47 protein-coding genes and 3 tRNA genes (1 of these 50 cut by a window edge) are annotated in these 57,671 nt (G+C 71.6%); 32 read left to right on the plus strand and 18 right to left on the minus strand.

What is annotated here, in order from left to right:
• The first annotated feature begins 51 nt into the window (after positions 1-51).
• Positions 52-1,446 (plus strand): recombinase family protein, encoded by a 1,395-nt coding sequence (locus tag AC3ANM_RS12000; protein WP_488284646.1) that lies wholly within the window; start codon positions 52-54, stop codon positions 1,444-1,446.
• 134 nt (positions 1,447-1,580) lie between these two features.
• Here AC3ANM_RS12000 and AC3ANM_RS12005 read toward each other — a convergent pair whose 3' ends face one another.
• The 4 genes from AC3ANM_RS12005 to AC3ANM_RS12020 all read right to left on the minus strand — a co-directional run bounded on the left by AC3ANM_RS12005 (position 1,581) and on the right by AC3ANM_RS12020 (position 5,542).
• The gene (locus AC3ANM_RS12005) at positions 1,581-2,312 is read right to left on the minus strand and encodes a rolling circle replication-associated protein (protein ID WP_488284647.1); all 732 of its coding nucleotides are present in this window, start codon (positions 2,310-2,312) and stop codon (positions 1,581-1,583) included.
• A gap of 379 nt (positions 2,313-2,691) precedes the next feature.
• Positions 2,692-2,871 carry a hypothetical protein gene (locus AC3ANM_RS12010; RefSeq protein WP_488284648.1) on the minus strand — a complete coding sequence of 60 codons (180 nt, stop codon included), beginning with the start codon at positions 2,869-2,871 and terminating at the stop codon, positions 2,692-2,694.
• A gap of 500 nt (positions 2,872-3,371) precedes the next feature.
• A complete protein-coding gene (locus tag AC3ANM_RS12015) occupies positions 3,372-3,659 on the minus strand; it encodes a hypothetical protein (protein ID WP_488284649.1) in 288 nt (95 codons plus the stop codon).
• 755 nt (positions 3,660-4,414) lie between these two features.
• Entirely contained in the window at positions 4,415-5,542 is a 1,128-nt protein-coding gene (locus AC3ANM_RS12020) for an HNH endonuclease signature motif containing protein (RefSeq protein ID WP_488284650.1), read from the minus strand.
• A 248-nt stretch (positions 5,543-5,790) separates the two neighbouring features.
• Here AC3ANM_RS12020 and dcd point away from each other — a divergent pair, with 248 nt between their 5' ends.
• Positions 5,791-6,366, plus strand: coding sequence for a dCTP deaminase (dcd, locus tag AC3ANM_RS12025; RefSeq protein ID WP_488284651.1), 576 nt, complete (start codon positions 5,791-5,793; stop codon positions 6,364-6,366).
• Between the two features lie 103 nt (positions 6,367-6,469).
• On the plus strand, positions 6,470-7,123 hold the full coding sequence (locus AC3ANM_RS12030) for a dienelactone hydrolase family protein (protein ID WP_488284652.1): 654 nt from the start codon (positions 6,470-6,472) through the stop codon (positions 7,121-7,123).
• A 34-nt stretch (positions 7,124-7,157) separates the two neighbouring features.
• On the opposite strand, the gene AC3ANM_RS12035 is transcribed toward AC3ANM_RS12030, so the two are convergent.
• Positions 7,158-8,621, minus strand: coding sequence for an aromatic amino acid ammonia-lyase (locus tag AC3ANM_RS12035; protein WP_488284653.1), 1,464 nt, complete (start codon positions 8,619-8,621; stop codon positions 7,158-7,160).
• 48 nt (positions 8,622-8,669) lie between these two features.
• Between AC3ANM_RS12035 and AC3ANM_RS12040 the strand changes: the two genes are divergently transcribed.
• The 4 genes from AC3ANM_RS12040 to AC3ANM_RS12055 are packed head-to-tail and all read left to right on the plus strand — an operon-like array spanning position 8,670 to position 12,166.
• A complete protein-coding gene (locus AC3ANM_RS12040) occupies positions 8,670-9,815 on the plus strand; it encodes an ABC transporter ATP-binding protein (RefSeq protein ID WP_488284654.1) in 1,146 nt (381 codons plus the stop codon).
• Complete coding sequence (locus tag AC3ANM_RS12045; protein WP_488284655.1) at positions 9,812-10,456, plus strand: ABC transporter permease; 645 nt, start codon at positions 9,812-9,814, stop codon at positions 10,454-10,456. Before AC3ANM_RS12040 ends, AC3ANM_RS12045 begins: the two co-directional genes overlap by 4 nt.
• Positions 10,453-11,208, plus strand: coding sequence for an ABC transporter permease (locus AC3ANM_RS12050; RefSeq protein ID WP_488284656.1), 756 nt, complete (start codon positions 10,453-10,455; stop codon positions 11,206-11,208). The genes AC3ANM_RS12045 and AC3ANM_RS12050 overlap by 4 nt, the downstream gene beginning before the upstream one ends.
• Before the next feature lie 25 nt (positions 11,209-11,233).
• On the plus strand, positions 11,234-12,166 hold the full coding sequence (locus AC3ANM_RS12055; RefSeq protein WP_488284657.1) for an ABC transporter substrate-binding protein: 933 nt from the start codon (positions 11,234-11,236) through the stop codon (positions 12,164-12,166).
• 130 nt (positions 12,167-12,296) lie between these two features.
• On the opposite strand, the gene AC3ANM_RS12060 is transcribed toward AC3ANM_RS12055, so the two are convergent.
• Entirely contained in the window at positions 12,297-14,591 is a 2,295-nt protein-coding gene (locus tag AC3ANM_RS12060) for a 4Fe-4S dicluster domain-containing protein (RefSeq protein WP_488284658.1), read from the minus strand.
• 186 nt (positions 14,592-14,777) lie between these two features.
• Between AC3ANM_RS12060 and cysK the strand changes: the two genes are divergently transcribed.
• The 11 genes from cysK to AC3ANM_RS12115 all read left to right on the plus strand — a co-directional run bounded on the left by cysK (position 14,778) and on the right by AC3ANM_RS12115 (position 26,958).
• Positions 14,778-15,704: a cysteine synthase A gene (gene cysK, locus AC3ANM_RS12065; protein WP_488284659.1), complete on the plus strand. Its 927-nt coding sequence runs from the start codon at positions 14,778-14,780 to the stop codon at positions 15,702-15,704.
• Positions 15,705-15,849: 145 nt separating this feature from the next.
• Entirely contained in the window at positions 15,850-16,410 is a 561-nt protein-coding gene (epsC, locus tag AC3ANM_RS12070) for a serine O-acetyltransferase EpsC (RefSeq protein WP_488284660.1), read from the plus strand.
• Positions 16,411-16,536: 126 nt separating this feature from the next.
• Positions 16,537-17,304 carry a crotonase/enoyl-CoA hydratase family protein gene (locus tag AC3ANM_RS12075; RefSeq protein WP_488284661.1) on the plus strand — a complete coding sequence of 256 codons (768 nt, stop codon included), beginning with the start codon at positions 16,537-16,539 and terminating at the stop codon, positions 17,302-17,304.
• 269 nt (positions 17,305-17,573) lie between these two features.
• Positions 17,574-19,607 (plus strand): hypothetical protein, encoded by a 2,034-nt coding sequence (locus tag AC3ANM_RS12080; RefSeq protein ID WP_488284662.1) that lies wholly within the window; start codon positions 17,574-17,576, stop codon positions 19,605-19,607.
• 333 nt (positions 19,608-19,940) lie between these two features.
• On the plus strand, positions 19,941-21,968 hold the full coding sequence (locus AC3ANM_RS12085) for an Ig-like domain-containing protein (RefSeq protein ID WP_488284663.1): 2,028 nt from the start codon (positions 19,941-19,943) through the stop codon (positions 21,966-21,968).
• Between the two features lie 179 nt (positions 21,969-22,147).
• On the plus strand, positions 22,148-22,708 hold the full coding sequence (locus AC3ANM_RS12090; protein ID WP_488284664.1) for a mycothiol transferase: 561 nt from the start codon (positions 22,148-22,150) through the stop codon (positions 22,706-22,708).
• A gap of 98 nt (positions 22,709-22,806) precedes the next feature.
• Positions 22,807-22,896: transfer RNA gene (locus AC3ANM_RS12095), tRNA-Ser, on the plus strand.
• 291 nt (positions 22,897-23,187) lie between these two features.
• Complete coding sequence (locus AC3ANM_RS12100; protein WP_488284665.1) at positions 23,188-24,255, plus strand: zinc metalloprotease; 1,068 nt, start codon at positions 23,188-23,190, stop codon at positions 24,253-24,255.
• A gap of 212 nt (positions 24,256-24,467) precedes the next feature.
• A complete protein-coding gene (locus AC3ANM_RS12105; protein ID WP_488284666.1) occupies positions 24,468-25,298 on the plus strand; it encodes a zinc metalloprotease in 831 nt (276 codons plus the stop codon).
• 197 nt (positions 25,299-25,495) lie between these two features.
• Complete coding sequence (locus AC3ANM_RS12110) at positions 25,496-26,452, plus strand: anti-sigma factor RsbA family regulatory protein (RefSeq protein WP_488284667.1); 957 nt, start codon at positions 25,496-25,498, stop codon at positions 26,450-26,452.
• Between the two features lie 302 nt (positions 26,453-26,754).
• On the plus strand, positions 26,755-26,958 hold the full coding sequence (locus AC3ANM_RS12115; RefSeq protein ID WP_034805904.1) for a cold-shock protein: 204 nt from the start codon (positions 26,755-26,757) through the stop codon (positions 26,956-26,958).
• A 192-nt stretch (positions 26,959-27,150) separates the two neighbouring features.
• On the opposite strand, the gene AC3ANM_RS12120 is transcribed toward AC3ANM_RS12115, so the two are convergent.
• Positions 27,151-29,061: a penicillin-binding transpeptidase domain-containing protein gene (locus tag AC3ANM_RS12120; RefSeq protein ID WP_488284668.1), complete on the minus strand. Its 1,911-nt coding sequence runs from the start codon at positions 29,059-29,061 to the stop codon at positions 27,151-27,153.
• Positions 29,062-29,153: 92 nt separating this feature from the next.
• Between AC3ANM_RS12120 and AC3ANM_RS12125 the strand changes: the two genes are divergently transcribed.
• From AC3ANM_RS12125 to AC3ANM_RS12145, 5 genes are all read left to right on the plus strand, one after another.
• On the plus strand, positions 29,154-30,824 hold the full coding sequence (locus AC3ANM_RS12125; RefSeq protein ID WP_488284669.1) for a fatty acid--CoA ligase: 1,671 nt from the start codon (positions 29,154-29,156) through the stop codon (positions 30,822-30,824).
• Between the two features lie 298 nt (positions 30,825-31,122).
• Entirely contained in the window at positions 31,123-32,550 is a 1,428-nt protein-coding gene (locus tag AC3ANM_RS12130; RefSeq protein ID WP_488284670.1) for an LCP family protein, read from the plus strand.
• A 128-nt stretch (positions 32,551-32,678) separates the two neighbouring features.
• Positions 32,679-32,767, plus strand: a tRNA-Ser gene (locus AC3ANM_RS12135).
• A 780-nt stretch (positions 32,768-33,547) separates the two neighbouring features.
• A complete protein-coding gene (locus AC3ANM_RS12140; protein WP_488284671.1) occupies positions 33,548-34,276 on the plus strand; it encodes a hypothetical protein in 729 nt (242 codons plus the stop codon).
• 59 nt (positions 34,277-34,335) lie between these two features.
• Positions 34,336-35,550 carry an acyl-CoA dehydrogenase family protein gene (locus tag AC3ANM_RS12145; protein WP_488284672.1) on the plus strand — a complete coding sequence of 405 codons (1,215 nt, stop codon included), beginning with the start codon at positions 34,336-34,338 and terminating at the stop codon, positions 35,548-35,550.
• On the opposite strand, the gene AC3ANM_RS12150 is transcribed toward AC3ANM_RS12145, so the two are convergent.
• Genes AC3ANM_RS12150 through AC3ANM_RS12170 form a run of 5 tightly spaced genes read right to left on the minus strand, consistent with a single transcriptional unit; the run spans position 35,541 to position 41,159 of the window.
• Positions 35,541-35,999 (minus strand): GtrA family protein, encoded by a 459-nt coding sequence (locus tag AC3ANM_RS12150; protein WP_488284673.1) that lies wholly within the window; start codon positions 35,997-35,999, stop codon positions 35,541-35,543. The genes AC3ANM_RS12145 and AC3ANM_RS12150 overlap by 10 nt on opposite strands.
• Positions 35,933-36,832 (minus strand): dolichyl-phosphate beta-glucosyltransferase, encoded by a 900-nt coding sequence (locus AC3ANM_RS12155; RefSeq protein ID WP_488284674.1) that lies wholly within the window; start codon positions 36,830-36,832, stop codon positions 35,933-35,935. Before AC3ANM_RS12155 ends, AC3ANM_RS12150 begins: the two co-directional genes overlap by 67 nt.
• A gap of 10 nt (positions 36,833-36,842) precedes the next feature.
• Positions 36,843-38,888 (minus strand): glycosyltransferase family 39 protein, encoded by a 2,046-nt coding sequence (locus AC3ANM_RS12160; RefSeq protein WP_488284675.1) that lies wholly within the window; start codon positions 38,886-38,888, stop codon positions 36,843-36,845.
• Between the two features lie 55 nt (positions 38,889-38,943).
• Complete coding sequence (locus AC3ANM_RS12165; RefSeq protein WP_488284676.1) at positions 38,944-40,404, minus strand: sensor histidine kinase; 1,461 nt, start codon at positions 40,402-40,404, stop codon at positions 38,944-38,946.
• A gap of 14 nt (positions 40,405-40,418) precedes the next feature.
• Positions 40,419-41,159 carry a response regulator transcription factor gene (locus AC3ANM_RS12170; protein ID WP_488284677.1) on the minus strand — a complete coding sequence of 247 codons (741 nt, stop codon included), beginning with the start codon at positions 41,157-41,159 and terminating at the stop codon, positions 40,419-40,421.
• A 168-nt stretch (positions 41,160-41,327) separates the two neighbouring features.
• Between AC3ANM_RS12170 and AC3ANM_RS12175 the strand changes: the two genes are divergently transcribed.
• Entirely contained in the window at positions 41,328-41,930 is a 603-nt protein-coding gene (locus AC3ANM_RS12175; protein WP_488284678.1) for a hypothetical protein, read from the plus strand.
• Between the two features lie 154 nt (positions 41,931-42,084).
• Here the strand turns inward: AC3ANM_RS12175 and AC3ANM_RS12180 are convergent, their stop codons facing one another.
• Positions 42,085-43,566 carry a hypothetical protein gene (locus tag AC3ANM_RS12180; RefSeq protein ID WP_488284679.1) on the minus strand — a complete coding sequence of 494 codons (1,482 nt, stop codon included), beginning with the start codon at positions 43,564-43,566 and terminating at the stop codon, positions 42,085-42,087.
• Between the two features lie 145 nt (positions 43,567-43,711).
• Positions 43,712-45,574, minus strand: a complete 1,863-nt coding sequence (locus AC3ANM_RS12185) for a phosphoenolpyruvate carboxykinase (GTP) (RefSeq protein ID WP_488284680.1) — start codon at positions 45,572-45,574, stop codon at positions 43,712-43,714.
• A gap of 617 nt (positions 45,575-46,191) precedes the next feature.
• Between AC3ANM_RS12185 and AC3ANM_RS12190 the strand changes: the two genes are divergently transcribed.
• From AC3ANM_RS12190 to AC3ANM_RS12225, 8 genes are all read left to right on the plus strand, one after another.
• Positions 46,192-46,264: transfer RNA gene (locus AC3ANM_RS12190), tRNA-Arg, on the plus strand.
• 412 nt (positions 46,265-46,676) lie between these two features.
• Positions 46,677-47,231, plus strand: coding sequence for a cation efflux transmembrane domain-containing protein (locus AC3ANM_RS12195; RefSeq protein WP_488284681.1), 555 nt, complete (start codon positions 46,677-46,679; stop codon positions 47,229-47,231).
• 243 nt (positions 47,232-47,474) lie between these two features.
• Positions 47,475-47,660, plus strand: coding sequence for a hypothetical protein (locus tag AC3ANM_RS12200; RefSeq protein WP_488284682.1), 186 nt, complete (start codon positions 47,475-47,477; stop codon positions 47,658-47,660).
• Positions 47,657-47,848 carry a hypothetical protein gene (locus tag AC3ANM_RS12205; RefSeq protein ID WP_488284683.1) on the plus strand — a complete coding sequence of 64 codons (192 nt, stop codon included), beginning with the start codon at positions 47,657-47,659 and terminating at the stop codon, positions 47,846-47,848. Before AC3ANM_RS12200 ends, AC3ANM_RS12205 begins: the two co-directional genes overlap by 4 nt.
• Before the next feature lie 511 nt (positions 47,849-48,359).
• The gene (locus AC3ANM_RS12210; RefSeq protein WP_488284684.1) at positions 48,360-49,865 is read left to right on the plus strand and encodes a DUF3375 domain-containing protein; all 1,506 of its coding nucleotides are present in this window, start codon (positions 48,360-48,362) and stop codon (positions 49,863-49,865) included.
• Positions 49,862-50,692: a DUF4194 domain-containing protein gene (locus tag AC3ANM_RS12215; protein WP_488284685.1), complete on the plus strand. Its 831-nt coding sequence runs from the start codon at positions 49,862-49,864 to the stop codon at positions 50,690-50,692. The genes AC3ANM_RS12210 and AC3ANM_RS12215 overlap by 4 nt, the downstream gene beginning before the upstream one ends.
• Before the next feature lie 4 nt (positions 50,693-50,696).
• Positions 50,697-54,215 (plus strand): ATP-binding protein, encoded by a 3,519-nt coding sequence (locus AC3ANM_RS12220; protein WP_488284686.1) that lies wholly within the window; start codon positions 50,697-50,699, stop codon positions 54,213-54,215.
• On the plus strand, positions 54,212-55,366 hold the full coding sequence (locus AC3ANM_RS12225; protein ID WP_488284687.1) for a Wadjet anti-phage system protein JetD domain-containing protein: 1,155 nt from the start codon (positions 54,212-54,214) through the stop codon (positions 55,364-55,366). The genes AC3ANM_RS12220 and AC3ANM_RS12225 overlap by 4 nt, the downstream gene beginning before the upstream one ends.
• A gap of 14 nt (positions 55,367-55,380) precedes the next feature.
• Here AC3ANM_RS12225 and AC3ANM_RS12230 read toward each other — a convergent pair whose 3' ends face one another.
• The 4 genes from AC3ANM_RS12230 to AC3ANM_RS12245 all read right to left on the minus strand — a co-directional run.
• Positions 55,381-55,806 carry an ATP-binding protein gene (locus tag AC3ANM_RS12230; RefSeq protein ID WP_488284688.1) on the minus strand — a complete coding sequence of 142 codons (426 nt, stop codon included), beginning with the start codon at positions 55,804-55,806 and terminating at the stop codon, positions 55,381-55,383.
• 75 nt (positions 55,807-55,881) lie between these two features.
• A complete protein-coding gene (locus AC3ANM_RS12235; RefSeq protein ID WP_488284689.1) occupies positions 55,882-56,298 on the minus strand; it encodes an STAS domain-containing protein in 417 nt (138 codons plus the stop codon).
• 113 nt (positions 56,299-56,411) lie between these two features.
• A complete protein-coding gene (locus AC3ANM_RS12240; protein WP_488284690.1) occupies positions 56,412-57,110 on the minus strand; it encodes a hypothetical protein in 699 nt (232 codons plus the stop codon).
• Between the two features lie 326 nt (positions 57,111-57,436).
• Positions 57,437-57,671, minus strand: partial view of a cupin domain-containing protein gene (locus AC3ANM_RS12245; RefSeq protein WP_488284691.1) — the end only. The gene runs 794 nt beyond the window's last position; 235 of the gene's 1,029 nt are visible here — the last part of the coding sequence; its start codon lies beyond the right edge, outside the window; its stop codon occupies positions 57,437-57,439.

The raw sequence follows: 57,671 nt of genomic DNA on the forward strand, positions 1-57,671 counted from the left end.
GCCGGGCGCACAGCAGCGCCAGGTTCCCCACTGTTCGTTAGTGTCACCGGCATGCCAGAGGCCGTTGCGATCTACGCGCGCATCTCTCAGGACCGCGAGGGTGATGGGCTCGGTGTGCGCCGCCAACTGACCGATTGCAGGCGTGAAGCCGAGCGCCGTGGATGGGCCGTCGCCGAGGAGTACGTCGACGACGACATCAGCGCCTACAGCGGGAAGCCACGACCGGCCTACCGACAAATGCTCGGTGACCTGCGGGCAGGGAATCGCGACGCGGTGATCGTCTGGCACCTGGACCGACTGCACCGCAGGCCGATCGAGCTCGAGGAGTTCGTCCAGACCTGTGCGGCAGCGAACGTCACCGACGTCGTGACCCTGCACGGCGACTTCAACCTGGGGAGCGGAGATGGGCTCCTCGTCGCGCGGTTGCTCAGCGCGGTGGCCGCGAACGAGAGCGACGCCAAGCGACGCCGAGGCCGCCGCAAGACGCTAGAGATCGCAGAGTCTGGCCGCCCACACGCTGGCGGCCCGCGAGCCTTCGGCTATCAGGCAGACAAGATCACCCCAGAGCCCACCGAGGCCGCCGCCTACAGGCAGCTCGCACGCCGAGCACTGGCGGGGGAAAGCCTGACCTCCCTGTCGAAATGGCTTGAGGAATCAGGCATCCGCACCGTGGGCGGTAAGCCGTGGCGCACGCCGGTTGTTCGCAGCATCCTCACGAACCCTCGCTACTGGGGGGTTCGCGTGCACCAGGGCCAGCCGCTCGGGAAGGCTCAGTGGCCGGGGCTGATCACCGAGGAGGCCGGCGAACGCCTGGTCACGCTCCTCAACAACCCGGCACGGCGAACCAACCGGACTGCGCGCCGTTACTTGCTGTCTGGGCTGTGCCGGTGCCAACTCTGCGGCAGCAAGATGGTGTCGGTCCCCCGCTTCGAAACGCGCCGTTACCTTTGCCGATCCGGGAACGACTTCGGCGGATGCGGGCGCATGGCCATCGCAGCCCAGTCGCTGGAGCTCCTCATCGCAGAGGCAGTCCTGTACCGCCTCGACACTCCGCAGTTGGCGGCGGCACTGCGGGGCAGGGCTCAAGACCCTGCCGAGCAGGAGGCCCTACAGCTAGCCATCGACAGCGACGTCGCCCAGCTCGAAGAACTCACGGAGCTCTACGCCCGACGGGACATCACCGCCTCGGAGTGGATGCAGGCCCGCAAGGCCATCGAGGCGCGACTGACTACAGCCCGCCGCCGCGCGAGCCTGACCCAACAGCACTCAGCCATCGATGGTTTCGTCGGGAACTCTGGGCCGCTACGAAGCCAATGGGCGTCGTTGAACCTCGACCGTCAACGCGCCATCGTCACTACGGTCCTCGATCACGTGGTCATCAGGTCCGCCACCCGGAACACCAACCGACTTGACCCCAACCGGGTCGTCCCGATCTGGCGACTGTGAGCGGTGCCTCTGCGACGGCAGAGGCCCCCCAAGCAACGCCACCACGTTGTCCAACGCGCCGGGGGACTCCACATGAACCGGCAGACCCTGCTCGTGACACGAGCGCTCCACCAGGTCGCGCACCATCGACGGATCTACGCGGCCCATGACGCCCACACCGCCGGAGGTCCCTGCCAGTCCTCTTCCTCGCTGGACCACCACACGTAGTCCGGCCGCCGGGACATGCACGCCGAGATCTCAGCCAACGCCTCGGCCCCCGTGGCCGCCGTGAAGGACACCCGCTGCGGCTGGAACCCCTGAGCCACCTCGTACCGGTGCAGCCCGCCCAGGGAGGCCCCAGCGTCCTTGGTGACGTACTTGGCCAGGTACCGGGCCGCCAGCCGGGACTCCTCCAGCGAGCCAGACCCGGCCGGCAGGTCACCCAGCAGTTTGATGTGGACGAACCCGTTGCCCCACGCGGCATCGATCTTCTTGCGCGGCAGGTAGCGCCCGACCGCGAAGTGCACGTGCAGACCGTGCCCGCCCGGGTGCCACTCCGGCACCCACAGGTACGGCAGCGCCTTGCCGCCCAGGTCGGTGCGCAGCTGGCGGAAGAACCGGCCCACGTCGACCCGCACCCGCTCAGGGTCGTGGCAGGCGGTCGCGTAGGTCAGCGTGCCCAACCGGTTGAGCCGGTTGCTCGCGCAGTACCGGCGGACCTTGGTCCGGGCCCGCCGACCGGCCTCCGCCCTGGCGCGGTCGGGGTCAGCCCCCGGTCCCCCACCGGGTTTGGGCGGCCGACCCGCGAAGGTCAGCGAACCGCCGGCCTCGGCGGCATCGGGATAGAGGGAGACAAGCCACTTGGCCCGCTGGATCGGCGTACGCACCGGGTGCCCCTGAACCGGGCGCACCGCGACCGAGCGTGACCCTCGACCGCGGTGCGCCGCTCAAGGGGAGACGACACGGCCACGAACACACCACACGACAAACTCCACGCGCGAAGACCGCGCATGCTCCAGCGCCAGCGCCTGGGTCACGCAGACGAAGGCGACGCTCAGGCGCGAGCAGGGAAAGAGTTTGTTTTTTGTGTGTTTGAAAGGCCGTGAGTTTGTAATGGGCTCTGCCCGGTGCCGGGAGCCTACCCCGGGGTAATCTCAAGTTTTTTGTGTGTTTTGTTTTTTATGTCCCATACGCCCGAATCACCAAGGATGGCATACCCCTCCGACACTGTCGCGGCGGCGACGCACTCTGACGCTGGCCCCGGGGCTACGCGGTGGCGCTGAAGCGCGCCCAGGTCACCCGGGCGCGATCATGACGGTGCTGCGACCGCTCCCGCAGCTCGGCCTCCAACTGCTCCAGCCGATCGAGCCGGCCCTCCCCCGTGCCGTACCGCTGCACCGACGCGCGCGCCTCGCGCAACGCCTCCCGCAATTCGCGATCAGTCATGCCCCACCCCAAGGAAGAAGTCCCGCGTCCCCCCGAACGCGCCTGAACATTTCCTGAAATGCTAAATCCTGACGCGGGTAAACGAAGGGTAAAGAGCCAGTGTCGCCAGAAGATGTTTCCCCGGCCGATTAGTGGGCTGTCATGACCTCGACGATCACACCTTGACCGGGGACATCGGCGCCGCAGCGGGGGCATGAGAGCTCCACTCGCCGGGACTCCCCCACCACCCCCGAGGACGGCATCACCCCGTCCTCGAGAACACGCTCCCCACACGCGGGACACCACGTGTCCACCCGTAGCCGAGCCAGATGAGAACACCCACACCCGAACGGCCCCAGCCCGGCCTGCGGCTGCACGGCGACCTGGCGGCTGCGTTCGATCTGTCGCCGACGACTTGCACGGTTCCCCATCGACCCTCCCGGTGATCGCCCTCAGGTCTACCGGGGCGCACCGACACAGGCCGCGCGAGGCGCTGCCCGGGAGGTCGCTTGGCGCTCCGGCTAGTTGGCCACTCCAGGTGGGGTCGTGCCGCGAAGCAGGAATCGCCCGCGCGCGACGCCGATGAGACCAAAGAGCAACAGGCCACAGCCAAGGACCACTTCGTAGGTCGCGGCGGCTGCGACTTCGAGTACGACGACCAGCCCGCCTTCCAGGATCAGGGCGACCCCTATCCCCAGTTCGCGTAGTCCCTTAAGTCGGTCGCCGCGGATCCCAACGCTCATTCGGTCGACCACGAATCGAACGAAGAGGACCGACAAGGCCACCCAGACGACAACTCCTGCGTCCACCCGAACCCCCTGAAGCAGTGTGGCTGCGCTGACCTGGCCAACTCAACCTTCAACCAAGCCCATCTACGGCAAACGCAACCACACTCCCGCCCTCACCGCCCGGGTTTCCAGCGGTGCCACAACCGTTCATGGGGCCCGACGAGTTTCGTTGCTACTTCAAGTTAAGAGCGCCGGCTCCGCCGGCGCCCAGGCCCGCTCCTCCGCGGCCTCTGCCTCCGCCTGCGGGCGGCGCTGGCGCGCCGTCCTCGGCTGCGGCGCCGACCGCGCCCAGCGGACCCAACCACCACGCCGCGACAGCTCCGCTCGAAGCTTCGCCAGCCCCGTCCCCTGCTCGCGCAGAATGGGGCCACCGCACCGCGCGTCAAGGGCGCTCCGCGTCACTACGTGATCGAGCAAGCTCGACCCTTGACCCCCGCCGCGGCAGCCCGACTTGCCCTTGGACCAGGGGACGGGACCCCTGTGACCAGCGCAAGCATCAGGGCCGCGGGCGACTACCCGAGACCGCTCTCCTTGGATCGAGCCCAGGACTGGGCTTCGTTCCGACCCGCGTCTGCGTCAAGAGCACGTTCGCCGCGGGAACTCCCCCTGCGACGAACAAACGCGGCGCACACGCCGAATAGAAGTGTGAGAGCCGCCAAGAACCACAGCCAGGTCATCGCTTCCCCCGTCATGACCGCGAAACGCCAACGACCACAGTGTGCCTCTCCTGGGCCACCTCCCGCCGCCCAATCAATAGGATCCCGCGACGCAGTGTCTTAACGAATTGTCGGGTTGGCCAGGTCGGTGCATCCGCCGTCGCACCAGTGCCGGATGTGGTGTGCGTGGCACCATGGAGCGGGCCGGGTGCACTCGGGGAAGGTGCACCCGGCATCCCTCACCCACAGCGCCGCCAGCAGCCGCGGCGTCACCAGCCTCTCGAAGCGCCCCACGTCGAGGATGCCGCCGTCGCGGCCCAGCACCATCGGCAGGATCGTCGCGTCGCAGGCCATCTTGCGCACCGTCTCGGGAGCGAGCAGCTCCCCGGTCAGGGTCGTGCCGTGCCCGACCCGGTCGCGCAGGCTCTCGAAGTCCATCGTCACGATGACCTGCGCCTTCGTCGTCCGCGGTGCGGCCCCACCAGCCGCGGCGGCCCGGCGGCACACCTCGACCAGTGCCTCGGCCCGGCGCTGGCCCGGCGACCGCGGGTCCGGACCGCCCGCGTCCGACGGCTGGGGCGCCGACAACGGGTCGATCGCGGCGTCCAGAACGGCGGCGGCTTCCGGATCGAGCCGCAGGCGGTACTCGCTCATCCCGTCGTCGTGCACCGCCTTCGTCAGCGTGCAGCCCCGCTTGAGCAGGTCCTCCTCGCGCTGGAACGCGTCCTCGTGCCCGTGCATCGCCAGGATCCGCTTGCGCAGCTCGCGCAGCTCCTTCGGGAAGCCGTCGGCGGCCACCTGGGTGAACCACCCCACCACCTGCTCCTCGGCGCCGTGGGCCAGCCGCGGCCGCAGCTTGTCGATCTCGGTGAGCGCGACCGCCGCGTTGCGCGTGCCGACCCGGGCATCGAGGACCGCCTCGGCCAGCGGCCCGTTGCGCGGGTCCCGGCAGGCGGTGGCGACCCGCGCCAACCGGGTCGCGTCCGCCGGCGCGAGGCTCGGCATGTGGCTCATCAGCCAGTCGGGGGTGTTGGCGGCGGCCGACCCCGCGACCTGCCCGCGGGTCTCGGCCTCGATGACCAGCGCCACCGAGGTCGCGTCGGCCTCGCGGACCATCTCGTCGAGCTCGCCCGTGAGGACAGCGAGCTCCTCGCCCGGCACCTGGAAGAGCATCGCCCGCAGCGAGCGCAGCTGCGGCGCGATGGCGCGCACGGCGTCCCGGCACTCGGCTGCGGTGGTCCCCTCCATGACCCGAACCTAGCCGTGACCACTGACAGTCCGACCCCTGAATGAGCGTCGAAAACCGTTGTCAGCAAAAGAAGTTCGGCGACAGCAGGGTGATGTATGCCGTCACCCTGAGTGACGCTCTCCGCCCACCTGGCAAGGAGGCGCGAGAGGCGCCGCCGGCGCCCGCGGACCCGGCCGCACGGCATACCACTGGGGTGGTTGCCGCGACCGTCGTCCGCCACGGCGAAGGAGGCGCTAGCGTGTGGCGCGTGCTGCTCTCCGACCGCGACATCCGGGCCCAGGTCGACGACGGACGGGTCGTGCTCGACCCCTACGACGCGGCCATGATCCAGCCGTCGAGCATCGACGTGCGCCTCGACAAGTACTTCCGGCTGTTCGACAACCACAAGTACCCGTTCATCGACCCGGCCACGGACCAGCCCGACCTCACCCGGCTGGTGGAGGTCGACGAGGACGAGCCGTTCATCCTGCACCCGGGGGAGTTCGTCCTCGGCTCCACCTACGAGCAGGTCACCCTGCCCGACGACATCGCCGCCCGCTTGGAGGGCAAGTCTTCCCTGGGGCGGCTCGGGCTGCTGACCCACTCCACCGCCGGCTTCATCGACCCCGGCTTCACCGGCCACGTCACGCTCGAGCTGTCCAACGTGGCGACGCTGCCGATCAAGCTGTGGCCGGGCATGAAGATCGGGCAGATGTGCTTCTTCCAGCTCTCCAGCGCGGCCGAGCAGCCCTACGGCAGCAAGAAGTACGGCTCGCGCTACCAGGGTCAGCGCGGCCCCACGGCCAGCCGCTCGTTCCAGAACTTCCACCGGACGGACGTCTGACTCAGCCCCGTCACAGCAGCCATCCGGCAGGCTCGAGACTCCGAATCGCAGGGTGACCCTGCACCGCCGGAACACCCGGCGCCGACCGGAGGTTGACCAGGACGTGGCTGACCACACCCCGACGCTGACCCTCGACACCCCCGGCGAGGACCCGCTGGGCGTGGCGTTGGTGCTGCACGGCGGCCAGCAGCGCAGCCGCCGCCCGGTCCACGGGTGGAACCTCGCCGCCGTGCGGATGATCCCCTTCGCCCGGCGGATCGCCGAGGTCGGCGACGGCCGGATCGCGGTGGCCCGCCTGCGGTATGCCGTCCGCGGCTGGAACCAGCCTCACCCCGCCCCGGTGCGTGACACCGAGTGGGCCCTGGACCAGCTGGCCGGGCAGTTCCCCGGCCTGCCGATCGCCCTGGTGGGTCACTCGATGGGCGGGCGCACCGCCCTCTGGACCGCCGGCCACGACGCGGTCACCACCGTGGTCGGGCTCGCGCCGTGGATCGAGCAGGGCGACCCCTCGCGCCAGCTGCGCGGCAGGCAGGTCCTCCTCGTCCACGGCACCGCCGACCGGATGACCTCCCACCGGGCCACGAGCAACTTCGCGAACCGGCTCCAGGGCGAGGGCGTCGACGTCACCCTCGTGCACCGGCTCGGCGACCGCCACGCGATGCTGCGCAACGCCGGTGTCTGGCACGACCTCGCCGCCGACTTCACCCGGGCCCGGCTGCTGGGCGACCGCAGTAGCCCCAAGGCCGCCCAGGGCTGACCGGGCGCCGACAGCGCCGACAGCGCCGACGCGATCAGGCGAGGACCAGCTCGTCCAGCACCCGCTCGGCGACGGCGAAGTCCGGGGAGAGGTCACGGTCGTGCAGGTCGGTGGGCAGCTCCTCGCAGGCCGCGAGGGCCTGCGCCAGGGGACCGACGGGTGTGACCCCGCGCATCCGCAGGGCCCGCACCGCGCAGACCAGCTCCACCGCGACCAGGTGACGGTAGGACTCGACGACCGCCCCCATCCGCACCGCCGCGGTGGTCGAGAAGCTCGCGTCGTCCTCGACGCCGGCGGAGACGCTGATCGTCTGCACGCTCGCCGGGGTCGAGGCCTGGCCGCGGATCACCGCCAGCGCCGACCCCGCGGCGTACTCGGCGATCAGCAGCCCGGACGCGCCGTCGGTGGGGTCGGCCAGGAAGCGGGGCAGCCGGGTCGCCGGGTCGGTCAGCAGGTGGCTGACCCGCGACTGCCCGGCCTTGGCCGAGCGGGTCAGCGCCAGCAGCGCGGTGTCCAGGCCGAGGGCGACGTAGGCGTGGTGGAACGCCCCGTGGTGAGCCGCGGTGCCGTCCGCGCGCAGGAAGACGGGGTTCTCCGAGGAGGTGTTCACCGACGCCTCGATCACCTGCTGCAGGGAGGCCAGGCTGTCCAGCAGCGGGCCATGCACCTGCGGCCAGGTCCGCAGCCCGAAGAAGTCCTGGATCTGCCGGGGCTGCAGGTGCTCCGGCTCCAGCAGCGCCGCCACCGTGCGTGCCACCTCGGCCGCGCCGGGGAACGGCGTCACGGTGGGCACGGCCGGGCCGACCGCCTCGAGGTTGCCGTTGAGGGCGAGCCAGGACAGCGCGCTCACCGTCAGCGCCGCCCGCGAGATCCGTTGCAGTGCCTCGCATCCCAGCGCCGCCTCGGCGAGGGTGAACGCGTGGCTGGACATCAGCGGCAGCGCGTCGACGGAGCGCACCGCCACCGTCCGGACGACGTGCCCACCCGCCCGCGGGCGCTCGCCCAGCAGGGCCAGGCCGACCTCGGCCAGGGCCGTCAGGTCGCTGGTCCCGAGCGCCCCGTAGCGGTGCACCACCGGCAGGTCCTCCTCCGGGCCCGAGGCCACCTGCGCCAGGGCCAGTGGCAGCGCCGGCTCGACGCCCGCCCCGCCGGCGAGCAGCTGGTTGGCGCGGATCCCCAGCGCGCAGCGCACGATCGGCGCCGGCAGCGGAGCACCCCACCCCGCCGCGTGCGAGCGCAGGATCGCGATCCCGTGCCCGTCCGGGTCGTCCTCCACCGGCTGGTCGCGGTTGGCCCCGACCCCGGTCGTGCGCCCGTAGAGCGCCTGCTCCCCGGCCAGCCGGTCGGCGAGCGCGGCGGCCTCGGCGACCCGGCGCAGGCCCTCCGGCGCCACGACGACCTGCCCGCCGGCTGAGACATGTGTCATCCCGGCGAGGTCGAGGCGGGTACCGTCGAGCACGACGGTGCCGTTCCGGGCGGTGTCGGACGGCTGGCTCATCGCGTACGTACCCCTGTCAGTGGTGTGTTCTCGGTTAGGTTGAACCGCATGATCCGCTTCGACGGCGTCACGAAGAAGTATCCCGACGGCACCGTCGCGGTCGACGACCTCAGCCTCGAGGCCCCGACCGGGCAGATCACGGTGCTCGTCGGCCCCTCCGGCTGCGGCAAGACGACCTCGCTGCGCATGATCAACCGGATGATCGAGCCCACCTCGGGGCGGATCTGGATCGACGACCAGGACACCGCGTCGATGGACCAGGCCCAGCTGCGCCGCGGGATCGGCTACGTCATCCAGCACGCCGGGCTCTTCCCCCACCGCACCATCGTCGACAACGTTGCGACCGTGCCGCTGCTGCTCGGGTGGGACCGGCGCAAGGCCCGGGCCACGGCCCTCGAGCTGATGGAGCGCGTCGGGCTGCCGGCCTCCTTCGCCAAGCGCTACCCCACCCAGCTCTCCGGCGGCCAGCAGCAGCGTGTCGGGGTCGCCCGCGCCCTCGCCGCCGACCCGCCGGTGATGCTCATGGACGAGCCGTTCAGTGCCGTCGACCCGATCGTGCGCGAGCAGCTCCAGGACGAGTTCCTGCGCCTGCAGCACGAGCTCGGCAAGACCATCGTCTTCGTCACCCACGACATCGACGAGGCGATCAAGCTCGGCGACCAGGTCGCCGTCCTGCGCGTGGGCGGGCACCTGGCCCAGCTGGCCGACCCCGCACGGCTGCTGGCCCACCCGGTCGACGACTTCGTGGCCGACTTCGTGGGGCGCGACCGCGGCTACCGCGCGCTGACCTTCCAGCAGTCGCCCCCGCTGCCGGTCCGCGACGAGCCCACCGTCCGGCTGGGCACGACCCGGGCCGAGGCCGCCGCCGCCACCGGCGACGGCTGGCTGCTGGTCGTCGACGAGGACCGGCACCCGCTGGGCTGGGTCGAGCCCGCGCGCCTCGCCACCGACGTCACGTCCGAGGTCCTGCACCGCGGCGGCACCCTGGCCCGCGCCCACGGCCCCCTGCGCCACGCCCTCGACGCCGCGCTGTCCTCACCCAGCCGCCGGGGTGTCCTGGTCGACGACGACGGCGCGCTGATCGGCACCGTCCGAGCACACGAGGTGCTCACCGCGATCGAGGAGGCCGAGCGCCCCGCGGCGGAGCCCGCCATACCGGCCGGGGTCGATGGGGAAGGTGAGCTGCGCCGGTGAGCTGGCTGCGCGACCACCTCGGCGAAGTGCTGGACCTGACCGTCCACCACATCTACCTCGCGGGTGTGCCGCTGATCATCGGTCTGGCGCTCGCCCTGCCGCTGGGCTGGCTCGCCCGGCGCTACCGGGTGCTGTACCCGCCGCTCATCATCGGCACGGGGCTGCTCTACACGATCCCGTCGCTGTCGCTGTTCGTGCTCATGCCGCTGCTGATCGGCACGCAGATCCTGGACCCGGTCAACGTCATCGTGGCCCTGACCATCTACACCCTCGCGCTGCTCGTGCGCACGGTCGCCGACGGCCTGGGTGCCGTCCCGGACGACGTCAACCAGTCGGCCACCGCCATGGGCTACACCCGGGGGCGGCGCTTCTTCGCCGTCGAGCTGCCCCTCGCGGTCCCGGTCATCGCGGCCGGGCTGCGGGTCGCCGCCGTCAGCAACGTCAGCATCGTCAGCGTGGCGGCCCTGCTCGGCATCCCCCAGCTCGGCCTGCTCTTCCTCGACGGCTACCAGCGCTTCTTCTACGACCCGATCATCGTCGGGCTCATCGCCTGCATCCTGCTGGCCCTGGCCTTCGACCTCGTCATCGTCGCCATCACCCGGGTCCTCACGCCCTGGGTGCGGGCGCGGCAGGGGGCATGATGCTGAACACCATCTGGATGTGGCTCTCCGACCCGGCCAACTGGCAGGGCGAGGACGGCGTGCCGCAGCGCACCCTGGAGCACATCGAGTACGCCGGGATGACGGTCGTGATCGCGTCGCTCATCGCGATCCCGCTCGGCCTCTACATCGGCCACACCGGCCGCGGGAAGCTGCTCATCGTCAACGTCGCCGGCGCGATCCGGGCCATCCCCACCCTCGGCCTGCTGCTCGTCGTCACGCTGCTGCTGGCGCCGCGGCTCAAGGGGGACAACGCCTACCTGATCCCGAGCATCCTCGTGCTCGTCGTGCTGGCGATCCCCCCGATCCTCTCCGGCGCCTACGCCGGCGTCGACGAGGTCGACCCGGCCGCCCGGGACGCCGCGCGAGGCATGGGCATGACCGGGTGGGAGGTGCTGCGCAAGGTCGAGGTGCCGTGCTCGCTTCCGCTGATCTTCTCCGGCCTGCGCTCGGCCACCCTCCAGGTCATCGCCACCGCGACGATCGCCGCCACGGTCAGCCTCGGCGGCCTGGGGCGGCTGCTCATCGACGGATTGTCGGTCCAGAACTACGGCAAGGTCGCCTCGGGCGCGATCCTCGTGGCCGCGCTGGCCCTGGTCGCCGACCTCGCCTTCGCCGTGGTGCAGCGGTATGCCGTGTCTCCCGGCCTGACCGGCCGGTTCCGTAACACGCCCACGGTGGGGGATGACAGCCGCAGCGTGCTGACCGATCCTGCTGTGCACGAGGCCGCATAGGCCCCAACCAGAAAGAGACAGCAGAATGAAGCGCACGAAGCTCGTCCTCGCCCTGACCGCCTCGGCGGCGCTGTTCTCCGTCGCCGCCTGTGGCAGCAGCTCGGGCGGCAACCCGTTGTCCACCAACACCGCCGGCGGCAGCAGCACCTCGGCCAGCGGCAGCATCGTCGTCGGCTCGGCCAACTTCCCCGAGAACCAGCTGCTCGCCGAGATCTACGCCGGCGCGCTCGAGGCCAAGGGCGTCAAGGTCTCCAAGAAGCTCAACATCGGCAGCCGCGAGGTCTACATCCCCGCGCTCAAGGACGGCTCGATCGACCTGATCCCGGAGTACACCGGCGTCCTCGCCCAGTACTTCAACAAGAACGCCAGCGCCACCGACGCCGACGGGGTCTACAAGGAGCTCCAGGCCGCGCTGCCGTCCACCCTCACGGTCCTCGACAAGTCGGCCGCCGAGGACAAGGACGCCGTCGTGGTCACCAAGGAGACCGCGGCGAAGTACAAGCTGAAGTCCATCGCCGACCTCCAGCCGCACGCCAAGGACCTCACCCTCGGCGGCCCGCCGGAGTGGAAGACCCGCCCGACCGGCGTCCCCGGCCTGAAGAAGCTCTACAACCTGGACTTCAAGTCCTTCCGCGCCCTCGACGTGGGTGGCCCGCTGACCGTCAACGCGCTGAAGAACGGCCAGGTCGACGCTGCGGACCTGTTCACCACCGACCCCTCGATCACGGCCAACAGCTTCGTCATCCTCGACGACCCCAAGCACCTGTTCGCCGCCCAGAACGTCGTCCCGCTGGTCACCAAGGCCAAGGTCACCGACACGATCAGCTCGGCGCTCAACGCGGTCTCGGCCAAGCTCGACACCGCGACCCTGGGCGAGCTGGTCAAGGAGGTCGTCGTCGACAAGAAGGACGCCGCCGTCGTGGCCAAGGAGTTCCTCTCCAAGAACTCCCTGGGCTGACACGCGTCGGCCCCCCGGCTGACCTGGCCCTACCCGCCTGGCCGGCCACCCGGCATACCGGCAACGCACGAGGCCGCCCCCACCGATCGGTGGGGGCGGCCTCGTCGTCACCTGCCGTATGCCGGGTGGCTCAGGCCGTGGGCGCGGGCTCCGGCTCCGGGGTGCTCACCTCGGCGGCCTCGGGCTCTCCGCCGCGGCGCACGGCGGCGAGCAGCATCTGTGCCACGTCGACGACCTCGACCTCCTCGCGGGCCTCGCCCTCGGACTGCTTGCTGGTCAGGCCGTCGGAGAGCATGACCCGGCAGAAGGGGCAGCCCACCGCGATCCGGTCGGCGCCGGTGTCGAGCGCCTCCTGGGTGCGGTTGGTGTTGATCCGCGTGCCGAGCTTCTCCTCCATCCACATGCGGGCGCCGCCGGCGCCGCAGCAGAAGGACTTCTCCTGGTTGCGGGGCATCTCGCGCAGCTCGACGCCGGGCAGGGCGCCGATGAGCTCGCGCGGCGGGGAGTAGACGCCGTTGTGGCGGCCCAGGTAGCACGGGTCGTGGTAGGTGACCGAGTCCGCGGTGGAGGCCACGTTGGCGGTGTCGGCCTGCTCGGGGCGGGACACCGGCACCAGCTTCTTCTCGCGCACGAGGCGGTTGAGCAGCTGGGTGTGGTGGACGACCTCGTACTGGCCGCCGACCTGCGGGTACTCGTTCTTGATCGTGTTGAAGCAGTGGGCGCAGGTGACCACGATATTCTTGGCGCCGACCTCGTTGAGGACCTCGACGTTGGCCTGGGCCAGCATCTGGAAGAGGAACTCGTTGCCGGCGCGGCGGGCCGGGTCGCCGGTGCAGGTCTCGCCGTCGCCGAGGACGGCGAAGGAGACGCCGGCGGTGTGCAGCAGCTCGGCCACCGCGCGGGTGGTCTTCTTGGCCCGGTCCTCGTAGGCGCCGGCGCAGCCGACCCAGAACAGGTAGTCGACCTCGCCGAGGTCCTCGACGTCCTGGCCGGCGATCTTGACCTCGAACGGCAGGTCCTTGGCCCAGTCGAGGCGGGCGCGGGCGCTCATGCCCCACGGGTTCTGCTTGTTCTCGAGGTTCTTGAACAGGCCGCCGAGCTCGGAGGGGAAGGCCGACTCGATGAGCACCTGGTAGCGGCGCATGTCGACGATGGAGTCGACGTGCTCGATGTCGACCGGGCACTGCTCCACGCAGGCGCCGCAGGTGGTGCAGGACCACAGGACGTCCTGGTCGATCACGGCGTCGGGGCCGTGCGGGTTGTAGGCGCTCAGCGGGGCGGTGATGTCGTAGCCGGTGTCACCGACGAGGGCGACATCGGCCAGCGCCTTGGTCTCCTCGGGCAGGCCCTCGCGGTCGCCCTCGGCGGCCAGCAGCCACGGCGCCTTGGCGTGCGCGTGGTCCCGCATCGTCATCACGAGCATCTTGGGCGAGAGCGGCTTCTCGGTGTTCCACGCCGGGCACTGGCTCTGGCAGCGGCCGCACTCGGTGCAGGTGGTGAAGTCCAACAGGCCCTTCCAGGTGAAGTCCTCGACCTTGCCGACGCCGAGCGCGGCGTCCTCGTCGAGCTCCTCGATGTTCTCGAAGTCGACCGGCTCGCCCTTGACCTTCAGCGGCTGCAGCTCGCCCAGGGAGGTGCGCCCGTCGGCGTGCCGCTTGAACCAGATGTTGAAGAAGGCCAGGAAGCGGTGCCACGCCACACCCATCGTCGGCTGCACCGAGATGGTGATCATCCAGACCATCGAGATGAGGATCTTGACCGCAGCGACGGTGACGATGGCGGCCTCGAGCCCGGCGACCGTCATACCGGAGAAGGCGTTGCCGATGAAGAAGGTGAGCGGGTAGTGCAGCGCGGTCGCAGTGTGCTCGGGGGGCGTGAGTGCCTTGCCGAGGGCGTACTCCAGGCCGCGCAGGGTCAGCACGCAGATGACGACGCCGAGGATGACCAGCTCGACGAAGTAGGCCTGCCAGAAGGTCGAGCCGAAGAAGCGGCTCCAGCGGCCCTTGCCGCGCGGGTGGTTCTTCTGGCGGATGCCGATCAGGGTCAGGATGCCGGCGAAGGAGATCCAGCCGATGACCTCGGTCAGCCACTCGAACGGCGCGAGGTGGCCGATCAGCGGCAGGGCGAAGGTCTGGTCGAAGAGCTGGCCGTAGGCCGTCACCAGGGTGAAGAACAGCAGCCCGAAGGACACCATGACGAACCAGTGCGCCGCGGCGACGATCGGCAGGCGCGACATGCGGGTGTGTCCGAGGAACTCCCGGACCAGGGTCGCCGTGCGCGCCCCCTTGTCACCGGTACGGGTCGGGTCGGGCTGGCCGAGCTTGAAGACCGCGGTGAAGCGGTTGATGGCCTTGGCGAACAGCGCCACCGCGACGACTGTGACCGCGAGGCAGATGACGAGGGCGGCGATCTGCAGGGCTGACATAGCGCCGAAGTTTACGGACGAGTAACCCCGGCGTCGCTACCCGGCGCCCCGTTGTGACCAGCGTCGCCCGAGGGGTGGTCATCCGACTTGCCAACGCATAACGACTCGTTGGAACATCCATAAGGCGCTGTTTGTTACGCCCAGAGAACCGGAAATGTCGACCTCGACCCAGAAGGCGGTCCACCCGTGCCCATCTACGACGACGTCACGGCCCTCATCGGCAACACCCCGCTGGTCCGGATCAACAGGCTGATCGAGTCGGGTGCCACGGTCGCGGCCAAGCTCGAGTTCTACAACCCTGCGAGCAGCGTCAAGGACCGCATCGGGGTCTCGATCATCGACGCCGCCGAGCGCTCGGGCGAGCTCAAGCCCGGCGGCACGATCGTGGAGGCCACCAGCGGCAACACCGGTATCGCGCTCGCGATGGTCGGTGCCGCCCGCGGCTACAACGTCGTGCTCACCATGCCGGAGACCATGAGCAAGGAGCGCCGCGCGCTCCTGCGCGCCTACGGCGCCGAGCTGGTGCTGACCCCCGGCTCCGAGGGCATGAAGGGCGCGGTGTCCCGCTCCGAGGAGATCGCCGCCGAGCGCGGCGGCATCCTGGCCCGCCAGTTCGCCAACGAGGCCAACCCCGAGATCCACCGGCAGACCACCGCCGAGGAGATCTGGAAGGACACCGACGGCAAGGTCGACATCGTCGTCTCCGGCATCGGCACGGGCGGCACGATCACCGGCGTCGGCCAGGTGCTCAAGGCGCGCAAGCCCGGCGTGCAGATGGTCGCCGTGGAGCCGGAGGAGTCCCCGATCCTCAACGGCGGCCAGCCCGGCCCGCACAAGATCCAGGGCCTCGGCGCCAACTTCGTCCCCGAGATCCTCGACACCTCGATCTACGACGAGGTCATCGACATCAACGCCGAGACGGCCGTGGAGTGGGCGCGTCGCGCCGCCAAGGAGGAGGGCCTGCTCGTGGGCATCTCCTCCGGCGCCGCCCTTGCGGCGGCCGCCAAGGTCGCCGCCCGGCCGGAGAACGACGGCAAGACGATCGTCGTGATCATCCCCAGCTTCGGCGAGCGCTACCTGTCCACCATCCTCTTCTCCGACCTGCTCGACTGACGGTCGTTGAACTTTTCACGAAAGCCTGAGCGAGATGGCCGCCTTGCGCTTGACTGAGGCTCCACCGACCGGCCGTGCAGCGATACCCCCTAACGCGCACGGCCGGTCGGCCCCGTCCGGGTCGGCCCTGTCCCGGGCGTGGCGGATGGTCCGCGAGGACCTTGACTCCGCCGTCGCCCGCGACCCTGCGGTCGACTCCCGGCTCGAGATGGCGCTCGCCTCGCCCGGCCTGCACGCCATCTGGGTGCACCGCCTGGCCCACCGCATGTGGCAGCGCCCAGGCCTGCGGCTGCCGGCCCGGCTGCTGTCGCAGCTCTCACGAGCGGTCACCGGGGTGGAGATCCACCCGGGTGCGCGCATCGGCCGGCGCTTCTTCATCGACCACGGCATGGGCGTGGTCATCGGGCAGACCGCCGAGGTCGGCGACGACGTGATGCTCTACCACGGGGTCACCCTGGGCGGCCGGTCGCTGAAGAAGGTCAAGCGCCACCCGACCGTCGGCGACCGCGTCACCATCGGCGCGGGCGCCCGGGTGCTCGGGCCGGTCCTCATCGGCGACGACGTCCAGATCGGCGCCAACTCGGTCGTGGTCAAGGACGTGCCCGCCGGTGGGATCGCCACCGGCGTGCCGGCCACGGTCCGCTTCCCGCACGCCGGGCAGGACCCCTACGAGGCGCTCTTCGCCGAGCCCGCCCTCTGGATCTGAGCCGCTCCTCCGCTGAGATCGAGGAAACCGCCCACTCCTTTCGTCGACCTCACCGTGTTGGGGCCGTGGTTCACCGCCGCCGGCGGAGGTGGGGTGCGGTGAGCCGCGGTCTGGTAGACCGCCCCCATGAGCATCCAGGTCCACCGCGAGGGCCCGGTCACGACGGTGACCATCGACCGCCCCGAGGTCCGCAACGCGATCGACCCCACGCACGCCGCGGAGCTCACCGAGGCGGTCCTCGAGTTCGATGCCGACCCGGACGCGGCGGTCGCCGTGCTGTGCGGCGCCGGTGGCACGTTCTGCGCCGGCTACGACCTGCGGTCGGTCTCCGCCGGTGAGCCGCTGCCCGCGCCGCCGGGGGAGGGCCCTGCCGGGATGGGGCCGACCCGGCTGCTGCTCGGCAAGCCGGTTATCGCGGCCGTCGACGGTCACGCCGTGGCCGGTGGCCTCGAGTTGGCGCTGTGGTGCGACCTGCGCGTGGCCGACCCCGGCGCCGTGCTGGGCGTCTACTGCCGGCGCTGGGGCGTCCCGCTGATCGACGGTGGCACGGTGCGCCTGCCGCGGCTCGTGGGCCGCAGCCACGCCCTGGACCTGATCCTCACCGGGCGGGGCGTCGGGGCGGAGGAGGCGCACCGGATGGGGCTGGTCAACCGCGTGTCGGCGCCGGGAGAGGCCCTCCCGGAGGCCCAGCGCCTGGCACACGAGCTGGCCGTCCTGCCGCAGACCTGCCTGCGCCATGACCGGCTCTCCACCTACGAGCAGGAAGGAATGGCGCTGCCGGACGCCCTGGTCAACGAGTGGGCCCACGGCCAGCACTCGCTGGGGCAGGAGGCCCGCGAGGGGGCGGCTCGATTCGTCGCCGGTGCCGGCCGTCACGGCAGCCCCGACCGCTGAGCTGCGCGCATCGGCCGTGCGCCGCCGCCCCGCACGGCACCTGGTGGCGGCGTGCCTCGTGCCGGGTACGTCTTGGGGCGAATCCGGTTCAGGCGCGGGCGAGTCGGCGCAAACGCCAGACGACCAGCGCCGCTCACGCGTAGGTTCGTCCCGCCCCTCGACCGGTCCCTGCTTCGGCGGAACCGTCGACCGCGGGGCGCGGGGGCCGCGGTGTGAGGGCACGGGCGTGCTCGCGCCGATCCCCACTTCTCAACCCGCTGGAGAGCCTCGTGACCCTGATTCGACGAGCGCGCGGTGCAGCCGTCGTCGCCGCCTGCGCCCTCGGTGTGCCGATGGCCCTGGCGCTGTCCACCACCGCCTCGGCCGTGGACCAGCCGGCTGCCAACCTGCTCTCCGTCGTCACCGACACCGCCACCGCGAAGGCCGCCGGGTGGACGGCCCAGGCATATGACTGCAGCCCCACCGGTGTCGCGACCACGCCGCAGCAACGGTTCGGCCTGTCGAACGGCGCCCCGGTCGGACAGGGCGCGGCCTTCTTCAGGCTGGGTGCGTCGGAGACGCAGACCGAGGTGCTGCGCAACAGCCGACTCGACGGCGTGCGCCTCGTCGACGTCTCCGGGTTGAGCTACTCGTCGATCGCTGCGGCGACCACGCCTGGGGACAGCACCGTCAAGCAGCCGGCCTACCTGCGGCTGACGGTGGACCCCAACGGCGACGGCGACCACTCCGACGCGGATTCGCTCTTCTTCGAGCCGGCGCTCAACCCGGAGGAGGGCGCGGTCAGCCAGGGGGTCTGGCAGACCTGGAACGCGGGACCCGAGGCGCACTGGAGCACGACGGGCGGGCCGGATGGCCTGACCACCCTGACCGCCTACGTCCTGGCGCACCCGTCGGCGAAGGTCGTCGACAGCGGCAACGGCGGTGGCCTCGCGGTGATGGGCGGCTGCAGTGGCCAGGCACAGACGATGGCCGACCTCGGCGTGGACCGCGTCATCGCGACCTGGAACGACTACTGGGGTGGCAGGTCTGCGCTCTGGGACTTCGATCCGCCGGCGTCCGCGAGCGCCCACCCGACGCTGGTCCTGGACACCACCGGGACGTGGAATGCCTCCGCCTACGACTTCGCCGGCGACACCGGGGTGGGCGCGCTGGCACAGGACTTCGTCCTCGGGCCGGGCGTCCCGCTCTCCGGGAAGGGAAGCCGGCAGCTGACGGTCGGGGACAACACCGCGGTGACCCAGTACTGGCGTTCCACCGCGCTGGACGGCAAGCGGGTGGACTCGGTGCGCTCCCTCGGGTACTCCACGTTCGCCGAGCACAACGCAGGCAAGGCAGGAGACGCACTGCAGCAGCCGGCATACATGCGCCTGTCCATTGACTCCTCGGGTCCGGACACCGCGGGTGCCATCGTCAAGGACACCACGCTGACGTTCTTCCCCCAGAACAACAGCGGCCAGCAGGCCGTCCACGACGGCGTTTGGCAGTCCTGGGACGTCTTCGGCGGGGCTCTCAGCGCCAGCGGGCCGGGCGAGCTGGCCGGGGCGAACGTCACCCTCGCCGAGTACATGAGCCGACACCCGCATGCTGTGTTCGCCCCCGATGCGCAGGTCGGCGGCCGGGGATCGGTCGCTCTGATCGCGGGAGGCTTCGGTGACTCCCAGCGCAACGGCCGGTTCGCGGTCGACAGGGTTGTCGTGGGCACCAGTGAGCTCGCCGGGGGCAAGCCGGTCGTCAGCACCACGACCTCGGACTTCGAGCGGGGGTACCGGGTCCCGACTGCCGCTGACGTCAAGCGGGTCGGCGCGGGCACGGTCATGGTGTCCGGCAGCGCACGCCAGGGGGACCGCATCGAGGTGCGCGTCCTCAGGAACGGCAACTTCAACACCCTGGTGGGGACGGCCGTCGTCATGGACGAGGACCAGTGGTGGCTCCGCGTTCCGGTCCGCAGCCGCACGCCGTACCGCGCGTATCTCGCCGGCACCTACGGCACGACCAACATCACCTCCGCGACACACCTCATCGACGTGCAGCTCGGCGTCGGTCTGGGGCTGAGCACCAGTGGCGGCTGGACGACCGGCAAGATCGCGCTCAACCCGGCTCTGGGCAACGTGCCGGTCCGCCTCGACGTCGTCGTCAACCACCGCTGGGTGACTGTCTCGCGCGGTACCACGGCGGCGAACGGCACCGCGGCGCTGAAGTGGGACTCGGCTCGGGGTCGCGGCTACACGGTCCGGGCCGTCGCGAGCTCGACCTCGGCGGCCCTCGGCAACGCCTCGGCGTCCCACTGGATCCGCTCCTCCTGAACGCTGCAGCTCCTGACCACCCGCGGGGTGGGCCCGTCCGGGCCCACCCCACGGGTGCTTCCGGGGCTGGCGTTGCGCGGCCCCGTTCGTCGCCGGCCCCGTTCGTCGCCGGCGCGGGCCGCCACGGCCGCCCGGACGGCTGATCCGTCCATGTTTGGGGCAATTTGCGCAAACGCCTGACAGGGGTCGCCGACCGGCCGTAAGTTTCGTTCGGCCCCCCGAAGTGCCCGCCGTCGTGCGGAGCCCTAGCTGTGGGCAAGGCAGGGGACGCGGTTGAGAAGCCAGGCGCGTCCGTGCCGCCTCTCTCCCTCTTTCACCTCTCAGGAGACCCCCTTGAGCTTGACCCGACGTGCGCGCAGCGCGGCCTTCGTGACCGCCTGTGCCGTGGGCGTGCCGATGGCACTGTCGTTCTCTTCCGTGGCGATTGCTGCCACCAGCCCCGCCTCGAGCGGCCTCACCGTGCTGACCGACACCGCCACGGCCAAGGCCGCCGGCTGGGTGTCCCAGGCCTATGACTGCAACGACGCCAACGGCGACTGGATCACCCCGTCGCAGACCTTCACGCAGGTCGCGGGCGCCTCTCTCGGCCAGGGCGCGCTCGAGCTCGCCATGGGCAGCTTCTCGGGTCAGACCGAGATGTTCCGGAGCACCAACCTGGACGGTGCCAAGCTGGCCGACGTCTCGGCCCTGGGCTACTCGACCTTCGAGCACTCCACCGACGCCCAGGCCGGCATCAAGCAGCCGATGTACATGCGACTGACGGTCGACCCGAATGGCGACGGCGACCTCAGCGACGCGATGAAGCTCTACTTCGAGCCGGCCCTCAACCCCGGCCAGGGCGACATCAAGAACGATGTCTGGCAGAGCTGGGACGCCGGGCGCGACGCCACGTGGAGCACCACCGGCGGCCCCGAGGCCCCCACCACCCTGGCTCAGTTCAGCGCCGACAACCCGAACGCGAAGATCACCGCTGACAGCAACGGTGGGGGCCTGACCCTCATCGGTGGCTGCGCCGGTCGCAACCAGATGTACTCGACCCTCGGGGTCGACGGGGTCACCGCGACCGTGGCCGGCAAGACCTCGCTGTGGGACTTCGACGTGCCCTCCGGTAGTGCCACGCACACGGTCCCCGTCAAGGACGCCAAGGGTCTCTGGAACGAGTCCGCCTACAACTACGCGGGTGATGGCTCGACCGCGGCGGTCGACCAGCGCTTCGTGCTGGGCCCGAACGTCCCGGTTGCCGGCAAGGGCAGCCGCGAGATGCTCGTGGGCGACAACCCGGACGTGACGCAGTTCTGGCGCACGACCGCCCTGGACGGCAAGCCGGTGGACGCGGTCCGCGCGCTGCGCTACTCGACCTTCGAGGAGCACATCGCCGGCAAGGCGGGTGCGGACCTGCAGCAGCCGGCATACCTGCGCCTGTCCATCGACTCCGACGGCCCGGACAGCAAGGGCGTCATCGCCAAGGACACGACGCTCAACTTCGAGCCGGCGAACAACCCCACCCAGGGTGCGGTGAAGAACGGCGTCTGGCAGACCTGGGACGCCTTCGGCGGCCAGCTCCGCGTCGTCGAGAGCAACACCGAGACGGCGGACAGCCAGCTCTCGCTCGTCGACTACATGGCGCGCCACCCCAAGGCCGTCTTCGCCGAGAACGCCAAGGCCTTCGGTGGCAAGGGCGCCCTCTCCCTCGTCGTCGGCTCCGGTGGTGACGGCCAGCGCAACGGCCGCTTCTACGTCGACGCCGTGAAGGTCGGCCTGTCGACGCTGATCGGCGGCAAGCCGGTCATCGACAGCACGACCAGCGACTTCGAGCCGACCTACACGGTCCCGACTGGCAACTACGCCAAGCGGATCGGTGCCGGCAACGTCACCCTCACCGGCACGGCCGGCGTCGGTGACAGCGTCGAGGTCCGCCTGCTGAAGAACGGCAACTACGCCACCCTCGCGGGCACCGCGAAGGCCGACAGCAACGGCCACTGGTCGTTCACCCTGCCGGTGCGCGAGCGCGCCTACTACCGGGCCTTCCTGGCCGGCACCTACGGCACGACGAACATCAGCTCTGCGGCCCACCAGGTCGACGTGCAGTTCGGTGTCGGCGTGGCGCCGAGCACCAGCGGTGGCTGGACCTACGGCAAGGTCACGCTGAACCCGGCGCTGGGCAACGTCCCGGTCCGCCTCGACGTGGTGGTGAACAACCGCTGGGTGACCGTGGCCCGTGGTGTCACCGGTTCGACGGGCACCGCGACGCTGAAGTGGGACTCGGTCCGCGGCCGTGGCTACACCGTGCGCGCCGTGGCGAGCTCGACCAGCACCGTGCTGGGCAACGGCTCCGCTGCTCGCTGGATCCGTTCCTCCTGACGCGCAGCACGCTCTGATCACCCGTGGGGTGGGTCCGGTCACCGGGCCCGCCCCATGGGCATGTCCGGAGGGGGCGTGTGACGTGCCGGGTGCCAACACCGGCACGCCGAGGTGTCGGCGGGTCTGCGAACCGCGCATACCCGGTGGCGGGGCGCGCACTCGCGGCAGACACTGCGGGGGTGAGCGACGCACCCAGCCGATGGACCCAGGCGACCGTCTACCCGGACATGTGGGCGGACCCGGACGACGACCCCCGGGACACCGGCGGAGCAAGTCCTGACGGCGAGCCGGCGACGCTGCAGGACTACCTGACCAGCTACCGGCTGACGCTGCGGATGAAGTGCGAGGGCCTGGGCGCCGAGCAGCTGGCCCGCCGGTCGGTGCCGCCGTCGACCATGTCGCTGCTCGGTCTGCTTCGCCACCTCGCCGAGGTGGAACGGGACTGGCGCAACTGGATCACGTCCGGTGACCCGGAGCCGAAGCTGTACGGCGACGGCGGCGCGGACTTCGACGGCGCCGTCCCCGATGCGCAGGTGGTCGCCGCCGCATACTCCGACCTCGCCCGCGAGCAGGCCGCGACCGACGCCGCGCTGGCCGCGCATCCCGATCTGGGTGAGCGCCTGGGCAAGGACGGGATCGCCGTTCGGGAGCTGCTGGTGCACCGGATCGAGGAGTATGCGCGGCACTGCGGGCACGCCGACCTGTTGCGCGAGTGCATCGACGGCCGCGTGGGCCAATGAGGGTGAGGGTCGTGCAACACTTCTCCCCGGTGTCGGTGCCCTGCTCGCCAGCGGACGCGACCGGCATACCTGCGGGTGGTGCCCACCCGGTCAGGTCAGGAGGGCTCGCATAGTGGCCTAGTGCGGCGGTCTTGAAAACCGCTATGTCGGCAACGGCATCGTGGGTTCGAATCCCACGCCCTCCGCCATGTGACGTCCCAGGACACCCGGGACGGCCGGATAGCCCGAACCCTCGGGGTTCGGGCTGTCGTGCGTCCGGGGGCGAGTCCGCGGCGGCCGGTCCGTGCCCTCCGTCGCCCCCCAGCCCCCTGGATACCGGCATGTCTGCTTCTCCCCGACCCGCCCCGTTTCGCTGCTTCTTGAGGCTTTCTTGAGTTTGATCTCTTCCGAATGACCACCATGCGGGCTAATATCAACACATCCGGGGGCAAGTGGATGTTGGAACGGGCGCATCGGCACCGTGTCAGGGGGAGTCAGTCGTGTTGGTCTTGTCGTCGTCACGCGTCAGGGGGCGCGCCATCCTCGCGACCGCCGTCGCGACCGTCCTGGTCGGCTGCTGGGTCCCTTCGGCCCAGGCCGCAGCCAGCACCTCGCTCACCTGGCGCTTCCCGGCGGCCCGGCCGGCACAGGGCGCCAGCGACCTGCTCACCGGGACGGTCACCCGCGCCTCAGCGCCGCGCACCATCACCCTGCAGAAGTGGTCGGCCAGCGCCTGGCGCACCGCGGTCACGACCCGGACCTCGACGGGGCGCTACGCGCTGCACATCCCGACGGCCACGCCCGGGGCGACGCGCTACCGGGTCCTCGCCCCCGCGACCGCGGGGCGGGCCGGCGCCACCGGGGCGCCGTTCACCGTCACGGTCCAGCGTCGGACGAGCGCCAGCACGTCGACGGCGAGCCCGAGCGCCTACGCCTTCCTCTCCCGGCAGTCCAGCAGCACCGCGCCCGTGGCCCGGTGGGACTCCTGCGCCGGGCCGATCGGCTACCGCGTCAACCTCACGAACGCTCCGGCCGGCGCCCTCGCGGACGTCACCGAGGCGGTCAAGCGCCTCAGCGCCGCGACCGGGCTCTCCTTCTCCTACAAGGGCACCACCACGATCGTCCCGACCCGGCCGGCCAGCGGCTCGGCCTTCCCCTATCCCGAGGACGCGGCGTTGGTGATCGCCTGGGCCAGGCCGGGCACGAGCAGCTACCTGCCGAAGGACGGCTCGAACCGGGTCGGCGTCGGCGGCGCGCTCTGGTCCAGCGGCTACCGCGACGGCGGCGGCCGGGCGGCACTGCGCATCACCCAGGGCTTCGTCGTCCTCGACTCCACCACGTCGCTGACCGGTGGCTTCGGGGTGGGCCAGCTCTCCGGGCTCCCCGGCACCCGGGGGCAGCTGCTCATGCACGAGCTCGGTCATGCGGTCGGCCTGGACCACCCGAAGGTCGCCGACACCACCGAGGTCATGAACCCCTCGCTGACCCGCAAGGCCGCCGTCTGGGGGGCGGGCGACCTCGCCGGGCTGAAGCTCCTCGGGGCGGGGAGCGGCTGCCTGCAGCGCTGACGGGTCAGCCCATCGGGTCTGGACCGGGCCAGTCACTGCGGGTCCTCGCCCACCTGACGCCGGTTGGCCCCCGCTCCTCACCCCTTCGATGTACGGCCCCCCGCCGCCGGTAGTTCCTTCGAATCGTTTGCCTGCATTCCCACGGAATCCGCGCCGCGGGAGGCGCTCACTCGTGTCCTGAGCACTGCTTCCTCGCCCCCCGGGAACGCGCCATGGACACGACTCACCTGCGGCTCCGCGTCGCCGTCATCAGCACCGCCATCGCCCTGGCCGCCCAGGCCCTCCTGGCTGGTCCGGCCATGGCGCAGCGGCTCGCGGGCGACACCGGCCCGCAGCAGTGGTCGAGCCCCATGCAGGCGGGTGCGCTGGTCTCGCTCGGGTCCAACCCCCGGGCCTACGCCTATGCCTCCCGCCCACGGGGCTCGGTAGCGCCGGTCGCGCGGTGGAACCCCTGCGGCGGCCCGATCGGCTACCGGGTGAACCTCGCGCACGCCCCCGGCGGCGCCATGGCGGACGTGCGCGGGGCGATCGCCCGACTGGGCTCGGCCACGGGTCTGCGCTTCGTCTACCGCGGCACCACGCGGATCATGCCGGGACGTTCCTGGCAGCCGCCGTACCCCGCCGACACGGGCATCGTCATCGGCTGGGACCGCCCCTCGCGCAACAAGCTGCTCGGCTCCATCCGCAGTCTGGGCCCTGGGATCACCACGGTCGGCGTCGGTGGCTCCTTCTGGGTCAGTGGCTACGTCGACCGCGCGGGCCGGCCCGCCCTGGAGATCGTCGAGGGCTTCGCCCTGCTCAGCTCGACCGCGCGGATGACCCCCGGGTTCGGCCGAGGGTCGGCCTCCGGCCTGCAGGGCACCCGCGGGCAGCTGCTGATGCACGAGCTCGGTCACGCGGTGGGCCTGGACCACCCGCGGGTCGCCGACCGCACCGAGATCATGAGCCCGGTGCTCAGTCGCAAGCTCGCCCGCTGGGGGGCCGGGGACCGTATCGCGCTCCGCCGGGTGGGTGCCGCGAGCGGCTGCCTGCGGGCTCGCTGAGGGCTCCGCTGAGGGTCCGCTGACCTGCGCCGACGGCGGTTTGTCGTGTTCTCGCCACTTGGGGCGAAGGCCTTCTCCGGCCGCCCGGTCAGGTTTACCGTGGGACAGGTCGGACAAAGGTGTCGCAATGCACGATGCGATGGGGGGCTGGCGCCCCCCATCGCTCTGAGTGTCGTACCGGTGAGCGAGGCGAACGGATGTCACTGACCGCCGCCGAGGCGGAGGCCCGCATGGGCTACCGCCACGAGGCGTTCCTGTGGGAGGGCAAGGACGAGTTCCTTGCTGGCACGGTGCCGTTCATCGTCGAGGCGGTCCAGCAGTCCCAGCCGGTGCTCGTCGCGGTCATCGGTCCCCGGATCGAGTGGCTCCGGGCCGCGCTCGGCGGCACCCCCGAGGGGGCGCGGTTCGTCGACATGGCCGAGGTCGGCCGCAACCCGGCACGCATCATCCCCGCCTGGCGCTCGTTCATCGACCAGAACGGCGGCGGCTCGCGACCCCTGCGCGGCATCGGCGAGCCGGTGTGGGCCGGCCGGCGCGACCCCGAGGTCACCGAGTGCCAGGTGCACGAGGCCCTGCTCAACCTTGCGATCGGCCCGGCGGTGCCGCTGTGGCTGCGCTGCCCCTATGAGGCGGACACCCTCGACTCCACCGTGATCGAGGAGGCGCACCGCAGCCACCCGGAGGTCTTCGAGGACGGCCGGCACCGCGACAGCGACGGCTACGGCGGCATGCCGCACATCCGCGCCGCGTTCGAGCTGCCGCTGCCCGACCCCGCCTCGCCGCGCGTCGACACGCTCGAGTTCGCCGCGGCCGACCTGGGTGCCCTGCGCCGTCTGGTCGGCGAGCGCGCGCGCCGGGCCGGCCTGGGCGCCGACCGGGCGGACGACCTGGTCCTGGCCGTCCACGAGGTCAGCGCCAACAGCGTCGACCACGGCGGCGGGGGCGGGAAGCTGCGCGTGTGGCAGGAGCCGGACCGGCTGGTCTGCGAGGTCCGCGACCGGGGGCGCATCGACGACGCGCTCGTCGGCCGCCGCACCCCGTCGGCGGAGCAGGGACGCGGCCGCGGGCTGTGGCTGGCCAACCAGCTGTGCGACCTGGTCCAGATCCGCTCGCTGCCGGACGGCACGGCGGTCCGCGTCTCCGCCTGGCTCTGACCTGCGACGATCCCTGGCCGGGCTCCCGGTCACCCGCCGGCTGTGGGGGCGTAGCACACGGCTCCGCGACCCCGCCGAGATGGTCTGTTCTCGTGCTGGTCATTACCCTGGCGAAGCCGGATCATCGTGCTAACGTGACGACCGGTTGCAGTTGCAGTTCCTCGCAGGACGAAGAAATGCCCGCCCACCACGCGGGCTTTTTTCATAGAACGGGCATGTCCCGCAGGTGTGGGGGTAGTGCGGCAGCCTGGAGCCCACGAGGTGTGGGCTCCATTGGCCACACAAGGAAATGAGTTATCCCCATGGCACAGGGCACCGTTAAGTGGTTCAACGCTGAGAAGGGCTTCGGCTTCATCGCCCAGGACGGTGGCGGCCCGGACGTCTTCGTCCACTACTCCGCCATCCAGACCAACGGCTACCGCTCCCTCGACGAGGCGCAGCGCGTGGAGTTCGAGGTCACCCAGGGCCCGAAGGGCCCGCAGGCCGACGCCGTTCGTCCTCTCTGAGTCGAGCTGCAGCTGACGCACTGACGTCACAACACGAAGCCCCCGGGGTCCAACCCCGGGGGCTTCGTCGTGCCCGGCACCGGTATGCCGTCCGGCCAGGTCCTCTGCGGCGGCCGGACGTCCGCGGGTGCCCGGCCCCGGTCGTATGCCGTGTGGCCGGCCGCGAGCCGGCCACACGGCATACGGGGTGGGTCAGTGCAGTCCGGCGAGGAACGACCTGGCGATCGGCGCCGCGACGTCGCCGCCGCTCTTGCCCTCCTCGACCAGGACGGCGAAGGCGATGTCGCCCTGCCAGCCCGTGAACCAGGCGCGGGTCTTGTACGGCTTCTTGGTGCCGAACTCGGCCGTGCCGGTCTTGCCGAAGACCGGGCCACCCGGCGCGTCCTTGATCTTGGTCCCGGTGCCGGAGGTGACCACCAGGCGCATCAGCTGCCGCAGCTGGCCGACCGCCTTGGCGTCCAGCGGCTTCGGCGTGGTGTCCGTGCCCTTGGGGGCGGGGGACTTCACCAGCGTCGGCGGGATGTAGCTCCCGCGGGCGACCGACCCGGACATGACCGCCAGCGCCGCGGGGGAGACGAGGGTCCTGCCCTGACCGAAGGCGGTCGTCGCCCGCTCGGTGGCCCCGCTGGCCGGCGGGATGTTGCCGTCGAAGGCCGGGACGCCGAGGTTCTTGGCCCAGCCGGCGCCGATGCCCAGCGCCGTGGCCGCCTGGTTGAGGTCGTTGTTGCCCAGGCGGCTCACGCCCAGGCCGATGAACGCCGTGTTGCAGGACTTGGCGAAGTCGGTCGAGAACGGCACCTTGCCCAGCTTCTCGCCCTCGTAGTTCTGCATCGTCGTGCCCTCGACGGTGACCTTCGGCGGGCAGTTCACCGGAGTCGTCGGCGTCAGGCCGTTCTTGAGCAGGGCGTAGGTCGTGGCCACCTTGAGGGTGGACCCGGGCGCGTACTGGCCGCGCAGCGCGCTGTCGATCGTCTGCCCGGCGCTGTTGGCGACCGCCAGCAGCTGGCCCGTCCTGACGTTGATGGCGACCATCGCCGAGGGGACCTTCTTGCTGCCGGTCAGCGCCGCCTCGGCCGCGCGCTGGACCTTGGGGTCCAGCGTCATCGTCACCGAGGAGCCGTTCTTCGCCGGCACGCTGAACAGCTGCTTGCCGGCCGGGCCGCCGACCCGGATCGAGATGCCGGGGGTGCCGCCGAGCACCTCGTCGTAGGCTGCCTGCATGCCGGTCAGGCCGGCCCGGTCGCCGGCGGCGAACCGGCCGTTGCTGGAGGCGATCCGGTCGGAACCGACCATGCCGAAGGCGCCGAGGAGCGGCTGGGCGAAGGTGCGGCTCTCCGCCAGCGGCTGGTCTCGGGTGGGGTGGACCACGCCCGGCAGGGCGTCTAGCCGGGCCTTGATCGGCGCGAAGTCGCTCTCGCGGTAGGTGATGACGTCGATGACCTGCGCGGAGTGGCTCGCCTTGGCCTTGGCCAGGCGGCTGACCAGCGACCCGGGGGCCTGCTGGGTCAGCTTCTCCACCCCGGATGCCGTCGCGGAGTTCGCCTTCGTCGGGTCCAGGCCGATGTCGTAGACCGTGCCGTTGGTCACCAGCGGGGTGCCGTTGGTGTCGAGGATGTCGCCGCGCTGGCCCCACGTGTGCTCGTAGGACAGCGCCGAGCCGGCGGGCACCTGCGGGTTCCACAGCGAGGTCTTGCCGTCGGTGACCACGCCCCAGGTGTCACCGGTCTTGCGCAGACCGACGCTCTCGTCGTAGGCCCACGTCTGGTCGGCGCGCAGCTTCCAGGCCACGTGCAGGCGAGCGGTGCCCTTGTCCCCGTCGTGCGTCACGTCGGAGACGGTGACCTTGACCGGTGCGCCGGAGAGCGCCCCGGTGACCGCGCGGAAGCTGGCGGCGACCTGCTTCGGCGAGGACCCGGCATACCCGACGTTGGGGTCATCGAGCTTCTTGACGGACCAGGCCGCGGCGAAGGAGTCGGCGACGGCGTGGACGGCGCGGTCGTCGTGCGCCGCCTGACGCTGCTGGTACAGCGCGAAACCCCCGGCCGCTGCGCCCAACACCAGGACCCCGCCCACGATCGAGGGGAGGAGGATGCGTCGATTCATGGGGGCCATCAAACCTCATGTGACTGAGTTGTCCCGAAACGCCGTGACGTCGGACACTCCCGCCGGGCCTCCTGGCATGGCAGGCTCCAGCCATGAAGAGCACCATGCAGGACACGCCGCTGCTCATCTCCCGCATCCTCCTGAACGGCACGCGCATGCATGCCGGCCAGGAGGCCGTCACCTGGACCGCGGACGGTCCCAGGCGCACCTCGTATGCCGAGATCGGTCGCCAGGCCGCGCAGCTCGCCCACGCCTTGCGGGGCATGGGGATCGACGGCGACCAGCGCGTCGCGACGTTCATGTGGAACAACGCCGAGCACCTGACCAGCTACCTCGCCGTGCCCTCGATGGGCGCCGTCCTGCACGCGCTGAACATCCGGCTCTTCCCCGAGCAGATCATCTACGTCACCAACCACGCCGAGAACCAGGTCGTCATCGTCGACAACTCCCTGGCGGCGCCCTTCAGCCAGCTCCTGCCGCACCTGCGCACGATCCGCCACGTCATCGTCAACGGCCCGATCCCGGAGGAGACCCGCGCCGCGCTGGCCGGCGCGAGCGACAGGATCGAGGGCGTGCACGACTGGGCCGAGCTGCTCGCCGGCCAGCCGGACACCTTCGACTGGCCCGAGCTGGACGAGCAGTCCGCCTCCTCGATGTGCTACACCTCCGGCACCACCGGCAACCCCAAGGGCGTCGTCTACTCCCACCGGTCCAACTACCTGCACACGATGCAGGTGTGCATGCCGACCAGCCTCGACATCCGCCAGGGCGACCGGCTGCTCGCCGTGGTGCCGATGTTCCACGCCAACGCCTGGGGCCTGCCCTACGCCGCGCTCATGGCCGGCGCCTCGCTGATCCTGCCGGACCGCTTCCTGCAGGCCGAGCCGCTGGCCCGGATGATCGAGACCGAGAAGGTCACCGGCGGCGGAGCGGTGCCGACGATCTGGAACGACCTGCTGCGCTACCTCGACGAGAACCCGACCGACTGCTCCTCGGTGCGCTCCGTCGTCGTCGGGGGCTCGGCGTGCCCGCCGGCGCTGATGCGAGCGATGCAGGAGCGGCACGGCCTCACCGTCGTCCACGCCTGGGGCATGACCGAGATGTCCCCGCTGGGCTCGACGGCGGTCGCGCCGGTGGGCACGACCGGCGAGGAGCACTGGCGCTACCGCGAGACCCAGGGGCGGGTCGCCCTGTCGCTGGACTACCGCCTGGTCGGACCGGACGGCGCCGAGCAGCCGTGGGACGGGACCAGCGTCGGCGAGGTCGAGGTGCGCGGGCCGTGGATCACCGGCGCCTACTACGACAACGGGCTCAACACCGAGGCCGAGCGCGCCGATGCCGAGTCCAAGTTCGACGACGGCTGGCTGCGCACCGGTGACGTGGGCTCGCTGACGCCCGACGGGTTCCTGGTGCTCACCGACCGGGCCAAGGACGTCATCAAGTCCGGCGGGGAGTGGATCTCCTCGGTAGACCTCGAGAACGCCCTCATGGCCCACCCCGAGGTGGTCGAGGCGTCCGTGGTGGGCGTCCCCGACGTCAAGTGGGGCGAGCGGCCGCTGGCGACGGTGGTGCGCGCTCCCGGGGCGACGGTCGACGCCGCCGCGCTCCAGGAGTTCCTCTCCACCAAGCTGGCCCACTGGCAGGTGCCCGAGCGCTGGGCGTTCATCGACGAGGTGCCCAAGACGAGCGTGGGCAAGTTCGACAAGAAGGTGCTCCGCCAGCGATATGCCGAGGGGCAGCTCAGCGTCGAGACACTCAGCTGACGTTCAGCCCGGGTTTGGGGGGTGCACATATGGCGTGGCTACACTCCCTCGGTTACATCCGGGTGTGCGCCCTCGATCGACGCTGCCCGGGCCTGGACAGGAAGGCACCTGAGTGACCCGCTCTCGCGCGGACCGTAGCCGGAACCGGTCGCGTCACGAGGCCCCTGACGCCCCAGCGGGGCGCGAGGGCCCGGACGCGCGATCCTCGAGATCGTCGCGCCGCACGCTGCGAGACCAGCATCGCAAGACGCACCGACACCCCCTGCTGCGCCGCGGGGCGATCATCACCGCGTCGGTCATGGCGGTGGTGCTGGCGCTGGGCGTCGTCGCCTACATCAAGCTCAACGGCAACATCCACAAGCTCGACCTGGCGGGGCAGCTGGGCGTGCGACCCAAGACGCAGGCCAGCAAGGACGCCCAGACCGACCTGCCGCCGATGAACATCCTCGTCATGGGGTCCGACACCCGGGACCTCGGCGCCGGGGTCACCGGCTTCGGCAGCGCCAAGGACATCTCGGGGGCCCGGTCGGACACCACGCTGCTGGTGCACCTCGCCGCCGACCGCAAGTCGGCCATCGTCGTGAGCATCCCCCGGGACTCGGTGGTCCGCGGTCCGGTGAGCTGCAAGGACAAGAACAACGACATCAACACCTGGCCGCTGCGGCAGTTCAACGCCAACTTCGAGCTGGGCGGTCCGGCCTGCACGCTGCGCACGGTCGAGCAGAACACCGGCATCCGCATCGACCACTTCATGGTCATCAACTTCCTCGGCTTCGAGGCCATGGTGGATGCGTTGGGCAACATCCCGGTCTGCGTGCCCAAGGCGGTCAACGACCCCAAGAGCGGGCTGCGGCTGCCCGCGGGGCGCAGCGAGGTCAGCGGCAAGCAGGCGCTGGCGTTCGTGCGGGCCCGCTACACCCTCGGCGACGGTTCGGACCTGAGCCGGATCGACCGGCAGCAGGCCTTCCTGTCCTCGATGGTGCAGACCGCGACCAGCAGCGGCACCCTGCTGCGACCGGACAAGCTGTTCCGCTTCCTCGACGCTGCGACCAAGTCGCTCACCACCGATCCCGACCTGGGCAACCTCAACGCCCTGCGCGACGTCGCGCAGAGCGTGCAGGGGCTGCCCTCGTCGCAGATCCGCTTCGTCACCGTTCCGGTCGAGCCCTACCCGCCGCGCCCCCAGGCCCTCGTGCAGTGGACGTCCAAGGCCTCCGCCCTGTGGGACGCCATCGCCAAGGACGACCCGCTGCCGGGCACGGGCACGAAGAAGAAGCCTCCGACGGGCACGCCCACGCCGGCGCCGACGCAGGAGCCGCTGATCGTCACGCCGGACAAGATCCACGTCTCGGTGATCAACGACTCCGGCATCTCCGGGATCGCCCGGCAGGACGCCAGCGACCTCGCGATCCAGGGCTTCCAGGTCGAGGGCTTCAAGTCCGGCAGCAACCCGCACAGCGGCGTCATCGTCAGCTACAGCCCGAGCAAGGCCGACTCGGCCCGCACGGTCGCGGCGGCGTTCCCCGGTGCCAAGCTGAAGCAGGATGACCTGCTCGGCGAGACGATCGAGGTCAGCATCGGCACCGGCAGCCCCAACGTGGTCGAGGTGCCCAACCGGATCGGGACGACCCCGCTGCCGACCCACACCCTCACCGCCAACGTGCCGACCCAGACCCCGACGTTCAAGGCGCGCGCCGCCAACGCCGACATCTGCTCGCTGCACTGAGCCGGACGGCCCCCACCCCGGCGACGCGCGGGGCGGGGGCCGTTTTGCCCCGCCGGTGGGAGGGCGGATAGCCTGTGCAGGCTCACGCTTCATGGATGCGCTTCGGCGCTGTCCGTCGGCGTGCGCACGGAGGCGTCGCCTAGCCCGGTTTATGGCGCCCGCCTGCTAAGCGGGTTGAGGATAAAACCTCTCGCGGGTTCAAATCCCGCCGCCTCCGCAGATGACTGAAGGCCCCAGGACGAAGTCCTGGGGCCTTCAGTCATCTATTGCAGCCCGTGGGATCTGGGAGGAGCGAGCGCAGCGAGCGGCGGCTCCCGCTGCCTCCGCGCAGACGAGAGAAGCCCCCGGCCAACGGCCGGGGGCTTCTCATCTGTGTTGCAGCCCGTGGGATGTGGCAGGGGTCGAGCGCGGCGAGGCGACGGGTCACCACCTGGGGCACGTTTCTCAGGCTTGCGCCTGACAGGGCTGGCGGGGCCGGAGCCCCGCCAGCCCGACGCGCGTCAGGCGCAGATGTTCGGTGCCTTGCAGACGAGGGCGGCGGACGCGGAGGTCGCGCCGACGACGCCGAAACCAACACCGAGAGCTGCCGTCAGGATCACGGCGACGAGTCGCTTCATGAACGGTTCCTTTCCCCTGTGTGTATCTTGCAGTGAGCGCACCATAGGCGGAGTTTTTTCCCGTCACAAGAGATTGCTGCCCGTGTCGCCGAATCCAGGTCATCTTGCCGCGCCGGCGAACGGCCCTCGTCCCGCACCCCGTCCGCACCCCGTCCGGCGCGACGTCCTCGACAAGGGCGGCCGGTCTGCGGACGATGGAGGGATCAGGCCGGACCGCGTGGGGCGATCGGCACCCCGCCCGGCCGTGCACGAGGGAAGTGCGCCATGGGAGACATCGGGACCGAGCGCCGCGAGGTGGAGTTCGAGCCGCTGCCGGAGGAGCCGGCGACCGCGCCGGTGCGACCGCCCGCGCCGAGCAGGACCCCTGAGCCGACCGGCACGTGAGCGAGGCCGTGTCGGTGCCAGAGGGCACGCCGGCGCTGGTGCCGGGCGAGCTGCGCGGCTACCGCCAGTTCAGCCTGCGGCGGGACGGGCTCTACCCGCTCGTCCACGCCGTGACCGGGCCGTGGGACGGGACGCTGGAGCGGGCCGGCTGCGCCCAGCACGGGCACCCGGCCCCGGCGAGTGACTGCCGCTGCGGGCTCTACGCGTGGTACCTGCCCGGCAGCGCGACCGTCTCGATCGGCCCGGTCACCGCGGTCGTCGCCGCCCGGGGCCGCTGCATCCTCGGCGACCGCGGCTTCCGGGCGGAGAGCGCCCGCATCGAGGCGGTTGCCCTGCCCGTGACGCTGCAGCTGCGGCCCGTGCGCGCCGCACGGGTCCGCCGGATGCTGGCCGGGGCCTACCCGCGGACGCGGGTCTACCGCTCGACGCGGCGGATGCTGCGCGACCACCCGCCCCACGACGTCACGGGCCTGGGCATCGCACCGCCGCGGGACCCCAGCCGGGGCTACCGCGCGGCGGCGGTAGCCCTGTGGCTCTCCTTCCTCGTCGCGGTGTTCAGCCTCGGCGCGGTCCCGCGGGCCGCCCGCATCGACGCGGTGACCCACTGGTGGCCGGTGCTGATCCTCGTCATCGTGGTGTGGCAGGCCGTCCTGATCTGGCTGTTCCTGCGCCTGATCGCCCAGCAGATGCCGGACACCCCGCGGCAGGCGGGCGAACCGGACTGACCGCCGGCCGCGCGCGAGGGCGACCGGCACGGCATACCGGGGTGTCCTAGGGTCGGGCCATGGACTTCGGATTCACCCCGGTCATGGAGCAGTGGCGCGAGCGAGTGCAGGCCTTCCTCGACGAGGTGATCTACCCGGCCGAGGCCACCTTCCACCAGCAGGTCGAGGGGCAGGCGCACACCAATCCGTGGGGCCGGCCGCCGGTGATGGCCGAGCTCAAGGCCGAGGCGCAGCGGCGCGGGCTGTGGAACCTGTTCCTGCCGGGCGAGCGCGGCGCCGGGCTGTCCAACCTCGAGTACGCCCCCCTCGCCGAGCTCTCCGGGCGCTCGCCGATGCTCGCCCCCGAGGCGATGAACTGCGCCGCGCCGGACACCGGCAACATGGAGGTGCTCGCGCACTTCGCCGCGCCGGCGGTGCAGCAGCAGTGGCTGGAACCGTTGCTGCGCGGGGAGATCCGCTCGGCGTACTCGATGACCGAGCCCGAGGTCGCCAGCTCCGACGCCAACAACATCGCGACCCGCATCGAGGTCGACGGCGACGAGCTCGTCGTCACCGGCCGCAAGTGGTGGTCCAGCGGCGCCATGGCCCCGGAGTGCAAGGTCGCCATCGTCATGGGCCTGTCCGACCCCGACGGGGAGCGGCACCAGCGGCACAGCATGGTCGTCGTCCCGCTGGACACCCCGGGGGTCGACGTGCGCCGCTCCACGCACGTGCTCGGCTACACCGACGGCCCGCACGGCGGGCACGCCGAGATCGTGTACGACGCGGTGCGGGTCCCGCGGGAGAACCTCCTCGGGGAGCTCCACCGCGGGTTCGCCATCGGGCAGGCCCGGCTCGGGCCGGGCCGGATCCACCACTGCATGCGGCTGATCGGGATGGCGGAGCGGGCCTACGACCTGATGTGCGAGCGGGTGCAGCAGCGTGTGGCGTTCGGCAAGCCGCTGGCCGCGCAGGGTGTCGTGCAGGAGTGGGTCGCGGAGTCGCGGATCCGGATCGAGATGGCGCGGCTGCTGGTGCTCAAGACCGCTTGGCTCATGGACACCGTGGGCAACCGCGGCGCCGCCGTGGAGATCTCGGCGATCAAGGTCGCCGTGCCGGAGATGGCCACCTGGGTCATCGACCGGGCGATGCAGGCCCACGGCGGGATGGGCGTCTGCCAGGACACGGTGCTGCCCGAGCTCTACGCCCAGGCCCGGATGCTGCACCTGGCCGACGGGCCGGACGAGGTGCACCGCATGGCCCTCGCCCGACGCGAGCTCAAGCGCTACGCCTGACGGACGCTCTCGACCGGACGCACCAAACGGTCCGTTTCGGGGTCCGTGAGGCCCGGATTCGGGCCGTTTGGTGCGTCCGGTGCGGGGAAGGCGGAGGGGACAGGGCGCGCGGGGGTGCGGAAGATCCACGCGCGCATGGCCACGAACCGCACCGCCGTCGAGACCACGTTCGCCGCGGCGATGACCGCCGTCTGCGCGCCGGTCCCGGCGGTCGGCGCCAGCAGGTGCAGCAACCCCAGCGCGGCACTGGTCATCGCCAGGGTGAGGGCGAACACCAGCAGTGCCTGCGCCTGCTGGAGCCCGGCCCCGCGCCGGTCGCGCACCCCGAAGGTCCACCGACGGTTGGCCGCCGTGTTGAAGACGGTGGCGACGAACAGCGCCATCAGGTTGGCCACCTGGGCCGAGGGCAGGCCGGGCCGCAGCAGCGCGAACAGGCCGAGATGGAGCACCGTGCTGACCACCCGATCCCGCCGAAGCGCCACAGCTGGCCGGTCAGCCGGCCGGCGAGCTGCTGCTCGTGCGGCCGGCGACCGATGCGCGCGCGGACCTGCTCCACCGGCAGGTCGCCGGAGCGCAGCCCCCGCCGCACCCGGCGGACCCCCCGCAGGTCGTCCAGCGCGGTCTGGACGATGGCCACGCGACTGTCCGGGTCGTCGTACCAGTCGACCGGAACCTCGTGGATGCGCAGGCCGCTGCGCTCGGCGAGCACCAGCAGCTCGGTGTCGAAGAACCACGTCGGGTCCTCCACCAGCGGCAGCAGCTCGGCGGCCACGTCGGCGCGGATCGCCTTGAACCCGCACTGCGCGTCGCTGAACCGCGCGCCCAGCACGGCCCGGAGGATGAGGTTGTATGCGCGGGAGATCACCTCCCGCTTCGCGCCCCTCACCACCCGGGCGCCGCGGGCCAGCCGGCTGCCGATCGCCACGTCGGAGTGTCCTGACATCAGCGGCGCGACCAGCGGCCACAGGGCGTCGAGGTCCGTGGACAGGTCGACGTCCATGTAGGCCAGGATCGGTGCGTCGGAGGCCGACCACACAGCCTTGAGCGCCCGGCCCCGCCCCTTCCGGTCCAGGTGCACGGTGGCCACCTCGGGCATCGCCGCCGCCAGGCCCAGGGCCACGGCCCACGTCCGGTCGGTGCTGGCGTTGTCGGCCACGGTGATCCGGAAGGGGTAGGGGAACGTCGCGTGCAGGTGCGCCGCCAGACGGCGGACGCACGCCGGCAGGGCCTGCTCCTCGTTGTGGACGGGGATGACGACGTCGAGGACGGGGCGGGCGCTCATCGGGCTCACCTCAGTTCACGCTGGTCGTGGTGGAGGAGGTGCTGCCGGCGGTCGGCTGGGTGAGGTCGTAGAACGTCGAGCCGCCGATCGTGACCGCGGTGTAGTTCTGCTCCACCCAGCTGCTGATCTGGCTGGCCGTGCCCGACCCGCCCATGCCGCCACCGGGCCCGCCCTGGCCGCCGGCGAGGAAGTAGTGCACCTTGCCCTGACTGACCCAGGCCTGGAACTGCGCCAGCGTCGGCGAGGGGTCGCTGCCGTTGAAGCCGCCGATGGCCATGACGGGCAGGCCGGTGCCGAGCTGGAGTCCAGCCGCGTTCTGCGAGCCGATCGCGGCGGCCACCCAGGTGTACTTCGAGGCGTTCGTCGACAGGGCCGTCACGACCGCGGTGCTCGGGGTGCTGGCGTCCAGCAGGCCGCCCATGCCGCCACCGCCGCCGGGGCCCTGCTGGGTCCCGCCCGGCGCCGTGCCGGTCCCACCCTGGGTGGTGCCACCCTGCGCCTGGCCGCCGAAGCCGCCGCCGAACCCGCCGGGGGGTCCTCCGGCCAGTCCGCCGCCGGCGCCGCCCGGGCCGCCCTGACCGGCCGGGCCGGCCGAGGGGATGGAGCCGGTGTGCGGGGTGGCGACGGTGGACAGGCTGTATGCCGTGGGGCCGGCCAGCGCCGCGACCGCGGCCGCGGCGGCGATGATCGGGACCGCCGCGCGGTGCACCCGGCCGATGACCAGGAACATCACGGCGGCGAACAGGCCGGCGACGACGACGGCCACCCGGAGCCACGGGAACCAGTCCGGGGTGCGGGCCAGGAGCGTGGCGGACCAGATCGCGGCCACGGCGGTGGCGACCGACAGGGCCAGCGAGCCGACCAGGGCCTGCCGGTGCTCCCAGGCCTCCTTGGCGCCCATGCCCACGAGCGCGCCGATCGCCGGGGCCAGCGCGATCGTGTAGTAGGCGTGGAAGATGCCGGCCATCAGGCTGAAGGTGAGCATCGTGACGACCAGCCAGCCACCCCAGACGATGTAGGCCGCGCGGCGGGCATCCGTGCGCGGGGCGCGCCCACGCATCCACAGGCCGACGGCGAGGAGGATGAGCGCGCTGGGGATGAGCCAGGAGACCTGGCCGCCGATGTCGCTGTTGAACATCCGGGTCAAGCCCGTCGCGCCCCACATGCCGGTGCCGTTCGGGCCGGCGCCGCCGCCGACGGACCCGGTCTCGTTGCCGGTGATCCGGCCGAGGCCGTTGTAGCCCAGCGCCAGCTCGAGGATCGAGTTGGTCTGCGAGCCGCCGATGTAGGGGCGGGCGGAGGCGGGGACGATCTCCACGATCGCCAGCCACCAGCCGGCCGAGACGACCATGGCGGCGCCGGCGGCGAGCACGTGCAGGATCCGCTTGCGCATCGGGGTGTCCGCGGCGACGAGGTAGGCCAGCGCGAAGGCCGGGACGACCAGCAGCGCCTGGAGCATCTTGGTCAGGAAGCCGAAGCCGATGAAGACACCGACCCAGATGAGCCAGCGCGGGCTCGCCTTCTCGATCGCCTTCACGGTCGCCCACGCGCCCAGCGTCATGAGCAGGACCAGCAGGGCGTCGGGGTTGTTGAAGCGGAACATCATCACCGCGACCGGCGTCAGCGCCAGGACGGCGCCGGTGAGCAGGCCTGCGGCAGCACCGAACTGGCGCTTGACGGTGGCGTAGAGGACGCCGACGGAGGCGACGCCCATCAGCACCTCGGGCATGAGGATGCTGAACGAGCTCAGCCCGAACGTCCGCACCGACAGGGCCATGACCCACAGCGACGCCGGGGTCTTGTCGACGGTGATCGAGTTGCCGGTGTCGGAGGAGCCGAAGAAGAAGGCCTTCCAGCTCTGGCTGCCGGCCTGGACCGCGGCGGAGTAGAAGGAGTTGGCCCAGCCGCTGGCGGTGAGCCCGTAGAAGTAGAGGGCGGCGGTCGCGACCAGCAGGCCGATCAGCGCGGGACGCTCCCAGGAGCGTTGGGGCGCAGCGGATCCGGCGGACTGGGCGACGGGCTGCGCCTCGTGCCTGGAGAGAGTCATGGTGTCCATGACGTCGACTCTCGGAGCCGGCGCTGTGCCGTCCCTGTGAGGTGGCTGAGGTGGCCTAGTGAGCCGGGAGGGCGACGCGGAACGTCGTGCGGCCGGGCTGGCTCGACAGGTCGACCCGACCGCCGTGGGCCAGGGTCACCGCGTGCACGATCGACAGGCCGAGCCCGGTGCTGCCGGCGGCCCGGGAGCGCGAGGCCTCCCCGCGGGCGAACCGCTGGAAGACGTTGGGCTGCAACGCCTCCGGGATGCCCGGTCCGTCGTCCTCGACGGTCACGCTCACCTCGCCGGCCTCCTCGGCGACCTTGGTGCGCACCGTGGTCCCGGGCGGGGTGTGGGTGCGGGCGTTGGCCAGGAGGTTCGCGACGATCTGGTGCAGTCGCGCGGAGTCGCCGCAGACGTGGACCGACTCCTCGGGCACGTCGAGCTGCCAGACGTGGTCGGGCCCGGCCGCGTGGGCGTCGCTGACGGCGTCGACCACGAGGCGGGTCAGGTCGACCGGCTCCTGCTCCAGCGGCCGGCCGGCGTCCAGCCGGGCCAGCAGCAGCAGGTCCTCGACCAGTGCCGACATCCGCTCGGCCTCGGACTCCACGCGTCCGAGGGCGTGGGCGACCGACGGCGGCACCGGCTCGGGCGCGCGACGGGACAGCTCGGCATACCCGCGGATGGACGCCAGGGGCGTCCGGAGCTCGTGGCTGGCGTCGGCGACGAACTGCCGCACGCGCGTCTCGCTCTCGTGGCGGGCGTTGAGGGCGTCGCGCATGTGGTCGAGCAGGCCGTTGAGCGCCGAGCCGACCTGGCCGACCTCGGTGCGCTCGTCGGTGAACTTCGCGGGCACGCGCTCGGCGAGGGCGACGGCGCCGGAGTCCAGCGGCAGGTGCGAGACCTTGGTGGCGGTGGCGGCGACCCGCTCCAGGGGAAGCAGGTTGCGGCGCACCAGCCACCGCCCGGCGCCCGCGACTGCCACCAGCCCGAAGGCGGTGGCGACGGCGATGATCAGCGAGAGGCGCATGACGGTCTCGCGGAGCGGCCCGACCGGCAGGCCGGTGATGACGATGCGGCCGTCGAGGGTGCGGGTGGCGACGAGCCGGTAGCTGCCCGTGCCGCCGCCGAGGTCGACGGTGGTCGGCCGGTCGCTGAGGCCGGCCTGCTCGAGGCGGACGAGCTGGGCCGAGGTCAGCTGGTCCGTGCCCTCGGTGGGACTGACGACGACGTTGTCGGTGACGACGGCCCCGGTGATGTCGACGTGGACGAAGCCGCCGCCGAGCCCAGGGGGCAGCGCGCCGGCGCTCGGCCGGGGGGTCGGGCCCGGCCGGTCGTCCCCGCCGCGGCCGTCGGAGACGCGGTGCGCCTGGGCGTTGAGCTGGTCGTCGAGCTGGCCCATGAGGAACCCGTTGAGCGCCAGCACGGTGACCACGCCGGTGGCGACGGTGATCGCGAGGAAGAGGGCAACGGTCGAGGCGACCAGCTTGGAGCGCAGGGTCCACGTCGCCGGGCGCATCCACGCGGGGCGGCTCATGGGACGACTCTGGCTCAGGTCGCGGGCTTGAGCACGTAGCCCACGCCGCGCATCGTGTGGATCATCGGCGGGCGGCCGACGTCGATCTTCTTGCGCAGGTAGGAGATGTAGAGCTCGACGACGTTGGCCTGGCCGCCGAAGTCGTAGTTCCACACGCGGTCGAGGATCTGGGCCTTGGACAGCACGCGCTTGGGGTTGCGCATGAGGTAGCGCAGCAGCTCGAACTCGGTGGCGGTGAGGTTGATCTGCTCGCCGCCGCGGCTGACCTCGTGGCTGTCCTCGTCCATCACCAGGTCGCCGACGGTCAGCAGGGAGCTGGAGTCCTCGGCCATGACGGCGGTGCGGCGCATCAGTGCGCGCAGCCGGGCCACGACCTCCTCGAGGCTGAACGGCTTGGTGACGTAGTCGTCGCCACCGGCGGTCAGCCCGGCGACCCGGTCCTCGACGGCGTCGCGGGCGGTCAGGAAGAGCACCGGCACGGTGGGATTGTCCGCGCGCATGCGGCGCAGCACCTCCATGCCGTCGAAGTCGGGCAGCATCATGTCGAGGGCGACGGCGTCGGGCTGGAAGTCCCGGGCGGCCCGGACGGCGGCCATGCCGCTGCCGGCCGAGCGCACCTCCCAGCCCTCGTAGCGCAGCGCCATGCTGAGCAGCTCGGTCAGGTTGTTCTCGTCGTCGACGACGAGGACACGCACAGGTGAGCCGTCGATGCGGCGCAGCGGGGCGGAGGCGGGGCGGACAGTCGACTGGCTCATGGGAGCGAGTTTTGCGCCCGGACCTGAAGACAGCATCGGGTCTTCCTGTACAAACCCTGTGAACGCTCTGTGGTGGGGTCTCAGCCAACCGATACGGCGGCCACAGCATCGGCACAGCCCTGCTGCCCAGTCTCGTCGGCGACGACCTTCCCACCGAGGAGACCGACCATGAGCGCACCCTCCCCCCAGACCCCCTGGGTGGTCAGCCCCACCCAGGACCTGCCGGCCCACCCTGGCCGCCCCCTGGCGGGGCCGCCCACCGGGCCGGAGTATGCCGGTCCGCCGGCTCCCACGGTCGCCTCACCGCAGGGTGCCTCACCGGCCGCGGCCGCTCCCACGGAGGTCCGGCCTCCGGTGGACGTGCAGCCGGACTCCGCCGCGCCCCCGCCGCCGGCTGTCCAGCCGCCGGTGTGGTCTGGCAAGAAGACCGCCATCGCCGCGGCGCTCGCGATCGGCTTCGCCTCGGTCGGCGCCGTCGGCGCGGCCGCGGCGATCGGCGACCAGAGCCAGACCCGGTCCGGGCCGGGCGGGGGCCAGTTCCCCGGTGGCCGGCAGGGCGGGCAGTTCGGGCCTCGCGGCCACGGTGGCCATTTCCCTGGCGGTCAGCAGGGCGGGCAGCTCCCCGGTGGACAGCAGGGCGGGCAGTTCCCGGGTGGGCAGCTGCCGCAAGGCCAGGGCGGCCAGCTCCAGCAGGGTGGGCAGCTGCCACAGGGCGTGCCGGGTCAGGACCCGCAGGGCCAGACCGACCCGAGCACGGGGCGGACGACATGAGCCCCCGGCAGTGGCTGCGCGCACGCCAGCCCCGCCGGGCCAGGCGCGTGCGGCTGGTGCGGCACACGGCATACAAGGACCTCGGGGTGCTGCCGGTCTGCGGCGGCAGCGTCCGCCCGCCGGCATCCCAGCGGGTGGTGGTGGCCGCGGACCCTCAGCCGCGCACGGACCCCAGCCCGAGGACGACCGCCAGCCCCAGCGCGCTGCGCGGCTCGTAAGGTCCGCGCCACAGTCCGCCCGGGACGGCGCCGAACGCCTCGTCCTGCCATGGATGCTCGTGCGTTGGTGTGCCCGCGCGCAGGTCGTGCACGAGCAGGGCGGCCATGAGCACGTTGCTCGTCGCCGGCTCGAAGACCTCGATGCCGAACCGGTGGGCGCCGGCGTAGGCCGCCGCGAGCGCACGGTTCTTGACCACCGAGCGCGTCCGGGTCGGCGGGGCGACCTTGAGCGAGACCGTCGCGCCGGCCGCCCGTGCGGTCGTGGCGCGCCAGCGCTGGAGCCGCTTGGCGAGGGCGTAGTTGGGTCCCTGCTGCGGCACCAGGCTGTCGTTGATGCCCGGGTCGGCCCCCGGGGCGTAGTTGCGGCGCAGCAGGCGGCCCCCGCTGAGCACGCGCAGCGGCTGGCGCAGCAGCGTCCTGGCGCCGGCGTGCTCGTAGGCCCAGGTGGACTGGGCGACGGCCTCGCCCGGCACGGCGAAGACGTCGGTCGGCGTCGCGAGGAACGCCAGCGCGACGTCGTCCCGGCGCCGCTGGAGCTCCACGGTCAGCGCGTCGACGGCCATGGCCACGCGCACGTTGGTCGCGCCGTCGGCGTAGACGTAGTTGCCGAGCACCAGTCGGCCCTCGATGCCGGCCAGCCAGTCGGCGACCTGGGGAAGCCGGTGGACCAGGTCGGCCCCGGCGCGCTGCTCGAGCGGGCGCGCGTCGGTCGCGACCGGCGCCGGGACCCGCAGGCGCCCGGCGGAGCGTTCGGTCAGCTCGCGCAGCCGGGTCCACACCTCGGGTCGGGGCAGGTCCACCCCGACGACGTCACCACCCCATGACAGGACGGCCCGCAGCGGCCCCATCTCGGAGCCGGCGCCGAGGACGACCAGGCTCTGGTCGGACAGGTCCAGCCAGTCGGGGTTGGCCGCCACGGTCCGGACCGCCTCGGCGGCGCTGGGCTCGAGCACCCCGGCGGTCTCCCACGCCTCCAGCCGCCGCAGCAGGTCCTCCCCGCGCAACCGCTCCCCGTGCCAGGGCAGGACGAGCTCGCGCACCGGCTGGCCGTGGCCCTCGACCACCTCGGTGCCCAGCGCCTCGCCCTCGGCCCCCGGCAGGCGCGCGCTGCCCGCCGTGAACGCCTCGGCCAGGCCGACCTCCTCGCCGTCCGGCAGCCGCAGCCGCATCCGCCGGTGCAGGGAGTCCAGCCCTGCGGCCGCGATCGTGCGGGCTGCGTCGGGGGAGAGCAGCCCCGCCTCGACCAGCCGGCGGAAGTGCGGCACGTAGCCGTGGCGCCAGCTGGTCTCCTGGTCGGCGGCGCGGGCACCGACAGGGTCCACGGGGCGCAACGCATCCGCGACCACCGCCCGGCCCAGCGCCGAGGTGCTGCGGGTCCCGTCGACCTCGGGGAAGACGACCCCGGTGCTGTCGGTCATGACGCTCCTTCGGTGGGGGGCGGACCCGGCCATCATGCTGGGCGGCGACCGGCCCGGCATACCGGGTGGGACGGGAAAGGCCCGGAACCCTTGGGGTCCCGGGCCTTTCCTGCGGTATGCCGGCCAGCCGGCATACCGGTCAGGCTCACTTCACGCCGAGGCGCGCCTTCAGGCCGTCGAGCTCGGTCCACAGCGTCGTGGGCAGGGTCGGGCCGAACTTGTCGAACCACTCCTGGATCTGCGGGATCTCGGCGGCCCACTCGTCGGCGTCGACGTTGAGGGCGATCCGCAGCTGCTCCTCGGTCATGTCCAGGCCCTCGGTGTCGAGGGACTCCGGGGTCGGCACGTGGCCGATCGGGGTCTCGACCGCGGCCGCGGTGCCCTCGAGGCGCTCCACGACCCACTTCAGGACGCGGGAGTTCTCGCCGAAGCCCGGCCACACGAAGCCGCCGTCGGCGTCGCGACGGAACCAGTTGACGTAGAAGATCTTGGGCAGCTTGGCCGCGTCCGCGTCCTTGCCGACCTTGATCCAGTGGTTGAAGTAGTCGCCGGCGTTGTAGCCGATGAAGGGCAGCATCGCCATCGGGTCGCGGCGGACGACGCCCACGGCGCCGGTGGCGGCCGCGGTGGTCTCGGAGGAGAGGGTGGCGCCCATGAACGTGCCGTGGACCCAGTCGCGGGCCTCGGTGACCAGCGGGATGGTCGTCTTGCGGCGGCCACCGAACAGGATCGCCGAGATCGGCACGCCCTGCGGGTCGTCGTACTCCGGCGCCAGGATCGGGCACTGCGAGATCGGGGTGCAGAAGCGGGAGTTCGGGTGGCTGCTGGGCTCGGAGGACTCCGGCGTCCAGTCGCGGCCCTTCCAGTCGGTCAGGTGCGCCGGCGGCTCCTCGGTCATGCCCTCCCACCAGATGTCGCCGTCGTCGGTGAGCGCGACGTTGGTGAAGACCGAGTTGCCCTTGGCGATGGTGCGCATCGCGTTGGGGTTGGTGTCCCAGCCGGTGCCCGGCGCGACGCCGAACAGGCCGAACTCGGGGTTGACGGCGTAGAGGCGGCCGTCCTTGCCGAACTTCATCCAGGCGATGTCGTCGCCGAGGGTCTCGACCTTCCAGCCGGGGATCGTCGGCTCGAGCATGGCCAGGTTGGTCTTGCCGCAGGCGCTCGGGAACGCGGCGGCGATGTACTTGACCGTGCCCTCGGGCGAGGTGAGCTTGAGGATGAGCATGTGCTCGGCCAGCCAGCCCTCGTCGCGGGCCATCACGCTGGCGATGCGCAGGGAGTAGCACTTCTTGCCGAGCAGGGCGTTGCCGCCGTAGCCGGAGCCGTAGCTCCAGATCATCCGCTCCTCGGGGAACTGCACGATGTACTTGGTGTCGCTGCACGGCCACGCGACGTCCTTCTGGCCCGGCTCGAGCGGGGCGCCCACGGAGTGCAGCGCGGGGACGAAGTCGGCGTCGAGCTCCTCGATCCGCTTGAGGACCGAGGAGCCGATGCGGGCCATGACGCGCATCGAGGCGACGACGTAGGCGGAGTCGGTGATCTCCACGCCGAACATCGGCTTCTCGGCGTTGAGGTGGCCCATGACGAACGGGATGACGTAGAGGGTGCGGCCCTTCATCGACCCCCGGTAGAGGTCGGTCATGATCGCCTTCATCTGGTCCGGCGCCATCCAGTTGTTGGTGGGGCCGGCGTCCTTCTCCTCGAGGGAGCAGATGTAGGTCCGGTCCTCGACCCGCGCGACGTCGCTGGGGTCGGAGGCGCAGTGGAACGAGTTGGGCTTGAGGTCCTCGTTGAGCCGGGTGAAGGTGCCGACGGCGACGAGCTCGTCGGTCAGCGCCTTCCACTCCTCGTCCGACCCGGTGACCCAGTGGATGCGGTCCGGGGTGGTGAGGGCGGCAACCTCAGCAACCCAGGACGCGAGACGGGCGTGCGTGGTGCTGCCGTCACTCGGGATCTCGGTGCCAGGCGTGGCCGTGGCGGGGGTTGCTGTGGTCGTCTCAGTCGTCATGAGATCGGGCCATCCCTTTCGCGCGGCGGCCGCGTGCTGGCCGCGTGCGTCAGTTGCAGTGGTGCGTCCTGCGGGCTCCTCGTCGCCCCTCGTCGGGCGACGCTGGATGCAGCCCCCGGGTGGAGATGGCGACATGGTGTCCACGATGTGAACGCGCTTGTGGTTGCCAAGGTACGCCCGGGCCACCACCGGGCGGAACCGTCGCCTTTCACCAGTGCTCGTGAAACCGCTCACAAAGTGCGGCCGTCTGTCAAGTTCTTGCAACGAACTGCAAGAAACCGACGAGATGGCTGCAAATTCCACAGGGGACCCGGGCCGTTCGGCCCTGTCCCGCACCCGCCCGGTATGCCGGGTGGCGGGGTCGTCGGGCGCGTCACCGGCGGGTCCGTCGGTGGGCCCACCGGGCGGTCCGTCGTTGCGCGGGTGAGGGTCGGCGAGGGTCGGCGGAGGGGGCTTGTCGACGGGTGGGGGAGGGTGCTGCCAAGGGTCGCGGGAGGGGGCTGCCGAGGGTTGCGGGAGGGTGCTGCCGAGGGCCGCGCGAGGGCGCGATTTCGCGCCACGGTCACGCTCGGGTATTCTCATCTCCCGTTGCGCCGGACACGTCCGGAGAGCAGCAGGCGCCCGTAGCTCAACGGATAGAGCATTTGACTACGGATCAAAAGGTTAGGGGTTCGAATCCCTTCGGGCGCACTCTGTGTTGAGACAGAAGAAAGAGCCCCGGCCGCTTCCACACGGTCGGGGCTCTTGCTGTCTCCGGGGGTCGGCTGCTGACGCTTCTGCTGACACGACCCCTCAATGGAGCCCTCGTCCGGGCCTTTCGAGGGCACCTCGGGGTCCTCGCTCACCAGCGCAGGGTCGGCCCCGACTGCACGACCGACGCAAAGACGTCAGCCACCCCGGCGGCGTGCTGGCGGATCACGTGGGCGTTCACGCGGAGCGTGATCGAGGGTCCGCATGGCCCAGTCGCTCGGCGACCACATGCACCGGCATCCCGGCCAACAACAGCCGGAGGTCCCACGGGCACGGCAACAGAATCCGACCTGCGACCATGGCGCCCGTGATGGCACCTGTCGCGTCCACGGACCTCCTCCTCCGTCGAGGCGTGCTGCTCGAGCGCGTCACGCTCGGCTGGAACGTCCTTGGCATCGCGATCCTCGCCGTGGCCGCTGTTCAGGCGCGATCAGTGGCGCTTGCCGGCTTCGGCCTGGACAGCCTGATCGAGATCGGAGCCTCCACGGTCGTGCTCTGGGAGCTCGCCGGCACCGGAGTGGAACGGCAGCGGCGGGCACTGCGGCTGATCGGCGCCGGGTTCATCGCCCTGTCGGTCTACATCACGGCCCAGTCCGTGATCGTTCTGGCCACCGGATTCCACCCACACCACAGCCCCCTTGGCATCGCCTGGACGGCCATCACCGCCGCGGTCATGTTCACCCTTGCTGCCGGGAAGGCCCGGACAGGGGCGGCCCTGGGCAATCCCGTCCTGACAACCGAAGGCAAGGTCACCCTCGTCGACGGGATCCTCGCCGTTGCGGTCCTCCTCGGCCTCGTCCTCAACGCCCTCATCGGCGCGTGGTGGGCAGACCCGGCCGCCGGCTTCGTCATCGTCATCTATGGACTCAAAGAGGCTGCCGCCATCTTCGGCGGCAACCAGCAGTAACCGAGGCCCGTACGTCAGGCGCATTCGGGACGAGGGTGTGCGCCGACAGTCGGCTCCCCCCCGGGTTCGGTAAAAGGTCGAGCGAATTGTCCGACATGAAGTGTTTTGGCATCGACATTTCGGGCGGTTCAATTCTGGAGGTCCTGAGGACGCCACCGAATGCGTAACCCGCCTAGATTGGCCGGCGTTAATTGGCTGCAGGGGCGACCAGAGAGCGCACCGCAGACCGACGGGGAGCCGACCATGCACCTCTTTCAGTTCTCGAAGCCTGAGCATGACCTGCTGGTGCGTCGCGTCGCTGCGGGCCTTCTCGATGGCACGCTGCGACTGACCGACATCGAGGGAAAGACCGACCGACAGGTCGCCCGGATGGTCCATCACTCCAGCGCTGGCACTGTCCGCGTCGGTACCGCAGCCGCGCCGGTATGACCGGGGCGGCGGATCGGTTCTCGCTACGGACCCGCATCGCCAACGCCATCCGGACCGGGCGGGAGGACGAGCTGCGCCTCCTGAGGCCGCTGATCCACGCCATTGCCCACGAGAAGATCAGCCCGTCGTCCTTGGACGGCATGACCCTCCAAGAGGCCCTGAATGCCGCCCAGCGAGCAAACGAGTGAGAGGTCACATGTACTGATCGCTCGACGACGAAACTGCGCTTCGCTCGTATCCCCGACTACCCCGACTGGCCGCCAGGCCACGCCAAGCCCGCCATTCTTTACGGCATTTTCACGAAGGCTCTCAGCTCACGGATTTGCTGACAATGGCGATGGATGGCGATACAAGAACCGGGACGAATCGTCGTCGTCCACTCAGGCCGCAAGCGGGAAATGAACCGCGACAAGACACACTTCAGCGCACTACGGAACAAAAGGTTCCCTGCTGGCCGCCCTTTTCGGCGGGCTGTGGCGCACCGGGTCGGCCAGCCACGCACCTGCCTCTGTCCAGGAGCCCCCAGCAAGGCGTTCCTGACCCGACCGTGCGGTAGCGGTCGGGGTCCTTGCAGTCTCCGGCCACCTCTATCCTCCTCAGCGCCGGGGTGAGGCGGCGACGCCCGCCGCAGCCCCTCAGTGCACCGGGGCGGAGCCGGGTGACAGGGTGGCCCGGCGACATCGGCAAAGGAGCAGTGCAGTGAGTGACATCGCCGGCCAGCTGGCCCGTGTCCGCGGAGCCTTCGGGCAACCCACGCTGACCTTGCTGCACCAGCGCCAGGCGCCGGTCATCATCGCCGTCTTCCGCACCTCCTTCGGTCGCGACGCCCGCACCGTCCCCGCCGCGCGGCTGCACGACCAGGTCGACACCTACCTGACCGAGCTGCGCCACGCCGGCATCACCGACCTGCCCACCGGCACCGGCAGGGACCTTTGCCTGCGCTGGATGCGCGGCCGGTGGCTGGTGCGCACCACCGACGACGAGGGCACCGAGGTCTACGCCCTCACCTCGCATGCCCAGGACGCCCTGAACCTGGTCAAGAGCCTCACCCGCGAGCGGGCCAGCCTCTCCGAGCACCGGATCACCACCATCCTCAACGCGGTGCGCCGGTTCAACACCGAGGTGAACCCCGACCGGGAGGCCCGGGTGTCCATCCTCGACGCCGAGATCGCCCGACTCAGCGAGGAGCGGGACCGCCTGTGCTCCGGCGGCGAGCTGGCCCAACCCTCGGCCGAGTACCTCCTCGAAGGATTCGGGGAGCTGCTCGCCCTGGTCGGCGGCCTGCCCAGCGACTTCGCGCGGGTCGAGGAGTCCTTCGCCCGGCTGCGCGGGGAGGTCCTGGCCTCATTCCGTGCCGAGAACCGACCCGCCGGCGAGGTCGTCGACCAGTACCTCCAGCAGGCCGACCACGTCATGACCGCCACGGCCGAGGGCCGCGCGTTCGAAGGGGCGGTCACGCTGCTGCGCGACGACGGGCTGCTGCTCCAGCTGCGCGAGGACCTCGGCGCCCTGCTCGAGCACCCGATGGCCGGGACGATCCTCAACGACGCCGACCGGCGCGAGCTGCACGGCACCGTCGCCCTGATCCGCCGCGGACTGGATGAGGTGCTCGCCCAGCGCAACCGGGTCACCGCCACGCTGCGCGAGTACATCGTCACGCACGACGCGGACCACGACCGGGAGCTGGACGCCACCCTGCGCGCCGTCGACGCCGAGCTGGCCACCTGGATGCGCAGCGCCGGGCCGCGCGCTGTCGTCGACCTGCCGCTGCTGCCGCCACGGGTCGACGTCAACCACCTCCGGGAGCGGTTCCACGACCCCGAGGGCGACACCGCCCCTCCGGGGCTGAACGACGTGAGCGACCAGCGCCCCGTCGACCTGTCCCTGCACCAGCTGCTGGCCCAGGGCGGCCCGTCGATGGGCTCGCTGCGGGACGCACTGGCCGGGGCCCTGACCAGCGCGGCACCGCTGGAGTCCCTGGGCGTCCTGTTCGACTCCCTCGACCCGGCGTTGCGTCGTCCGGTGGAGATCTTCGGCCTGCTGCAGCTGGCCACCAACGGCGCCGGGTTGGCCCGGCACGGGGACACCGAGGTCTACGCCGCGGTCCGCCCCGACGGCAGCGCCCGCGACCTGGCCGTGCCCCGGCTGACCCCCGTCCCGTCCACCCCCGAGCCGGCCGCCGGCCGCCCGCAGGAGCCCCGATGAGCAGCCCCACCACCCCTGCCGACGCGCCCCCCGAGGACCTCCGGGCGCGCCCTGCCGACGAGGACGAGGGCGCGTTCGAGCCCATGCCGGACCTGCAGGAGGAGGACGACCCCGAGCGTGAGGTCACGTCCACCGTCGCGCTGTTCGAGGGGGACGAGGGTGGTCTCGAGCTGGCCCAGCGCAAGGCGCTGGTGGCGCTGCTCAAGCAGCGGTTCATCAGCAACGCCACGCACCCCCGGGAGTGGCGCGCCCTGGTGGCCAACCCGCGCCCCATCCGGGCCCGGCTCAACGACCTGTTCCTCGAGCTGCACCTGGATCGCGACCGCGAGGTGGCCCTCAAGCGGCAGGTGCTGCCCGAGGGCGGCGGCCGGTTCCCCACCCTGCTCTACGACGCGGCCTGGAGCCGGGAGGAGACCATCGCCCTGGTCTACCTGCGCTCCCGCTACCGCCGCGAGCAGGCGACCGGCGCCCGGCGCGCCTTCGTCGACAAGGACGACATCCTGGCGTTCATCGCCCAGCACCGGCCCGAACACGCCACCGACGAGTCCGGCGACGCCCGCCGGGCCGAGCGCGCCGTCGAGGCGGTCCACCGCACCGGGTTGCTGGTCGGGGCCAGCACCGACGAGCGTTTCGAGATCAGCAACGCCATCGAGGTGCTGCTGCCCCTGCCCCGACTGACCGAGCTGCTGCGCTGGCTGCAGGAGCAGAACGCCACCTCAGCGGCCACACCCGCCGCCGCCGAGGGCCTCGGCACTGCGGACGCGGACGCAGACGCGGAGGCCGGTGCCTCCGCCGGGACGGCCGACCCTGACGAGAGCGAGCTGTGAACCGATGACCACCTTCGAGGACCTGGACGTCGACCCCACCGCCGACGTGCTGGACGACGAGATCGACGACGACCAGCTCGACGGCGAGTTGGACGGCGAGGATCCGGACCGGCCGCGCGGCGCCGGGCACGGCACCGCCGGCATGCCGCTGTTCTACCTGGACGGCGCCACGGAGGGCACCCTGCAGTGGAAGGCCGAGACGTTCCAGCTGGTCAACTGGGGCGGGTTCGAGGGCAGGGTCGAGTTCGACTTCCACCCGGGCGCCACCCTCATCTCCGGCGCCTCCGGCACCGGCAAGAGCACCCTGCTGGACGCCTACATCGCCCTGATGATGCCCTCGGACACCCCGTTCAACGGAGCGTCCAACGACGCGGTCGCCGGCCGCGCCCGCGGTGCCGACCAGCGCAACCTGCTCAGCTACCTGCGCGGCAAGGTGGACACCACCACCGACCGCCACGGTCGCGAGGTCGACCAGGTCCTGCGGGGCAAGGGCGCCGCCACCTGGGGCGCGGTCGGGATGACCTTCGTCAACGACCACGGCCACCGGTTCACCGCCCTGCGCGTCTACTACGTCCCCGCGCGCGCCACCCGCACCGGCGAGATCACCATGCGCATGGCCACCCACGAGGGGCGGCTGGACCTGGCCGAGCTGGGCGTGGCCGTCGAGGAGACGTTCGCGCCCAAGGCGCTGCGGTCCGCCTTCCCGGGCCTGCGCACCTACGACACCTACTCCGCGTTCGCGCACACGCTGCACACCCGGCTGGGCATCGGCGCCAACGGCGACGGCGCCAAGGCCCTGCGCCTGCTGGTGCGCATCCAGTCCGGCCACCAGATCCGCACCGTGGACGAGCTCTACAAGGAGATGGTCCTGGAGCGGCCGGCCACGTTCGCCGCGGCCGACCGCGCTATCGAGCACTTCGACGACCTCGAGGCCGCCTACCTGGCGATGCAGACCGAGCAGGCCAAGGCGGACCTGCTGGCCCCCATCACCGACCGGTATGCCGAGCTGACCGGCGCCCGCGCCGAGATCGAGGCCCTGGACACCTTCGGCCTCAACCGGGACGGGGACACGCCGCTCACCCTGTGGCGGCTGCGCACCGAAGCGGCCCTGCTGGACGCGGCCGTGGATACGAACCGCGTGGACCGGTCCGCCGCGGCGGACCAGCTGCTGCGCGCCCGGGCCCGCGAGAGCGACCTGGACACCCAGCTCGAGCAGGCGCGCGACGACCACCGCAACAGCGGGGGAGCGGCCCTGGAGCGGCTGGCGGGCGAGATCGAGGCGGCCCAGGTGCGCCGGGACCAACGCCTCGAGCGCCGGGACCGGCTGGTCGCCAGGATCGGCGCGCTGGACTGCGACCTCAGCTCGGCCGAGGCATTCACCCGGGCGCGCACCGACGGCGCCGCCTTCCTCGCCGACCTGGCCGACAGGCTGGAGGCGGTGCAGGCCCGGCGGGACGCGCTGTTGCAGCGGCAGTGGCCGCTGGAGCACCGGCTGCGGGAGCTACGCGAGGAGCGCGCCTCACTGGAGGGACGCTCCGGCCGGGTGCCCAAGCACCTGGACGACCTGCGCCGCACCGTGGCCGACGCGGTCGGGGTGGCGCCGGCCGACCTGCCGTTCCTGGCCGAGCTGATCGACGTCTCCCCGGACGAGGGCCGCTGGCGGGCGGCCATCGAGACCGTCCTCGGTGGCGCCGCGCGGCAGCTGCTCGTCCCGGATGGGCAGTTCGAGGCGTTCTCCGCCGCGATCGACCCGCTGCGTCTGCGCGGCCGGCTGACGTTCGTCCGCGCCACCCTGGCGCCGCACCAAGACCGGCACGGCGACCCCGACCACGTCGCGGGCAAGCTGGTCCACCAGGACTCCCCGTTCAGCGCCTGGGTGCACGAGCACGTCTCGGCCCCGGCGCGCAACGCGCTGTGCGTGGAAACCCCCGACGAGCTCCGCGGGGAGGGCTACCGGGTCACCCTGGCCGGCCAGACCCGGCAGGGCGACCGCGGCTCCCACGGGCGGCAGGAGGCCGCCAACATCATCGGCTTCAGCAACACCGAGGCCCTGGCCGAGCTCGACGAGGCGATGGCCGCGGTCGAGAAGGAGCTGGCGCGGCTCACGACGGACCAGCGCGAGGTGGAGACGGAGCGGGACACCCTGGACCGGCTCCGCACCGCCTATGAGGCCCTGGAGCACGCCGCGTGGGAGGACATCGACGTCGCGGGGGAGGAGCAGGTCATCGGCGAGCTGGAGGCGCGGCGGCAGGAGATCCTTGGCGCCGACGACCGGCTCAAGGCGCTGGAGGAGCACATCGGCGCGCTGACCCACCAGCTGCGGCAGGCCCGCGAGACCGTCTACGGGCTCAAGCAGCGCCAAGGCGCCCTCGACGAGGAGCACGGCCACCTCGTCGACCGGCAGGACGGGGTCAGCGACGACATCGACCGGGTCGAGACCAGCCCCCGCGTCGCCCTCGACGAGGCGCAGTCCGCCCGCCTCGATCAGGACTTCGAGGCCGCGGTCGCCCCCGGGGACCCGGCCAGCCTGGCCGACTTCGGCACCAACCTGGCCAGGCTCGTCCAGCGGCTCAGGGAGGGCCTGGCCACGGCGCAGAGCGACGCGCAACGCGCCGAGGCCGAGCTCGAGCGCACCTTCGCGCAGTACAAGGCCCGCTGGGAGGACCCGAACCTGGGGGAGCGGGTCGAGTCCTACCCCGACTACGCCCGCATCCTGGAGAACATCCGGGCCACCGGCCTGCACCAGCGGCACGCCGAGTGGCGCCGCCGGCTGACCGACTGGAGCGGGCAGGACCTGGTCCCGCTGTCCGGGGCAATGGACGCCGCGATCGAGGACATCGAGGACCGCTTGCACCCCATCAACGACATCCTGCGGAACCTGCCGTTCGGCGCCGGACAGGACCGGCTGCGGATCAAGCTGCGCCGGCTCAGCCCCGACCACGTGACCACGTTCCGCAAGGACCTGCGCACGCTGTCCTCGGCTGCGACCCGGGACCTGCCCGAGGCGCAGATGGAGGCCCGGTTCAAGGACCTGCAAGCGTTCATGGCCCAGATCCGGCGCCGCGAGGACCCGCGCGCCAACGCCGAGCTCGGCGACCGGGACCGGCTGCTGGACGTGCGCCGGCACGTGGAGATCACCGCCGAACGTTACGGCGCGGACGGGCGCCTGCTGAGCACCTACACCGTGCTGGGCGGCAAGAGCGGCGGGGAGAGCCAGGAGCTGGTCGCGTTCATCGTCGGGGCCGCCCTGCGGTTCCGGCTCGGTGACGACGAGCGCACCCGGCCCCGCTACGCCCCGGTGTTCCTCGACGAGGGGTTCGTCAAGTCCGACGCCGAGTTCGCCGGCCGCGCCGTCGAGGCGTGGAAGGGGCTGGGCTTCCAGCTGATCGTCGGCGCCCCGCTGGACAAGGTCACCGCCCTGGAGCCGCACATGGACGAGCTGCTGGCCATCACCAAGAACACGGTCACCCACTACGCGTTCGTGCACCGCCTCAAGGACGTCACCGCCGGACCCGAGGCGTGAAGACGCCGCAGCAGGTGCTGGCCGACGTCGAGCGGCGCCTGGCCCGCACCTGGGCGGCCGAGCTGACCGGCGTGGGGACCTCGACCTGGCCGCACGCGTTCCCGATCGGGCAGCCGTCGGCGACGGAGCTGGCCGCCGGGTTCGCCACTGCGGTCACCGTGGTGCGCGAGTGGCGGGAATGGGCCGGGGCTCACGGGCTGCGGCTGCAGGTCAAGGACCGGCGCGTCATGGGCACCTCCCAGGAGCTCCCCACGCACGTGCTCGTGTCCGGCGTCGACGAGGCAGCCGACCTCGTCGGCGGTGTCTGGCCGAGTCGGGTCGCTCGCGCCCGGAGCCGAGCAGGGGTGATGCGCCGGAGGTACCCGCACCTGGCTCAACCGGAGAAGGTGCTGGCGCAGGTGGACGCCCTCACCGACCTCGACTTCGACCTGCTGTGCCGGGCGGCGGACTGGTTCGCCGGCCACGACGCGACCGGGCTGACCGCGCGGCAGGTGCCGATCGAGGGACTGCACGCCAAGTGGCTCAACACCCACCAGCACCTGGTGCGTTCGCTCGCGGGCGTGGAGGACCTTCGGCTGCTGCCTCGGCACCCGGCCCGGGTGCACTTCACCTACCTGGACCCGGCCCATCGGGCCGGTGGTGGCCGGCTGCACGACTCGGCCACCGTCGGGGACGCGGTCGAGCCGGCGTACCGGCCTCACGTGGTGGTGATCTCCGAGAACAAGGACACCGCCATCCACTTCCTCCCGCTGCCCGGTGGCATCGCGGTGGAGGGCGTGGGCCGTGGGGGTGGCACCGCCGCGTGCTTCGACTGGCTCACCGGTGCCGGGGCGGTCTTCTACTGGGGTGACATGGACGCCGACGGGCTGGAGATCCTGGACGGCTTCCGCGCCGCCGGTGTCCCCGCCCGTTCGCTGCTGATGGACCCGGCCGCCTACGAGGCGTGGGAGCGCTACGGCACGAACGTCGACCCGCACGGCAACGCTTTGGGGCCTCGGCCACCGCGCCCGGTGCCGCACCTGACCTCGGAGGAGGCCACGCTCTATCACCGGCTGGTCTCCCCCGACTGGCACCGGGTCAGGCGGATCGAGCAGGAACGCATCCCGCTGGCGGTGGCTCTTGACGAGCTGAGTCGTCACCTCTTCGTCTGACCGGCCGCTCGGTGTCAGGTGGTCTGGCCCGTACTGTCCAGCGCGAGTTCGAACCACACCGTCTTCCCCACGCCGACCGACAGGGAATGGGAGCCCCAGTCGGTGGCGAGCTCCGTGACGAGGCGCAGCCCCCAGCCGTGCTCCATCAGGCTGGGTGGCGAGGTCGCTGTCGGGACCGGTGAGGGGTCGTGGTCGCTCACCTCGACCCTGAGGCGCTCTGCGGTCCGGTGGATGTGCACCGTGATGGTCGGGTGGTCGGAGCCCCGCATGTCGGTGGCCGGGTGGATGACGGCGTTCGTGACGAGCTCGCTCGTCAGCAGCTCGGCCGCCACGATCAGCTCCTCCGCCAGGCCCTCGCAGAGCGACGCCACCTTGCCGCGGGCCAGCCGGGGAGCAGCGTTGGTGGCCAGGAGCCGCACCCGCTCGCTCACCGCGCCCATGCCCGCCTGCTCTCTGTCGGACCGGATCGCTCGGCAGGTGATGATCCGGGCCGGCTGCCCCGATATGCGCCTCGGCTAGCGGTTTTCCTCGCCGGGGGCCATCTCAAGGTATCGGCCGAGGCCCAGCCTGTCTGCCACCTCCCGGAGCCTGGCAGGGAGGCGACGCGCGGTCAGGTGCCCGCCGGAGGACCGCACCGCGTCACCGGCCTCCGCGAGGGCTCGTGCACCGGCCACGTCGAGGAAGCCGAGCAGCGACAGGTCCAGCTCCACCTGCCCGCTTGCGTGGGGGCCCAGCTCGGTCACGACGTCGTGCAGCTGCGGCGCTGTCTCGACATCCAGGTCGCCGACCAAGGTGACCCGGACCCCCGTGGGCGTCCGCTCCACCACGGCCTCGAGGACGCCATCCCCACGCGAAGCCGGCCTCTCCAGGGCCTCATCCGGCGTCTCTGCTATGACTGCCTCCCGCGTGCGTGGCCCGTCCTTCGCAGGCACCCCTCACGTGCTGGTGCCGACCAGCACCACCGCCATGGTAGGCAACCCGGTCCCGTCACCGGAACAGGCGTGCGCGGTGCCTCCGTGGCCGCCGCGAGCGTGATGCTCTCAGGTCACTCGGAAGGGACGCTCGCCGGATCGGCGGAGTCGCCGTCGGGGAGCGGCGCCGCTGCGCGCCCGTGCCGATGGCGCTCGTCGCTGTCGCGGTGGTGTGACTTCGCGCCGTGCCTGTCCTCGTGTCGCGCCGTAGCCACGGTCATGTTCACGGTGCCGCTGCGCCCGTGGTGGCCCTGCCGCGCGTTGCCGGGTCCTGCCTTGCCGGGTTGGGCCTTGCCGGCTCGTGCCTTGCCCTGGGCCGTCGTGGGGCGGAGCGCCTGGACCTGCCCGGGGCGTGGCTTGCTGCTCGAGGTCGCGGACGTGGCCGACTTCCCATGGGCCCCCTGCGTTGCCGAGGCGAGGGCCTGGACCTGCCGGGATGGCTTGCGCGGCGGTGTCGGACGGGCCGGTGCGGCCTTGCTGTGGCTCGCCGGGCCGACAACCCGCTTCGCCTTCGCTACCCGGACCGCCGTGACGCGGCCGCGGGGGTGAAACGTGAACGAGGCATCCGTGACCTGCACGGTCACGGACGTCGGCGCGACCTGCACGTGCACGGCTGCCGGGGCCACACGGGGATCGCGCGTCGGCAGGTCGAGTGACCCCTTGCCTGCCGATGTGGGCGCCTTCGCCACCCACAGCGGCAGGGAAGGGACTGCCTCCAGGTGCGCGGCGTCAGCCCCGATGGCCGAGAGCGGGTGGAACAGGATGCCGGACACGGCAAAGAGCATGAGCTGGAGGGCGATCAGCCCTACGGCGGGAGACGTCCCGGCAAACCGTGAGCGCAGCTCGGACCGGGAGGACCGCGCAGGCGGCAACGCAGCGCCACGATCGACCGGGCCTCGCACCTGCCCCCCGCTGGGTCCCAAGCGAGACTCCCTCGACGTTGTGTGATCCGCGTGTCCGTTGGCTCGCCAATTCTGCATCACGGTGCGTCGTTCTGCCGGTGATTGGCTTCAGAAAGGTGCGTCAAGATTCGACAGCTCGCGGCTCACCATGCCCAATGCACCTGACCACCGACGACGATGACAAGGCGGGGACGCCCTCACCGTGGCTGGGCGCGCCACCGGGTCGGCGGTGTCCCCAACGCCCTCTTGAACGCGCGGCTGAACGCCTCCTCGGAGGTGTAGCCCACCCTCGCGCCGACCTCGGCCACACCGAGCCCGGACGTGCGCAGCAGACCAGAGGCCAGGTTCAGGCGCCACTGCGTGAGGTAGCGGATGGGCGGCTGGCCGAGCAGCTGATGGAACCGCTCGACGAGCACGGTCCGCGACGTCGTG

This window comes from Oryzihumus sp. JJN4-3R (genome assembly GCF_057747915.1).

What these genes read in the sequence shown, in the direction of transcription:
- AC3ANM_RS12000 (WP_488284646.1), top strand. Translation starts at nt 52, where the DNA reads ATGCCAGAGGCCGTTGCGATCTACGCGCGCATCTCTCAGGACCGCGAG.
- AC3ANM_RS12010 (WP_488284648.1), bottom strand. Translation starts at nt 2,871, where the DNA reads ATGACTGATCGCGAATTGCGGGAGGCGTTGCGCGAGGCGCGCGCGTCG.
- AC3ANM_RS12020 (WP_488284650.1), bottom strand. Translation starts at nt 5,542, where the DNA reads ATGGAGGGGACCACCGCAGCCGAGTGCCGGGACGCCGTGCGCGCCATC.
- AC3ANM_RS12035 (WP_488284653.1), bottom strand. Translation starts at nt 8,621, where the DNA reads ATGAGCCAGCCGTCCGACACCGCCCGGAACGGCACCGTCGTGCTCGAC.
- AC3ANM_RS12040 (WP_488284654.1), top strand. Translation starts at nt 8,670, where the DNA reads ATGATCCGCTTCGACGGCGTCACGAAGAAGTATCCCGACGGCACCGTC.
- AC3ANM_RS12050 (WP_488284656.1), top strand. Translation starts at nt 10,453, where the DNA reads ATGATGCTGAACACCATCTGGATGTGGCTCTCCGACCCGGCCAACTGG.
- AC3ANM_RS12055 (WP_488284657.1), top strand. Translation starts at nt 11,234, where the DNA reads ATGAAGCGCACGAAGCTCGTCCTCGCCCTGACCGCCTCGGCGGCGCTG.
- AC3ANM_RS12060 (WP_488284658.1), bottom strand. Translation starts at nt 14,591, where the DNA reads ATGTCAGCCCTGCAGATCGCCGCCCTCGTCATCTGCCTCGCGGTCACA.
- epsC (WP_488284660.1), top strand. Translation starts at nt 15,850, where the DNA reads ATGGTCCGCGAGGACCTTGACTCCGCCGTCGCCCGCGACCCTGCGGTC.
- AC3ANM_RS12075 (WP_488284661.1), top strand. Translation starts at nt 16,537, where the DNA reads ATGAGCATCCAGGTCCACCGCGAGGGCCCGGTCACGACGGTGACCATC.
- AC3ANM_RS12105 (WP_488284666.1), top strand. Translation starts at nt 24,468, where the DNA reads ATGGACACGACTCACCTGCGGCTCCGCGTCGCCGTCATCAGCACCGCC.
- AC3ANM_RS12110 (WP_488284667.1), top strand. Translation starts at nt 25,496, where the DNA reads ATGTCACTGACCGCCGCCGAGGCGGAGGCCCGCATGGGCTACCGCCAC.
- AC3ANM_RS12115 (WP_034805904.1), top strand. Translation starts at nt 26,755, where the DNA reads ATGGCACAGGGCACCGTTAAGTGGTTCAACGCTGAGAAGGGCTTCGGC.
- AC3ANM_RS12120 (WP_488284668.1), bottom strand. Translation starts at nt 29,061, where the DNA reads ATGAATCGACGCATCCTCCTCCCCTCGATCGTGGGCGGGGTCCTGGTG.
- AC3ANM_RS12125 (WP_488284669.1), top strand. Translation starts at nt 29,154, where the DNA reads ATGAAGAGCACCATGCAGGACACGCCGCTGCTCATCTCCCGCATCCTC.
- AC3ANM_RS12130 (WP_488284670.1), top strand. Translation starts at nt 31,123, where the DNA reads ATGGCGGTGGTGCTGGCGCTGGGCGTCGTCGCCTACATCAAGCTCAAC.
- AC3ANM_RS12145 (WP_488284672.1), top strand. Translation starts at nt 34,336, where the DNA reads ATGGACTTCGGATTCACCCCGGTCATGGAGCAGTGGCGCGAGCGAGTG.
- AC3ANM_RS12155 (WP_488284674.1), bottom strand. Translation starts at nt 36,832, where the DNA reads ATGAGCGCCCGCCCCGTCCTCGACGTCGTCATCCCCGTCCACAACGAG.
- AC3ANM_RS12160 (WP_488284675.1), bottom strand. Translation starts at nt 38,888, where the DNA reads ATGGACACCATGACTCTCTCCAGGCACGAGGCGCAGCCCGTCGCCCAG.
- AC3ANM_RS12165 (WP_488284676.1), bottom strand. Translation starts at nt 40,404, where the DNA reads ATGAGCCGCCCCGCGTGGATGCGCCCGGCGACGTGGACCCTGCGCTCC.
- AC3ANM_RS12170 (WP_488284677.1), bottom strand. Translation starts at nt 41,159, where the DNA reads ATGAGCCAGTCGACTGTCCGCCCCGCCTCCGCCCCGCTGCGCCGCATC.
- AC3ANM_RS12175 (WP_488284678.1), top strand. Translation starts at nt 41,328, where the DNA reads ATGAGCGCACCCTCCCCCCAGACCCCCTGGGTGGTCAGCCCCACCCAG.
- AC3ANM_RS12180 (WP_488284679.1), bottom strand. Translation starts at nt 43,566, where the DNA reads ATGACCGACAGCACCGGGGTCGTCTTCCCCGAGGTCGACGGGACCCGC.
- AC3ANM_RS12185 (WP_488284680.1), bottom strand. Translation starts at nt 45,574, where the DNA reads ATGACGACTGAGACGACCACAGCAACCCCCGCCACGGCCACGCCTGGC.
- AC3ANM_RS12200 (WP_488284682.1), top strand. Translation starts at nt 47,475, where the DNA reads ATGCACCTCTTTCAGTTCTCGAAGCCTGAGCATGACCTGCTGGTGCGT.
- AC3ANM_RS12205 (WP_488284683.1), top strand. Translation starts at nt 47,657, where the DNA reads ATGACCGGGGCGGCGGATCGGTTCTCGCTACGGACCCGCATCGCCAAC.
- AC3ANM_RS12215 (WP_488284685.1), top strand. Translation starts at nt 49,862, where the DNA reads ATGAGCAGCCCCACCACCCCTGCCGACGCGCCCCCCGAGGACCTCCGG.
- AC3ANM_RS12220 (WP_488284686.1), top strand. Translation starts at nt 50,697, where the DNA reads ATGACCACCTTCGAGGACCTGGACGTCGACCCCACCGCCGACGTGCTG.
- AC3ANM_RS12230 (WP_488284688.1), bottom strand. Translation starts at nt 55,806, where the DNA reads ATGGGCGCGGTGAGCGAGCGGGTGCGGCTCCTGGCCACCAACGCTGCT.